At 47.2% G+C, this 57,671-nt stretch carries 46 protein-coding genes and 1 riboswitch (2 of these 47 cut by a window edge); of the genes, 33 read left to right on the forward strand and 13 right to left on the reverse strand.

Translation table 11 applies throughout. The annotated features are described in order from the left end of the window. Window positions 1-1,720: the 3' portion of a choice-of-anchor Z repeating domain-containing protein gene (locus AC58UW_RS21925; protein ID WP_497422726.1), read on the forward strand. 1,172 nt of this gene lie to the left of the window's left edge; 1,720 of the gene's 2,892 nt are visible here — the last part of the coding sequence; its start codon lies beyond the left edge, outside the window; its stop codon occupies window positions 1,718-1,720. A 152-nt stretch (window positions 1,721-1,872) separates the two neighbouring features. Next, window positions 1,873-1,963, forward strand: a riboswitch (cyclic di-GMP riboswitch). 65 nt (window positions 1,964-2,028) lie between these two features. Here the strand turns inward: AC58UW_RS21925 and AC58UW_RS21930 are convergent. Together AC58UW_RS21930 and AC58UW_RS21935 are read right to left on the reverse strand one after the other, a co-directional pair. Next, entirely contained in the window at window positions 2,029-3,945 is a 1,917-nt protein-coding gene (locus AC58UW_RS21930) for a tetratricopeptide repeat-containing glycosyltransferase family 2 protein (protein ID WP_497422727.1), read from the reverse strand. Window positions 3,946-4,037: 92 nt separating this feature from the next. Further along, window positions 4,038-5,063 (reverse strand): class I SAM-dependent methyltransferase, encoded by a 1,026-nt coding sequence (locus AC58UW_RS21935; RefSeq protein WP_497422728.1) that lies wholly within the window; start codon window positions 5,061-5,063, stop codon window positions 4,038-4,040. 432 nt (window positions 5,064-5,495) lie between these two features. Between AC58UW_RS21935 and AC58UW_RS21940 the strand changes: the two genes are divergently transcribed. The 12 genes from AC58UW_RS21940 to argH all read left to right on the forward strand — a co-directional run bounded on the left by AC58UW_RS21940 (window position 5,496) and on the right by argH (window position 20,074). Then, complete coding sequence (locus AC58UW_RS21940) at window positions 5,496-5,693, forward strand: cold shock domain-containing protein (protein ID WP_028556842.1); 198 nt, start codon at window positions 5,496-5,498, stop codon at window positions 5,691-5,693. A 168-nt stretch (window positions 5,694-5,861) separates the two neighbouring features. Then, window positions 5,862-6,416 (forward strand): ribosome hibernation-promoting factor, HPF/YfiA family, encoded by a 555-nt coding sequence (hpf, locus tag AC58UW_RS21945; protein WP_497422729.1) that lies wholly within the window; start codon window positions 5,862-5,864, stop codon window positions 6,414-6,416. 253 nt (window positions 6,417-6,669) lie between these two features. Next, window positions 6,670-9,189 (forward strand): preprotein translocase subunit SecA, encoded by a 2,520-nt coding sequence (gene secA, locus AC58UW_RS21950; protein WP_497422768.1) that lies wholly within the window; start codon window positions 6,670-6,672, stop codon window positions 9,187-9,189. Window positions 9,190-9,263: 74 nt separating this feature from the next. Next, window positions 9,264-10,383, forward strand: a protein-coding gene (gene prfB / locus AC58UW_RS21955; RefSeq protein WP_497422730.1) for a peptide chain release factor 2 whose coding sequence is annotated in 2 segments (ribosomal slippage) — window positions 9,264-9,335 and window positions 9,337-10,383 — 1,119 coding nt in all. Because the reading frame shifts where the segments join, the coding sequence is not laid out codon by codon here. Window positions 10,384-10,470: 87 nt separating this feature from the next. Then, complete coding sequence (locus AC58UW_RS21960; RefSeq protein WP_497422769.1) at window positions 10,471-11,343, forward strand: YitT family protein; 873 nt, start codon at window positions 10,471-10,473, stop codon at window positions 11,341-11,343. A gap of 641 nt (window positions 11,344-11,984) precedes the next feature. Next, window positions 11,985-13,034 carry an N-acetyl-gamma-glutamyl-phosphate reductase gene (gene argC / locus AC58UW_RS21965; RefSeq protein WP_497422731.1) on the forward strand — a complete coding sequence of 350 codons (1,050 nt, stop codon included), beginning with the start codon at window positions 11,985-11,987 and terminating at the stop codon, window positions 13,032-13,034. Window positions 13,035-13,060: 26 nt separating this feature from the next. Next, window positions 13,061-14,287, forward strand: a complete 1,227-nt coding sequence (argJ, locus tag AC58UW_RS21970) for a bifunctional glutamate N-acetyltransferase/amino-acid acetyltransferase ArgJ (protein WP_497422732.1) — start codon at window positions 13,061-13,063, stop codon at window positions 14,285-14,287. Window positions 14,288-14,331: 44 nt separating this feature from the next. Beyond that, window positions 14,332-15,102 carry an acetylglutamate kinase gene (argB, locus tag AC58UW_RS21975; RefSeq protein WP_497422770.1) on the forward strand — a complete coding sequence of 257 codons (771 nt, stop codon included), beginning with the start codon at window positions 14,332-14,334 and terminating at the stop codon, window positions 15,100-15,102. Between the two features lie 21 nt (window positions 15,103-15,123). Then, window positions 15,124-16,329, forward strand: a complete 1,206-nt coding sequence (gene argD, locus AC58UW_RS21980; protein WP_497422733.1) for an acetylornithine transaminase — start codon at window positions 15,124-15,126, stop codon at window positions 16,327-16,329. A gap of 20 nt (window positions 16,330-16,349) precedes the next feature. Further along, window positions 16,350-17,309: an ornithine carbamoyltransferase gene (argF, locus tag AC58UW_RS21985; RefSeq protein ID WP_497422734.1), complete on the forward strand. Its 960-nt coding sequence runs from the start codon at window positions 16,350-16,352 to the stop codon at window positions 17,307-17,309. A 34-nt stretch (window positions 17,310-17,343) separates the two neighbouring features. Continuing rightward, window positions 17,344-18,582, forward strand: coding sequence for an argininosuccinate synthase (locus AC58UW_RS21990; protein WP_497422735.1), 1,239 nt, complete (start codon window positions 17,344-17,346; stop codon window positions 18,580-18,582). Between the two features lie 76 nt (window positions 18,583-18,658). Next, window positions 18,659-20,074: an argininosuccinate lyase gene (argH, locus tag AC58UW_RS21995; RefSeq protein ID WP_497422736.1), complete on the forward strand. Its 1,416-nt coding sequence runs from the start codon at window positions 18,659-18,661 to the stop codon at window positions 20,072-20,074. Window positions 20,075-20,149: 75 nt separating this feature from the next. Here argH and AC58UW_RS22000 read toward each other — a convergent pair whose 3' ends face one another. The 3 genes from AC58UW_RS22000 to AC58UW_RS22010 form a co-directional block, all read right to left on the reverse strand. Further along, the gene (locus AC58UW_RS22000) at window positions 20,150-21,037 is read right to left on the reverse strand and encodes a DUF4097 family beta strand repeat-containing protein (RefSeq protein WP_497422737.1); all 888 of its coding nucleotides are present in this window, start codon (window positions 21,035-21,037) and stop codon (window positions 20,150-20,152) included. A gap of 3 nt (window positions 21,038-21,040) precedes the next feature. Continuing rightward, a complete protein-coding gene (locus tag AC58UW_RS22005) occupies window positions 21,041-21,820 on the reverse strand; it encodes a DUF1700 domain-containing protein (RefSeq protein ID WP_497422738.1) in 780 nt (259 codons plus the stop codon). 127 nt (window positions 21,821-21,947) lie between these two features. Further along, a complete protein-coding gene (locus AC58UW_RS22010; RefSeq protein WP_497422739.1) occupies window positions 21,948-23,390 on the reverse strand; it encodes a VanW family protein in 1,443 nt (480 codons plus the stop codon). A gap of 254 nt (window positions 23,391-23,644) precedes the next feature. Here AC58UW_RS22010 and ftsE point away from each other — a divergent pair, with 254 nt between their 5' ends. The 5 genes from ftsE (at window position 23,645) to AC58UW_RS22035 (ending at window position 29,674) form a co-directional block, all read left to right on the forward strand. Beyond that, window positions 23,645-24,331, forward strand: coding sequence for a cell division ATP-binding protein FtsE (ftsE, locus tag AC58UW_RS22015; protein ID WP_497422740.1), 687 nt, complete (start codon window positions 23,645-23,647; stop codon window positions 24,329-24,331). Beyond that, the gene (ftsX, locus tag AC58UW_RS22020; protein ID WP_497422741.1) at window positions 24,321-25,238 is read left to right on the forward strand and encodes a permease-like cell division protein FtsX; all 918 of its coding nucleotides are present in this window, start codon (window positions 24,321-24,323) and stop codon (window positions 25,236-25,238) included. The genes ftsE and ftsX overlap by 11 nt, the downstream gene beginning before the upstream one ends. Window positions 25,239-25,518: 280 nt before the next feature. Then, on the forward strand, window positions 25,519-26,709 hold the full coding sequence (locus AC58UW_RS22025) for a murein hydrolase activator EnvC family protein (RefSeq protein ID WP_497422742.1): 1,191 nt from the start codon (window positions 25,519-25,521) through the stop codon (window positions 26,707-26,709). 91 nt (window positions 26,710-26,800) lie between these two features. Next, window positions 26,801-28,264 carry a S41 family peptidase gene (locus tag AC58UW_RS22030; protein WP_497422743.1) on the forward strand — a complete coding sequence of 488 codons (1,464 nt, stop codon included), beginning with the start codon at window positions 26,801-26,803 and terminating at the stop codon, window positions 28,262-28,264. 126 nt (window positions 28,265-28,390) lie between these two features. After that, window positions 28,391-29,674: a PDZ domain-containing protein gene (locus AC58UW_RS22035; RefSeq protein WP_497422744.1), complete on the forward strand. Its 1,284-nt coding sequence runs from the start codon at window positions 28,391-28,393 to the stop codon at window positions 29,672-29,674. A gap of 47 nt (window positions 29,675-29,721) precedes the next feature. Here the strand turns inward: AC58UW_RS22035 and AC58UW_RS22040 are convergent, their stop codons facing one another. Together AC58UW_RS22040 and AC58UW_RS22045 are read right to left on the reverse strand one after the other, a co-directional pair. After that, window positions 29,722-30,543, reverse strand: coding sequence for a flagellar motor protein MotB (locus tag AC58UW_RS22040; protein WP_497422745.1), 822 nt, complete (start codon window positions 30,541-30,543; stop codon window positions 29,722-29,724). Next, the gene (locus tag AC58UW_RS22045) at window positions 30,527-31,327 is read right to left on the reverse strand and encodes a flagellar motor protein (protein WP_497422746.1); all 801 of its coding nucleotides are present in this window, start codon (window positions 31,325-31,327) and stop codon (window positions 30,527-30,529) included. The genes AC58UW_RS22040 and AC58UW_RS22045 overlap by 17 nt, the downstream gene beginning before the upstream one ends. A 295-nt stretch (window positions 31,328-31,622) precedes the next feature. Between AC58UW_RS22045 and uvrB the strand changes: the two genes are divergently transcribed. The 4 genes from uvrB (at window position 31,623) to AC58UW_RS22065 (ending at window position 37,790) form a co-directional block, all read left to right on the forward strand. Continuing rightward, window positions 31,623-33,620: an excinuclease ABC subunit UvrB gene (gene uvrB, locus AC58UW_RS22050; protein WP_497422747.1), complete on the forward strand. Its 1,998-nt coding sequence runs from the start codon at window positions 31,623-31,625 to the stop codon at window positions 33,618-33,620. Window positions 33,621-33,657: 37 nt separating this feature from the next. Next, window positions 33,658-36,540, forward strand: a complete 2,883-nt coding sequence (gene uvrA / locus AC58UW_RS22055; RefSeq protein WP_497422748.1) for an excinuclease ABC subunit UvrA — start codon at window positions 33,658-33,660, stop codon at window positions 36,538-36,540. Window positions 36,541-37,126: 586 nt separating this feature from the next. Continuing rightward, window positions 37,127-37,288 (forward strand): hypothetical protein, encoded by a 162-nt coding sequence (locus AC58UW_RS22060; protein ID WP_497422749.1) that lies wholly within the window; start codon window positions 37,127-37,129, stop codon window positions 37,286-37,288. 298 nt (window positions 37,289-37,586) lie between these two features. Beyond that, window positions 37,587-37,790 (forward strand): DUF2759 family protein, encoded by a 204-nt coding sequence (locus AC58UW_RS22065; protein WP_497422750.1) that lies wholly within the window; start codon window positions 37,587-37,589, stop codon window positions 37,788-37,790. A 111-nt stretch (window positions 37,791-37,901) separates the two neighbouring features. Here the strand turns inward: AC58UW_RS22065 and AC58UW_RS22070 are convergent, their stop codons facing one another. From AC58UW_RS22070 to AC58UW_RS22095, 6 genes are all read right to left on the reverse strand, one after another. Continuing rightward, entirely contained in the window at window positions 37,902-38,870 is a 969-nt protein-coding gene (locus tag AC58UW_RS22070; RefSeq protein ID WP_161410060.1) for a sugar phosphate isomerase/epimerase family protein, read from the reverse strand. Between the two features lie 48 nt (window positions 38,871-38,918). Beyond that, complete coding sequence (locus tag AC58UW_RS22075; RefSeq protein ID WP_497422751.1) at window positions 38,919-40,058, reverse strand: MBOAT family O-acyltransferase; 1,140 nt, start codon at window positions 40,056-40,058, stop codon at window positions 38,919-38,921. Window positions 40,059-40,190: 132 nt separating this feature from the next. Next, window positions 40,191-41,090: an SGNH/GDSL hydrolase family protein gene (locus tag AC58UW_RS22080; protein WP_497422752.1), complete on the reverse strand. Its 900-nt coding sequence runs from the start codon at window positions 41,088-41,090 to the stop codon at window positions 40,191-40,193. A 124-nt stretch (window positions 41,091-41,214) separates the two neighbouring features. Then, on the reverse strand, window positions 41,215-42,414 hold the full coding sequence (locus AC58UW_RS22085; RefSeq protein WP_497422753.1) for a class-II aminoacyl-tRNA synthetase family protein: 1,200 nt from the start codon (window positions 42,412-42,414) through the stop codon (window positions 41,215-41,217). Window positions 42,415-42,421: 7 nt separating this feature from the next. Then, on the reverse strand, window positions 42,422-42,679 hold the full coding sequence (locus AC58UW_RS22090) for an acyl carrier protein (RefSeq protein ID WP_497422754.1): 258 nt from the start codon (window positions 42,677-42,679) through the stop codon (window positions 42,422-42,424). Between the two features lie 70 nt (window positions 42,680-42,749). After that, window positions 42,750-45,920, reverse strand: a complete 3,171-nt coding sequence (locus AC58UW_RS22095) for an FG-GAP repeat domain-containing protein (protein ID WP_497422755.1) — start codon at window positions 45,918-45,920, stop codon at window positions 42,750-42,752. A 307-nt stretch (window positions 45,921-46,227) separates the two neighbouring features. Here AC58UW_RS22095 and AC58UW_RS22100 point away from each other — a divergent pair, with 307 nt between their 5' ends. From AC58UW_RS22100 to pcrA, 11 genes are all read left to right on the forward strand, one after another. Continuing rightward, window positions 46,228-48,774: a U32 family peptidase gene (locus tag AC58UW_RS22100; RefSeq protein ID WP_497422756.1), complete on the forward strand. Its 2,547-nt coding sequence runs from the start codon at window positions 46,228-46,230 to the stop codon at window positions 48,772-48,774. Window positions 48,775-49,271: 497 nt separating this feature from the next. Next, window positions 49,272-50,315, forward strand: a complete 1,044-nt coding sequence (locus AC58UW_RS22105) for an ABC transporter ATP-binding protein (RefSeq protein ID WP_497422771.1) — start codon at window positions 49,272-49,274, stop codon at window positions 50,313-50,315. Further along, window positions 50,308-51,024, forward strand: a complete 717-nt coding sequence (locus tag AC58UW_RS22110) for an ABC transporter permease subunit (RefSeq protein WP_497422757.1) — start codon at window positions 50,308-50,310, stop codon at window positions 51,022-51,024. Before AC58UW_RS22105 ends, AC58UW_RS22110 begins: the two co-directional genes overlap by 8 nt. Before the next feature lie 5 nt (window positions 51,025-51,029). Further along, the gene (locus tag AC58UW_RS22115; RefSeq protein WP_497422758.1) at window positions 51,030-52,418 is read left to right on the forward strand and encodes a GldG family protein; all 1,389 of its coding nucleotides are present in this window, start codon (window positions 51,030-51,032) and stop codon (window positions 52,416-52,418) included. Then, the gene (locus tag AC58UW_RS22120) at window positions 52,415-53,347 is read left to right on the forward strand and encodes a DUF4340 domain-containing protein (protein WP_497422759.1); all 933 of its coding nucleotides are present in this window, start codon (window positions 52,415-52,417) and stop codon (window positions 53,345-53,347) included. The genes AC58UW_RS22115 and AC58UW_RS22120 overlap by 4 nt, the downstream gene beginning before the upstream one ends. 69 nt (window positions 53,348-53,416) lie before the next feature. Continuing rightward, window positions 53,417-53,545: a hypothetical protein gene (locus AC58UW_RS22125; protein WP_497422760.1), complete on the forward strand. Its 129-nt coding sequence runs from the start codon at window positions 53,417-53,419 to the stop codon at window positions 53,543-53,545. 65 nt (window positions 53,546-53,610) lie between these two features. Further along, window positions 53,611-53,835, forward strand: a complete 225-nt coding sequence (locus AC58UW_RS22130) for a hypothetical protein (RefSeq protein ID WP_497374989.1) — start codon at window positions 53,611-53,613, stop codon at window positions 53,833-53,835. A 27-nt stretch (window positions 53,836-53,862) separates the two neighbouring features. Next, the gene (locus AC58UW_RS22135) at window positions 53,863-54,579 is read left to right on the forward strand and encodes a spore coat protein (protein ID WP_497422761.1); all 717 of its coding nucleotides are present in this window, start codon (window positions 53,863-53,865) and stop codon (window positions 54,577-54,579) included. Between the two features lie 191 nt (window positions 54,580-54,770). Beyond that, window positions 54,771-55,235, forward strand: coding sequence for a hypothetical protein (locus tag AC58UW_RS22140; RefSeq protein ID WP_497422762.1), 465 nt, complete (start codon window positions 54,771-54,773; stop codon window positions 55,233-55,235). A gap of 180 nt (window positions 55,236-55,415) precedes the next feature. After that, entirely contained in the window at window positions 55,416-56,117 is a 702-nt protein-coding gene (gene pcrB, locus AC58UW_RS22145) for a heptaprenylglyceryl phosphate synthase (protein ID WP_497422763.1), read from the forward strand. A gap of 4 nt (window positions 56,118-56,121) precedes the next feature. Continuing rightward, window positions 56,122-57,671: the 5' portion of a DNA helicase PcrA gene (gene pcrA / locus AC58UW_RS22150; RefSeq protein WP_497422764.1), read on the forward strand. It continues 805 nt past the right edge of the window; the window shows 1,550 of its 2,355 coding nt (coding positions 1-1,550); its start codon is at window positions 56,122-56,124; the stop codon falls past the right edge of the window.

Genomic DNA, 57,671 nt, shown 5'->3' on the forward strand with positions numbered 1-57,671 from the left:
GACCGTCCTTTTCGGAACGATGCCGGGGAATAATGTAGCGTATGTAAGTGACACTAAATTGACAGTAACTGCTCCTGCCGGAGCCCAAGGTGTTGTCAATGTTACCTTATCTAATCCGGATGGTCAACAAGCGTCGGCGCCCTACCAATACAAAGCTGACCCGATTGTTACAACCATAGAGCCGAATAACGGGCCTATTGATGGCGGTACGCTGGTGTTCGTATCAGGTAACTATTTTATAAAAGGAATCACTGCACAGTTTGGTGATCTTCCTGCATCGGTAGTCTATGTTAATCCATCTTATATTAAAGTCACTTCTCCGATAGCAACAACGCCTGGCCCAGTTGATATTACCTTTATAAATCCAGATGAAACAAATGTTGTTGTTCCGGGAGGATTTACGTATAATGCACCTCCAAAGACAGATCCTGAAATTACGACAGTTACACCGAATACCGGTCTTATTACGGGCGGTGACCTAGTCTATATTGTTGGGAAAAACTTCAAATCTGGCATGACCGTATTTGTTGGTGGTAAACAAGCTTCCACTACGTTTATGTCAACAACCAAATTATCAATTATTGTTCCAGTAGGTGATGCCGTAGGTACGGTCGATGTGGCTGTTTCTGATTTGAACAATGCCTTGTTTACTCTACCTGGAGCCTATACCTATACTGCTGTTCAGTATCCGACGCCTACAATATCCTCAATTACACCAAATTCCGGGCTCATTGCAGGTGGTGATTTGGTCTATGTAAGTGGAACAAATTTTGTGAATGGTGTAACACAGGTTACGATTGGCGGTAAACCTGCTGCAACGACTTATATGAGTAAAACTAGTTTGAAAGTGATCGTACCAGCAGGAGATGGTCTGGGATCAGTAGATGTGAAAGTTATCACCGATACGAAAGAAGCTGTTCTCGGCCAAGGATACACATACACAGCACCAGTTATTAAACAAATAACTATTACGACAATTTCTCCTAATACTGGGAAAACAGCAGGCGGGGATCTTGTATATATTAATGGAACGAATTTCATGTCTGGTGCAACAGTGACATTTGGTTCGATTGTTGCAAGCAGCACTTATCTGAGTTCAACGAGAATATCAGCTATTGTGCCGGCTGCTGCTGCTGCAGGGAAAGTTGATGTAACGGTAATGAATTTGGACGGAGGTACTGCCACTGTAACGCAAGGCTACGAGTATACAATTGCTACACCGACCATTACCGTATTGAGCCCGAATCATGCGAACAAAGTGGGTGGAGATCTTATTTACGTAACAGGAACGAACTTTGAAACTGGAGCGAAAGTAACGATCAATGGTGTGAATGCGACAACAACCTTTATGAGTGGTACGAGCTTGAAAGTAATTGTTCCGGCCAGCCCAACAATAGGAGTCGTACCTCTAGTCTTAACGTTGTTGAATGGTCAAACAGCATCGACAAACTTCACATATGATAATGGACCAGTTCTTCCTGCGCCGACCATTACAAGTATGTCACCCAATAGCGGTACCGTTGGTTCGCTGATTTATGTTAATGGCGCCAACTATTCAAGTGCTTCGAAAGTATACGTCAATGGCATTCAGGCTACAACAGTTTACATGAGCGCAACTCGAGTAAAGTTCTATGTACCTACTGGTGCCGGTGCCGTTAACATCACTGTCGTCAATGCAGACGGACAAACAAGTAATGTGTTCTCGTTTACGATTCTTTAAATAACGAGAAAAAGGTTTGTCCAGGTGACAGTCCTTTTTACTGATACTGCAGAAAAATAATAGTATACGAAAATATTAGCAAAAATATAAGAAATTAATTGAAAAATAATAGAAACATATAATTAAGTCATAGTACGTTAGAACTATTACAATAATATATTTGGCAAACCTATAGAAATGTAGGGACGCAATGCCATGGGTCTTCATAAGTGAGCTCACTGTTAAGATTGCCAGGTTGCGAAGTGTTAGTTCTCTTTTACGATTATTTAAATAAACACAAGGACTGCCCACGTGGGCAGTCCTTGTGTTTATCGTGGAAAGATGCACAAAGAAATATCAGTGAATTGTTCCATGTAAATAGTACGAAATTCTTTATAAGTTTCTGGACTAGCTTGCTCCTTGAAAAGCCCAATAATGTCAACGGAAGCTTTCTTTTTGAAGGATGCTTTGAGAAATGGAAATGCTTCATTGGTATTCCCACAGTTGATATACCATACTCCAACATTCTTAAGCCCGTTCGCATGGAGTATATTATTTTCAAGAAGTACGCTGTACAGATCTAGCGCCTGTTCGAAAAGTCCACGGATGTAAAACCAGTCGGCCATCCAATTCAAAATGGTTTCATTTGCCATATTTTGCATGAGGGATAAATAGATCTCTGTATATCCGTAACGCCAGAGCAGTTGCAACGTTTGCGTAAACCGATCTTCTTGGTTCGTTAAAATCTCGTTGTTCCAAGTTTTATTATCGATTGCTAACAGGGCTTGCTGCACTATGGTGGCGCAAGCAGTGGTGTCCCCCACGGCAGCATCAGTAAAAGAGATTTCTTGCTGAACAATGGCAGCAGCAATTGCAAGCGAATCTTCCAACGAAGCCGGCAGAAGAGAAGAAGTAGTTAACGCAGACCAATTTCGAAGCAGTAAATTTTGCTGTACGGTATCAGCATCATCCAGATGGATGTCGAGCTTCTGCACTTCAGTAGCATACTTGGAAGCAAGTTCAATACTCCCGATTTTTAGGGCCATTTTGTGTAATAACATTTTATTCAAAGGTTGCTGAAGAGGATAGAGTTGTTCGATAATGTTTGCTACTTGATCATACGATTCAAATTGAAGAAGAGCATCCATTAGTAACTGGAGTACAGTGTAATTTTTGGGTTGAAGCTGGAGTGTTTTGACCCAGTGATGGATAGCGCCAGAAATATCGCCTTTTCTATGCATTATCTCAGCAATGAACTGATGGGGAATAATTTTTCCATAAGAAGGCTTAATTATCCAATAGGGCACCCCCTTTTTTTCAGCTTCCTCCGCGTATTGAATACACTGGTGAAATACATCCTCTGCGGCGTTCCATAGCCCGTATGTTTCGAATAAAATGCCCTCCATACATCGGAAATCCGTTCGGTCAGGGATTAGTTTAATAGCACTTTTAATACTGGTATGTGCTCTTGCGTAATTGCCTTTCTTCATTTCAAGTGTTACAAGACTTTCGAGTAGATGAAAATACCACGTATCCGATGGGCTGCTGCGTTCCAAGGAACGCCGGTAAACTTCCAGAGCCTCATCCTCGCGTCCGGCGCTTGTATACTCATTGCCGAGCACGAAGCAAAAGTAAGGGTTGTTTCGTTTTTCGCCTGAGTTCATTTTCTCCAAGATCGACAAATTGCGTTCCGATTTTTTCTTTTCCTGTACAACCTGAACCGTGTAACCAGTGTGGAAAATCACGAACGGATAAGGTGTGAAAGAAGGTGTACCGTAGTCGGATGTTAATTGTTCGTGAATAGGTTCGATATATCGAATGGATTTACCGTTGAGGAACAAGCGCGCTCCTGTTGATTCTGTAACATCTGATTCGTCATTTCCGCTGCCACCAAAATTCATGATGTTCAGCACAAATCCGCAAGGCATATCGCTTTTATATTCCAATAAATATTTTCTAAGTCTATCATGATCAGCAGGCTGAACAAACTCATCTGCATCGAGAATTAATATCCAACGTCCGGAAGCATGGCGAATCGATTCGTTACGTGCAGCCGAGAAATCGTTCGTCCATGAAAGATCATATATTTTGTCAGTATAACGGGCTGCAATTGTTTTGGTTTGATCTGTTGACCCCGTATCGACAACAATAATTTCATCGACAAGGGTTTTGACGCTGAGTAGGCATCGTTCAAGCACTTTTTCTTCATTTTTAACGATCATACAGAGAGAAAGAAGGGGTTTCATTGATTTCCTCCAAAGTGTTTAAAAAACGTCTGGTATTTAAAGCGAATATTAGTTCTAAATCAGTTTAATTAAGAATACTGAAATGATTGCTTTTATTTTTTTATAGCGGTTACCTCCATAGACCCGTTATAGTGGCTCGAAACATTGTAATCCACTACCTCAAATCCCAAAATATCCAACCATTTTTTGAGAGAACGGAAGGAAAAGTAATTTAAATGTTCAACAATTCTCCACATAGGGTCAGTGTCTTTTTTTACTATTGAAAACGCACTCTCGAAATTCGGTGTAGAAATCCAAAGGACACCTTTGTCATTAAGTAGCGAATGTGCTTTACGTAAAGCTTGAATAGGATCAAACATGTGTTCTAAGACATCGCCCATTATCAACACGTCGAATCTTTCCGCGGTTTCGAATTCAAGAAAATCTACCGTGTAGATTGGAATATCAAGCATATTGGAAACAGCTTCTGCATAGGGAGGCCGTATATCTAATCCTGTAACGTTAAACAAGAATTCCTTTGCGACCGCTGACAATTCACCTGCACCTACACCAACCTCAAGTAAACGGTCTCCCGGAGCTATTAGGGTGAGCTGCCCCATCATTCGACTGATAGTTGGGAAGAAAGTTGTTTTTGGACTTAGGTTGAAATCAAATGCACTATTGGTGAGAAGTTCGCCTAGGTTTACAGGATAGTTAAATGCGAATAGGTGATGACATGAATCACAGCACATCCAGAGCCGGATTGGGTGGAAACCTGGGATGAAATCAATTGAAGTCGTAGTATTGTAAGAGGCGTATGGATGGCCTTTTTCTCCACACAGAGGACAATTTTCAATATGATTTTCTTGTGGCTCCGAGTAGTTGTATGTATAAACAGGATGATCTTCTTTTACAAGTATTTGACTTAGCCGAGGATTTTTTTCAAAAGCTGTTCGGAAGTATTGAAAGGAAGAGATAGGTTCCCGAAGTCGGTTATATATCTCTCCTATTCGATAGCAAGATATTGCAGAGAGTTGCTGATTGTTTTCGAGAATATCACGATATATTGTCAATGCTTGCTCATCTCTAATTCTTAGCAATCCTTCAGCCTCTTTAAACAAGGAAACCCAATCTGTCATAGTATTCTCCTTCAGTATGTTGTTTTCTCTTACGTATTATTGCTAGTTCAAATATTACAGGTACTTATTTAATATCGGCAATCAAACTAGTCAACATAATAGCTGAAGTTTAATTACCATTTGTGTCCTACCACTTATAAGTTACATGAGGTCATTACATAACATAGTTGCAGCTCCAACCTGTGGATAATGTGCACAACTCTGTGCATAACTTTGTTAATAAGTTGTAAAAAAGCCTGCTGCGACAATATTCTACAAAATCTGCAGTTATCCACGGCTTGTATATACCCGAATTTTCAAATAATTTACTTGATTGGCAAGTTTCAAATTGACAGGTCAAGCAAACGGGTGTTATAGTCAAAAAGTAAGGGCTTACATTATTCATTTGCTTATGATTTTTACATTTTTTAAAACGAAGGGAATGTGTACGTTATGCAAGGTAAAGTGAAATGGTTCAACGCAGAGAAAGGCTATGGTTTCATCGAGCGTGAAGATGGTGGAGATGTATTCGTGCATTTCTCAGCTATTCAATCCGAAGGATTCAAAACGCTGGACGAAGGTCAAGCAGTAGAGTTTGACATCGTAGAAGGCGCACGCGGTCCGCAAGCAGCTAACGTTAGCAGACTATAATCATTCGGCACGAACTGTGCCGCTAGTATACACACCAACGAACATGCACACCTTGGGAGTCATCCCGGGGTGTTTTTTTGCGTATACATATTATGGTCGGAATTTAAAGGAATTATGAAGATGGGGTGGAATGTAGTATACTGTAAGTAGGAAGGGAGATGTTTAAGTATGATGATTAGCATTCGCGGAGAACACCTTGAAGTAACTGAGGCCCTCAGGGACTATGTCGAGAAAAAATTAAACAGACTAGATAGGTATTTTGAAGCTCCCCTTACATCCGACGTACAAGTAAAGCTAAGTGTGGTAAAAGATTTGCAAGCCATTGAGGTGGCCATTCCCCTAACAGGCGTGCTGCTAAGAGCAGAGGAACGCAATACTGATATGTATGCTTCGATTGATCTGGTTGTGGACAAGTTAGAGCGCCAAATTCGCAAGCATAAAACAAGAACCAACCGCAAAATTCGCGAAGAAGGCGGCAAACGTGATTTGTTTAAAATCGAAACATCACCTGTCACTTATGTGGAAGAGGAAGAAGACTTTGAATTGGTCCGCAACAAACGCTTCGATTTGAAGCCGATGGATGTGGAGGAAGCGATTTTGCAAATGAATTTGGTTGGTCACAGCTTCTTTGTTTTCTCCAATATGGACACTGATTCTGTTAATGTAGTTTACAAGCGTAACGACGGCAAGTACGGATTAATCGAGCCTGCTATTTACAAATAAAATAAAAATAAACAAAGAGCTTAATTCGATTCCTTCGAATTGAGCTCTTTTCTGTTGTTAATGTTATTTAGGTGCGTTAATTTTGCATGCATGCATTTCGGACAACGATTCAATACTATAGAAATAAGTTAAAACGTGAAACTTTTATGGGTTATGGGCAGTTTATATGGATGTAGACCGAGGGTTTGTTGCGGCAGGGCGGTCAAAGATGGTACAATTTGAGGATACGAATGCAATAGAAAGGGGTTCACCGATGCTAGGACTAGTGAAAAAGATTTTTGGTGATTCCAATGAACGGGAAGTTAAACGGATGTTAAAAGCCGTTGATTATATCAACGAGCTTGAAGCAGGCATTGAGCCGTTATCGGATGAAGAGCTAAGAGGCAAGACGGTTGAGTTCCGTAACCGCTTGGAGAAAGGCGAGGAATTGGATGATTTGCTTCCCGAAGCTTTTGCAGTAGTCAGAGAAGCAGCCAAACGTGTATTGGGCAAACGTCATTACGACGTTCAACTTATTGGAGGTATGGTGCTGCACGAAGGCCGTATCGCTGAGATGAGAACAGGGGAAGGGAAAACGTTAGTTGGAACACTTCCTGTATATTTGAATGCATTGCTCGGCAGAGGCGTGCACGTAGTAACCGTTAATGACTATTTGGCACAACGCGATAGCGGCGAAATGGGTCAAATTTATGAGTTCCTTGGCCTGACGGTCGGGGTAAATCTGCATGAACTTTCTCATGAGGAAAAGCAAGCGGCTTACGCCTGCGATATTACGTATGGTACGAACAACGAATACGGTTTCGATTACCTGCGCGATAACATGGTGCTCTACAAAGAGCAGATGGTTCAGCGTCCGCTTTATTATGCGGTTATCGATGAGGTTGACTCCATTCTGGTCGATGAAGCTAGAACGCCTCTTATTATTTCGGGACAAGCTGCCAAATCAACCGATATGTATTATTCGGCGGATCGTTTTGTGTCCAATTTGAAAGTAGAAGAGGATTACACGATTGATATTAAAGTGCGTTCCGTAGCTCTTACAGAAGAAGGGGTTGCGAAAGCAGAGCGCGCATTCGGTATTGAGAACTTATTTGATCATCAGAATGTGAATATTAATCACCACGTAACTCAAGGGCTTAAAGCGCGTTTTATCATGAAACGTGATGTGGACTACGTCGTGCAAGAAGACGAGGTTATGATTGTCGATGAATTTACGGGCCGTATTATGACAGGCCGTCGCTATAGTGATGGGCTGCACCAAGCCATTGAGGCCAAAGAGCAGCTGCAAGTTCAGAATGAGAGCATGACGCTGGCGACAATTACGTTCCAGAACTATTTCCGGATGTACCGCAAGCTGGCGGGTATGACAGGTACGGCCAAGACGGAAGAAGAAGAGCTTAAGAAAATTTACGGGCTTGAGGTTATCATTGTTCCGACCAACCGTCCTATGATTCGTAAAGATATGCCGGACGTGGTATATAAATCGGAAAATGGGAAGTTTAGGGCTGTAGTTGAGCAAATTGTGGAGAAACACAAACTCAATCAACCAGTTCTTGTCGGTACGGTATCGATTGAGAACTCCGAAATTCTTTCCGAGATGCTCAAGAAGAAAGGCATTCAACATAAGGTTCTCAATGCGAAGTACCATGCGGAAGAAGCTGAAATCGTATCACGCGCGGGGCAACCTGGCGCTGTAACGATCGCTACGAATATGGCGGGACGCGGTACGGACATTATGCTTGGAGAAGGCGTACATGATATCGGTGGACTGCATATTATAGGTACAGAACGTCATGAAAGCAGACGAATCGATAACCAGCTGCGTGGTCGTGCAGGCCGTCAAGGCGACCCGGGTTCATCGCAATTCTACCTCTCGCTAGAAGATGAATTGATGAAACGATTTGGCGCTGAAAATATTATGGCGATGATGGACCGTCTTGGGATGGAAGAAGATCAACCGATCGAGAGCAAATTGATCTCACGTGCAGTTGAATCGGCACAGAAACGTGTGGAAGGCAACAACTTCGACGTTCGTAAAGTGGTCCTTCAGTATGATGATGTAATGAACCAACAACGTGAAATTATTTATAAACAACGCCGCGAGCTGCTGGAATCCGAAAATATCCGCGAAGTCATCGAGGGTATGATTAACGCAGTGATCGAGCGCGTCGTGAAGGCACACTGCCCGGAAGAGCAAATCCCGGAAGAGTGGGAGCTTCAAGAGGTCGCGAATTTCGTGAACAACAACTTCCTACAGGAAGATGCACACATTAGCGACCAAACGATTTGGGGCAAAGAGCAAGAAGAGATCATTGAGCTTATCAAAGAGCTTGTCAGCAAACGCTATGACGAGCGTGAAGAAGAGATCGGACCTGAATTCATGCGTGAATTCGAGAAGGTTGTTGCGCTTCGTGCGGTAGACAGCAAATGGATGGATCATATTGATGCGATGGATCAGCTGCGTCAAGGTATCCACTTGCGCGCATACGGCGGTACAGATCCGCTTCGTGAGTACCAGTTCGAAGGCTTCGAGATGTTCCAAGAGATGATTGATAACATTCGTGAAGAAGTCGCGATGTACATCATGAAAGCTCATGTTCAAAGCAACCTGGAGCGTCAAGCCGTAGCCGAAGGGCAAGCGGTAGATACGAAGAACGAAGCTGGCGGCAAGAAGCCGGTCGTACGCGAAGAGGAGCAACGTATCGGACGTAACGATCCATGCCCATGCGGCAGCGGTAAAAAGTTCAAACAGTGCCACGGACAAGGCAGCTAAGAGAGCTAAGAGAACTAGGTAGCGCTCGGCTTGATTCGATTAGTAGGGCACAAGAGAATAAAGAGGTGTAAGACATGCTGGAACCAGAAGTGAAACAGGACTTAAGAGAAACAGCAAAGCGACTAACCGAATTACGGGGGTCTCTTTGACTTAGATCATAAGCTGGAAGCGATCGGCGATTTTGAGGAAAAAATGGGGGCACCGGACTTCTGGGACGATAACGAACGTGCCCAGAAGACCATCTCGGAGCTCAACGCGATCAAGAGCGTTGTGGATCAGTTCCAGGGCTTCTCGAACGAGTTTGACGACCTGCAGGTCATGGTCGAGCTCGAGGAAGAGGAAAGTGATGCCGGCTTGGTGGCTGACATTGAGAAAGGCATCGCGGCCTTAAAGACCAAGCTCGAAAGTTTCGAGCTTGGCCTGTTATTGAACCAGCCCTATGACCGGCTGAATGCGATTCTAGAGCTGCATCCGGGTGCCGGCGGCACGGAGTCGCAGGACTGGGCGGAGATGCTGCTGCGCATGTATCGCCGCTGGGCGGAGAAGCGGGGCTACAAAGTCGAGGTGCTCGACTATTTGCCCGGCGACGAAGCCGGCGTGAAGAGTGTCACGCTGCAGATCACGGGCTTCAACGCCTACGGCTACTTGAAGGCGGAAAAGGGCGTGCACAGGCTCGTGCGGATTTCGCCGTTTGATGCATCAGGTAGACGCCACACGTCCTTCGTGTCTTGCGACATCATGCCGGAGATTGAAGACGATACGGAAGTGGAGATCCGCACGGAGGATCTCAAAATCGATACGTATCGGGCGAGCGGCGCCGGCGGTCAGCACATCAACACCACGGATTCGGCCGTGCGGATTACGCACATGCCGACTGGGGTCGTGGTGAGCTGTCAGCAGGAACGTTCGCAGATCAAGAACCGCGAGAAAGCGATGAAAATGCTGCGTTCCAAGCTGTATGAGAAGAAGATTGAAGCGCAAATGAAGCATCTTGCTGAAATTCGCGGCGAACAGTCCGAAATTGGCTGGGGAAGCCAAATTCGTTCTTATGTCTTTCATCCGTACAGCATGGTGAAAGATCACAGGACATCGGCAGAGACCGGCAATGTCGGCGCAATCATGGACGGAGATCTGGACATGTTCATTGATGCTTACTTGCGTCATCAGATTCGCAAGCCGGATAACGCTGAGTAATTGACGATTGAGACATAACGCATAACAGAAGCAATTGACGTTCATCCTACACCTAACAGGTGTAGGATTTTTTGTGAGAGGAGGCCTATCGTGGCCAGAAGAGAACCACTGATACGGATAGGAAGTCCTGCACATACCGTATTTGAATATACCTTGCTAGTTATAGGCTCATTGGTGATGGCAGCTAGCTTTAACTCCTTTTTGAACCCGAACAAAATCGCGACTGGTGGAGTTTCGGGGATTTCCACGGTGATTCAGCAAGTTTCAGGTTTGAATCCAGCGATCACCCAATGGGCGCTAAACATTCCGATTTTCCTTTTGGCGTTATGGCTGCTTGGAGGGCATTTCGGTGTGAAGGCGGCTGTTGGTTCGGTTATATTTCCGTTATGCGTACTGGTGACCAGCCATATAGGTGTGCCAACGCACAATCCATTGCTCGCTGCCGTTTATGGCGGAATAGGCGTTGGGCTTGGGCTTGGCATCGTTTTCCGGGGCCGCGGGTCCACTGGAGGGCTTGGGCTGGCTGCGCAAATTTTACATAAGTATTCAGGATTAAGTTTGGGCTTCTCTGTTGCGGTGTTTGACGGCCTGGTAATCATTTCGTCTGCGTTAGTGTTCACTCCGGAGAATGCGCTGTATGGGATGATCGGCCTGTTCGTGACAACCAAAACGATCGATATCGTGCAGATTGGCTTCAACTATGCCAAAGTAGCGTTCATCATATCAGATCATTCGGATGCGATTCGCAAGGCTATTTTGTTTGATTTGGATCGCGGGCTGACCGAGCTTAACGGATCCGGCGGATTTACCGGGGAATCGCGGACGGTGATGATGGTCGTCGTGAAGCAGAACGAGGTCAGTCGATTGAAAACGTTGGTCCAGTCGGTAGACCCGCAGGCGTTTGTGATTTTGAGCGAAACGAATGAGGTGCTGGGTGAGGGGTTTAAGCGGCATGCTTAGATGAAGCCTGGCGGTTTCTACGGTAAAAAGACGTGCTTAGGCACGTCTTTTTTTCATACTAGGGCTATGAGGATCGCGGCGCATTCACAAGGTACTCTTCGTTGTGTTTTGTGCAGCATAGTGATGATTATTATTTCAGTACCCCCCATCGTATCGTGTATAAAATACAATCAGTTCAGCCAAAGAGGCTTATAATCAGCCACTTTCAGCTAAGATGGTTGCACAAAGTAGTGCTCGGGCCCAAATGCAGCTATCATGATGTACAAAGTACAATATAAGAAAGATTTCCAATCTCTAGCCTCACCTGAGCGCGACGATGCAATGACTGAGAAATTCCCGACGAGCCCCGAAATGAGAGTGTAGTCACCTATAAAAAAATGTTGCTTGTCCAACGTTTAATTTGGGATAATATAACTGATCATGGTTTGAACAAAATGTCTATGCATATTATGAATTTTTTTCATCTAAGCGGTTGTGTGAAATCCACGGCAAGATTTTTGCCCAAAAAGCTGGGAAACCCTTGATTCATATCGGATCTAAACGTATTTATACGGAGAAAACTGGTGAAAAAAATTCATTGAATTATTATGTATATGACTGTATAATCATACATATATTTTCGGAATAACGGGGGAATTCATATGAGTCATATCGTTAGAGCGGCTATTATTGGGGCAACGGGTTACGGTGGTGTAGAGGTTATTCGTCTTTTGCAGGCGCATCCTCTTGTGAAAATTACTTCGGTTATCTCGACCTCGAATGCGGGAGCTCCGCTTGCTGATCATTTTCCGCATTTGCAAGAAATCATCGTTGATATCTTGGATCAACTTGATGTGGATCTTATCGCTAGTAAAGCCGATGTAGTGTTCCTAGCAACACCAGCGGGGGTAAGTGCAGAGCTTTCACCGAAACTTTTGGCTGCTGGCCTGAAGATTATCGATATTTCTGGGGATTTAAGATTGAAGTCAAGCAGTGACTATGAAAAATGGTACAAAAAGAAGCCAGCCTCCGAGGAAATCTTGGCGAAGTCAATTTATGCTTTGTCCGAAGTATTCGGGGACGAAGTTAAGGGCAGCGACCTGATCGCGAATCCTGGCTGTTACCCAACCGCAACGCTTCTGGGGCTAATCCCAGCTGTGAAAGCAGGTTGGATTGATCCGTCTACGATCATCATCGATGCCAAATCGGGCGTATCCGGTGCTGGGCGCGGCGTTAGTCTAGGTGTGCACTACGCGGAAGTAAATGAGAATTTGAATGTGTATAAAGTGAATAAACATCAGCATATTCCGGAAATTGAGCAAGCGCTCAGCCGTGTAGCAGGTAAGCCGGTAGTGACGACATTCACGACACATCTTGTACCAATGACGCGCGGAATTATGTCCACGATGTACGCTACAGTGAATGGTGAGCATACGGCTGCAGATTTTATTGAACTCTATCGTCAATTCTATGAAGGTCGGAAGTTTGTACGGATTCGTCAAGAAGGCAAATTCCCTTCCACGAAGGAAGTATCCGGTTCTAATTACTGTGACATTGGTTTTGCCGTGGATGAGCGGACGGGTCGCGTGACGATCGTTTCTGTTATTGATAATGTGGTGAAAGGCGCTGCTGGGCAGGCCATTCAAAACTTGAACTTGATGTATGGTTGGGAAGAAACGACCGGATTGCTTTTCGCACCGGTATATCCATAAGAAGCGGGACATGTGAGGAGACGAGGATGTTGGATACAGTTAGTTTCACGGTGGTGCCTGAGGGCACAATTACGACACCGAAAGGCTTTCGTGCAGGCGGCCTGCACTGTGGATTAAAGAAGACGGAGCGCTATGACTTAGGCGCGATTGTATGTGATGTACCAGCCGCAGCGGCGGGCGTGTACACGCTGAACGCATTTCAAGCGGCACCGCTGCGCGTAACGCAAGAGAGCATTGCCCAAGGCGGCAAGCTCCAGGCAATGATCGTGAACAGCGGCAACGCTAACGCTTGCACAGGGCAGCAAGGCGAAGACGACGCGTACGCGATGCGTGCAGCCAGCGCTAAGGCGCTAGGTGTAGCTGAGCATCAAGTCGGCGTGACGAGCACAGGCGTAATCGGCGAGCTTCTGCCGATGGGCAAGGTGCTCACGGGCATCGAGCAGCTGCCGCAGCGTGTAAAAACGGACGGCGGCGAAGACTTCTGCCAGGCGATCCTGACAACGGATCTTGTGCAGAAGATGACGTGTGTCCGTCTTGTAGTGGGCGGCAAAGAGGTTCACATTGCCGGGGCTGCGAAGGGTTCGGGGATGATTCACCCGAACATGGCCACAATGCTCGGTTTCATGACAACCGACGCACCGATCGAAAGCGAATACCTGCAGCAGCTGCTTAGCAGGATCACAGATAACACCTTTAACATGATCACTGTTGACGGAGATACATCCACCAACGACATGGTCGTGGTGATGGCTAGCGGTTTGGCTGGCGGCGAGACACTCACTCCGGAGCATCCGGATTGGGAAGCATACGCAGCTGGTTTTCAATACGTTGGCGAGTATCTTGCCAAAGCGATTGCACGCGACGGCGAGGGAGCGACAAAGCTGATCGAGACGACGGTTATCGGCGCAGAGAGTGACGAAGCGGCTCGCAAGATCGTGAAGTCGATCATTGGATCGAGCCTTGTGAAGTCCGCTGTATACGGCGCTGACGCGAACTGGGGCCGGATCATTGCGGCTGTCGGTTACTCGGGACAGCCGGTGAATGTGAACACAGTCGATATTCGCCTAGGCGATATCGCAGTGTTAGAGCAGTCGCGTCCGGTGAAGTTCGATGAGGTAGCGGCACTGGCTTATTTGAAAACAGAAACCATTCAAATTCATGTGAATTTACATATGGGCACTGGCAAGGCAACCGGCTGGGGCTGCGATTTGACATATGATTATGTGCGAATCAATGCGGCTTACCGCACATAAGGAAGCAAAGGGGAACGAACGCAGTGAAGAACAATTGCTTTGTGATGAAATGCGGAGGCAGCACGCTTGCGGCGCTGCCTGCCAGCTTTTTTGAAGATATGCGTCAGCTTCAGGAGGAAGGCATCGTAACAGTTATCGTTCACGGTGGAGGCCCCGCCATTTCCGAAACGCTCGGGAAGCTGGGCATCGAGTCAGGTTTCGTGAACGGCCTGCGGGTGACAAACGAAGCGGTACTGGACGTTGTAGAGATGGTTCTTTCCGGCCAGATCAACAAAGAGATTGTACGCCGCATTCAACTGACAGGCGCAGCAGCGCTTGGCTTATCCGGTGTGGATGGGCATTTGATCGAGGCGAGACCTGTGGCGAATAGCCACGAAGTGGGTTTAGTCGGTGATGTGACGAAAGTGAACGCCGAGCTGATCCAAGGCATCGTGAACATGGGCTACATTCCGGTTATTGCACCGGTTGGGCTTGGTGAAGATGGCGGACAGCGTTACAATATTAACGCGGATACGGCAGCTGGCGCGGTGGCCTCCCACCTTGGCGTGGAACAAATGGTTGTCGTGACGGACGTACCTGGCATCATGAAGACCGTAGATGGCGAGAAGCAGGTGCTGCCGGTTGTGAGTGTTGCAGAGATTGAAGAGATGATTGCAAGTGGAGACATTTACGGCGGTATGATTCCGAAGGTTCGCGCAGCGATCGCTTGCATTCAAGGCAAGGTGCAGGAAGTTGTGATTGTGAATGGAGCGGAGCCGAATGTGCTTAGCACAGTGCTGAAGGGCACGGGAATCGGTACAAGAATTGTACGATAACACTATAAGGAGGGAATGTACATGAGTGAAACGGGTAAAAGCTCGCTCTTTCCAACGTACGCCAGATATCCAATTACGCTGGTGAAGGGGGAGGGCAGCCGACTATGGGACGATGCAGGCAAGGAGTACATCGATTTGATGAGCGGGATTGCGGTAGCGAGCCTCGGACATGCGCCTCAAGAAGTAAAAGAGAAGCTTGTAGAGCAGTTGGATCAGCTATGGCATGTAAGCAACCTTTTCCATATTCCGAATCAGGAAAACCTAGCTTCTTTACTTACGGATAACAGCTGTGCGGATGCTGTATTTTTCTGTTCCACAGGAGCAGAAGCGAATGAAGCCGCAATCAAGCTGGCGCGTCGCTATAACCAAAAGGTGCTGAACAATGGTCGGTACGAGATTATTACGTTCAACATGTCGTTCCACGGACGGACACTGGCGACATTGACTGCTACGGGTCAAGAAAAAGTGAAGGAAGGCTTCCATCCGCTTCCTGAAGGCTTTGTGTATGCGCCTTATAACGATATCGAGGCTGTTCGCAGCCTTGTGAATGACAAAACATGCGCCATCATGCTGGAAATGGTACAAGGGGAAGGCGGCGTATTACCGGCTGATCCGGAGTTCGTGAAGCAATTGGGAGAGTTGTGCAAACAGGAAAGTCTACTTTTGATCGCGGATGAAATCCAAACGGGCGTAGGCCGTACAGGTAAGCTTTTTGCCTATGAACACTATGGTGTTGAGCCTGACATTTTCACATTGGCCAAAGGTTTGGGCGGCGGGTTCCCGATTGGTGCTATGCTGGGGAAAGCTTTCCTTGCTGAAGGGTTTAATGCAGGCAGTCATGGTTCGACATTTGGCGGTACGCCGATTGCGACGGCTGCAGGTTATGCGGCTGTGGATACGATCCTTACACAGAAGTTGCCAGAACGCGCAGCGGAGTTAGGCGAGTACACAATTAAGAAGCTGGAAAGCAGGCTTGCCGGCAATCCGTTAATCGCGAAAATTCGCGGTATCGGGCTATTGATCGGGATTGAGTGCACGCAGCCTGCAGGTGAAATCATTAGTGAAATTCATAATAAAGGCGTGTTAGTTATCCCAGCTGGGCCGAACGTTATTCGTTTAGTGCCAGCCTTAAATATACCGCAAGAAGATTTGGATCAAGGGCTGGATGTCCTGTGCGCTGTCCTTGCCGAGAAGGCACCCGTCGATCAGCAGCATCTAGTGAAGTAACGGGAGAGAGGTTGAATAGAATGAATATTACCTTACAAGAAGAAATGGCTGCCCAATTGAAGGGCAAAGATTTCCTTGCTTTGGCTGACTATACACCGGAAGAAATTGAATACTTAATACACTACGGGATTGAGCTTAAGCGTAAGCAAAAGGCTAGAGAGCCTCATGCTGTGCTTGCCGGCAAGACGCTCGGGATGATTTTTGAGAAATCCTCCACGCGTACGCGTGTTTCCTTTGAAGTGGGGATGTACCAACTGGGAGGTCAGGCTTTATTTTTGAGCAAAAATGACCTGCAGCTCGGACGCGGTGAAACGGTTTGGGATACAGCACAAACGTTGTCCCGTTACCTCGATGGCATTATGATTCGTACGTATGAACACCGTAAGGTGATTGATCTAGCGCGCGGTGCGACGGTTCCTGTCATTAACGGACTGACGGATTATGCGCATCCTTGCCAGGTTATGGCTGATTATCAGACTATTCTTGAGAAAAAGGGACGTCTACAAGGCATTAAAGTGGCTTACATTGGGGATGGCAATAATATGGTGCATTCCTTAATGGTGGGTGCAAGCAAATTAGGGATGGACTTCGCGATTGCTTCACCTGAAGGCTATGATCCTGACCAGGAAGTTATTCAGAATTCCAAGGAGAATGCTGCGCATTACGGCGGAAGCGTGCTTCTGACACGCGACCCTCGCGAAGCGATTGAGAATGCGGACATCGTCTACACGGATGTATGGGCTAGCATGGGCTTCGAGGCTGAACAGCAGGCACGGGAGATTGCTTTCAAAAACTACCAAATCAACGAGGATCTTGTGAAATATGCCAAATCGGATTACTTGTTCATGCACTGCTTGCCTGCTCACCGCGGGGAAGAAGTGAGCGAGGGCGTCATTGACGGCGCGCATTCGATTATTTTCGACCAAGCAGAGAATCGTCTTCATGCGCAAAAGGCTATTATGGCCGCGACCATGATATAATAAATAGATTTAGGAAACGGAGAGATTAGTAGACATGGCTAAGGAAAAAATCGTACTCGCTTATTCCGGCGGATTGGATACATCGGTTATTTTGAAATGGCTCAAGGAGACTTACGACGCCGAAATTATTGCTTTTACAGCGGATATCGGGCAAAAAGACGAGTTGGACGGTCTAGAGGAAAAAGCGCTCCAAACCGGCGCATCCAAAATCTATATCGACGACCTGCGTGACGAGTTTGCAAAAGATTTCATCAACCCGATGTTCCAAGCAGCGGCTTTGTATGAAGGGCAATACCTGCTCGGCACGAGCATTGCGCGTCCCTTGATCGCGAAGCGCATGGTTGAAATCGCTCGCGCAGAAGGCGCTACAGCGATCGCACATGGCGCAACCGGCAAAGGAAATGACCAAGTGCGCTTCGAGCTAACAGCTGCGGCGCTGGCGCCTGAGCTGTCTGTTATCGCGCCTTGGCGTTTGGAAGAATTCCGCGAGCAGTTCCCAGGTCGCGCAGAAATGATCGCGTATGCCGAGAAGCATGGCATCCCGGTAACAGCATCCGCTGCGAAGCCGTATTCGACGGACCGCAACCTGCTGCACATCTCATTCGAGAGCGGCATGTTGGAAGATCCTTGGTTCGATGCAGCAGCTGACGACAACAAAGGTATGTACGTCCTAAGCGTTGCTCCGGAAGATGCGCCGGATCAAGCTGAATACATCGAGCTGGAGTTTGAAAAAGGCGACTGCGTAGCCATCAATGGCGCGAAGTTGACGCCACTTCAAGTGATGGAAACATTGAATGAAATCGGCGGTAAACATGGTATTGGCCGCGTAGATATGGTAGAGAACCGTTTCGTCGGCATGAAGAGCCGCGGCGTGTACGAAACTCCAGGCGGTACGATCCTGTTTACAGCTCACCGTAAAATGGAATCCTTGACTATGGACCGCGATGTCATGCACCTTCGTGATTCCCTAATCTCCAAATATGCAAGCCTTGTATACAACGGCTTCTGGTTTGCTCCTGAGCGTCTGGCGATTCAAGCGCTTGTTGCAGAAAGCCAAAAGAACGTATCCGGTACAGTTCGCTTGAAATTGTACAAAGGCAACGTGATCGGAGCTGGTGTGAAAAGTCCAGTATCCTTGTACAATCCGGATATTGCGACGATGGAAGCTGATCCGACGAAAGCTTACGATCAAGGCGATGCGACTGGCTTCATTCACTTGAACGCACTTCGTTTGAAAGTATCTTCGGGTGTCGAGCAAAACGCTAAGAAGTAAGTCAACATAGGCTGTGAAACCGGGCTTTCCCTCGTGGAAAGCCTTTGGGCTGTAAATTAGAGAGGAGTGGGTGTACGTGTCAAAGCTATGGGGTGGACGATTTACGAAGCAAACCGACCAATTGGTTGAAGAATATACAGCATCAATCACGTTTGATAAGGAGTTAGCCGAGGAAGATATTCAAGGCAGCTTGGCCCACGTGACGATGCTTGGAAAATGCGGCATTCTTCCTGCGGAAGATGTCGAAAAGATCAAAGACGGCCTTTACGCGGTTCAAGGCATGATTCGCCGCGGTGAGCTGGAGTACACGATTCAGAATGAAGATATTCACATGAATATCGAAAAGACACTGATCGATTTGATCGGTCCTGTTGGCGGCAAGCTGCATACAGGCCGCAGCCGTAACGATCAGGTGGCAACGGACATGCATCTGTACCTGCGCAAACGCGTAGTCGAGTTCGTGGGACACCTCATCAAGCTGCAGGAAGCTCTTCTTGACCAAGCAAAGAAAAACATCGATACGATTATTCCGGGGTATACGCATCTTCAGCGTGCGCAGCCGATTCTGTTCGCACATCACATGATGGCTTATGTCAGCATGTTTCAGCGCGATCTGGAGCGCTTGCAGGACAGCTACAAGCGCGTAGACATCCTGCCGCTAGGCGCTGGGGCGCTGGCCGGCACGACGTTCCCGATCGACCGCCATTTCGTGGCGGAGCAGCTCGGGTTCGGACGCGTGTACGAGAACTCCTTGGATGCGGTCAGCGACCGCGATTTCATCCTGGAGTTCCTCTCTAACGCGTCCATGATCATGATGCACCTTTCTCGCTTCAGCGAGGAAATGGTGCTCTGGTCTTCCACCGAGTTCGCGTTCGTTGAACTCGATGATGCTTTCTGCACCGGCAGCTCGATCATGCCGCAGAAGAAAAACCCGGACGTGGCGGAGCTCGTCCGCGGCAAAACAGGCCGCGTCTACGGCAACTTGTTCGGTCTGATGACCGTGCTGAAGTCGCTGCCGCTGGCGTACAACAAGGACATGCAGGAGGATAAGGAAGGCATGTTCGATACGGTTCGTACGCTGCAAGGCGCGCTTCAACTGTTCGCTCCAATGGTCGCTACCATGAAAGTGAACACGGATCGTATGAGACAAGCTGTGAACCAAGACTTCTCGAACGCAACGGATATCGCAGATTACCTTGTCAACAAGGGACTGCCATTCCGTCAAGCTCACGAAGTCATCGGCAAAACGGTGCTCTACTGCATCCAGAACAAAAAATATTTACTCGATATGAGCATGGAGGAATTCAAAACGTTCTCAACCCTGTTCGAGTCCGATATTTATGCGGTGCTGCAGCCTGAGCAAGTCGTTAATGCACGTAATGTTTACGGAGGAACGGCAAGCAATCAAGTGTCAGAAGCCATTGCCCGTGCCGAGCAGGTGTTGGCGCAGTCCAATGAGTGGTTGCAAACGTATTTAGAGAAGAGCAAATAAGTTTGCCTATATAAAAAAGCCTTCAACGTCATCCAATTGGATGGCATTGAAGGCTTTCTGCTATTTATTTGACGTTTATCTGCCGGTGACCGAGATATACCCCGTGTCGACGCGGACCTTCACTTTTTTGCTGCCGTCTCCGAGGGTACCTTTGGCGGTGTGATGGTCTTCACGATCTACAGTAAGACCAGGCACTTCTAGATTAGCGCTGCCTGTATCGGCGATTAGATCGAAGCTGACATTCTTAGGCGTAGGCTCTAAGGTAAGGCGGATGCTGCCTGTGTCGGATTCAAGAGAGACCGAATCGCTGATATCACTTAATTTTGCCGTAACGCCACCTGTATCTGTTTTGATCTTTACATCTCCCGTGCCTTCTTGAATGTGAATATTCCCTGTATCCGCTTGTAAATTCAACTGCTTGCCTTCATAGCGGTCAAGTGAAATGTTGCCCGTGTCCGTACTTGCTGTTAGCTTCTCTGATTTCAGATCATTGAAGTTGATACTGCCTGTATCCGAGGTAACGGTAATGGCTTTATACATTTTATCCGGCAGAGAGACTTCAGTTTTGAGGCCAAAGCCTCGGCCAGCAATCCAATTTTTGAGTTCGGTGATATCAAAGCCAAAATTGATGTGATCATTTTCTTTTGTGCAAACATCAACGCGCCATACATTGTTTCCTTCTGTAGCTGCGTCTACCGTGCACTCGTTCGCATTAGTTTCTCGCATGGTACCCACTAAGCGTACTTTAATTTCATCGCCGTTTGTTGGGACGAAAGTGATGTTGGAGATATCGTTTTGAAGGATGAGGGTATCGATATTTGCCGCTGCAATCTTCTTCTCGATATTAATATTGGAGATGCCTGCATTCAGATCTAAGGTTTTGAACGAAACAGCCGCACCGATGAGTCCAACTGCCAGGCAGGTAAAGCCAGTTAATAAGAAAAATTTATATCTGCTTTTCACGGCTTAAGCCCCCTTAATTAATTTGGCATTGAATTGGATGTACGTCCAGCTGAGTTTGAAGAATATTTTGAGCAGCCAGGTGCTGAGCGTGGTGAGAATAACGCCTAAGCCGAAGCAGGCTAGCATAGTAAACCCAATGAACTGGAGATCGCTGCCGACGTGTTCCATAAAGCTGCCAAGCATACCGGCGATCGGAGCGACGATTAGCGCAAAGCCCGAAGTGAATAGCGCAATTAACGTTGCCAAGATACCGAACCATGGACCGACAACGAATAGGAGATTGAAAAAGCCCAGCGCAATGCTGACGATGATCGCCTTAAGCCCTGTTTCCTGCTTAACCGGATAGGGGTAAGGTGGTTGCTGTGTATAATAAGGATTCCCATGAGGCGGCGGCGTGTAGGGTGGAGGTGTATAGCCCCCAGTTTCTGGTGCCTGTTTCGGTGCTGCCGCTGGCTCAGGTCTCGTATATGGTTTCTCTAGTGATGGCGCTTTTGGTGCTGCAGGCGCTTGTGGTGCAATAGGAGCTTGAGGAGATTGAGAAACTGGCTCCTGTTTAGCACTTTTTGCAGGCTCAGGATTGCTCGCATTTGTTGCATCTTTCTGAGCATCCCAGTTAGGAACCCGTGGATAACCTAGCGACTGTGCCACCTCATCCTCGTGCTTGCCGTTTTCAACCGCTTTTTGGAACAATTCCTCGTAAACAGATAATATATTTTGGCGCTCCTTCTCTGGAAGTCCGCGCAGTCGATAGTTTAGTTCTTTGAAATAATCAATCTTGCTCATGGTTCATCCTCCTTATCTCGTATTGCGTATTCTTATCATAATAAAAAAAAGTCATAATGACCTAGTAACTACAGTCACATGACCTTTACATGTTTTAGATCTTTTACGGCTTAAATAGTCATAAAGCTTACCGGAAGGAAGGCCCTTTGACGCCGTCTTCTAAAATAGGTTGGGGTGGCTCAGGTGTCCCGCCTAATTCCGGTTTGATATCACCTCGGTTAGAGGCAACTAAGGTCGGTACAGGAGAGTATTGATCCTTCGAGATAAGTTCTTTGCTGACAAAAACGCCGTTTTCTTTTTTGATCCGATAGGTTTCAACTTTATAGCCAGCTTTACCTGTGCTGATAGGTCGAGTAGCTCCTGGAGCTAGCGTTGCATTATGCAAGTATTTGATCGGCGGCTGGATTGTTTCTACGATGTTGGATTCAACGTCATAAGTTATCGAGGGAGACATGTGCCCGAACAGCTTCACGGTTACGTCTCGATCCGTTGTGACGGTGCGTATCAATAGATAGGCGTCGGTGTTATTGCGGAATTTGAAATTGATGTAGCCGCTGGCGAATGTCGCATCTTGTCCGAGCGTGACATAGCTGACAGGGAGGGAGTGGTTACGCCGCTCCACAATAGCGAGCCCACTTCGCAAAACCGCATTGTACAGGGTTGTCGAGACTTGACATATGCCGCCGCCGATACCTGGAACGAGCTTGCCGTTAAGTATAACCGGTGCTTCCTTATAGCCGAATTGGGTTTCTGTCTGTGCAATGATTTTGCTATAGTCGAACGTTTCTCCTGGAGCCATGAGTAAATCTTGAATGGATGCGGCGGTAGATCGAATATTGTGAATCCGCCCTTCGCCAGAAGCGGGAAATCTGGTTGTAAACTCTGATATTTTGCGATCGATGCCCTGCTGCTTCAAAGTTTCCACGGTTATTGTGGGACTCAGCTCGTACAAAGGGAGCGTCAAGCGAACCGGTGCGGCATTATGAATATAGGAAATGGAAGGGGCGATTTCTTGCAAGTGTTCCTTCAAATGAATAGTATCAATGCGAAGCACTCTGTGTTCCGGTTCATAATTTAGGGAGTCCTGAGCGGTCACGACTCGCTTGGCTGGTGCAGGCTGCTGGTTGTAAAGATCTTTCCAGGCTTCTTTGACCGCGGCGCTTAGCCTTGTTTCATTCACGGTGACCTCAAGCGGAATATCGGTATGACGAAGCTCCCAGCGAGCTTTTATTCGTTGCAAGGGTGAGGTTTCGAATAATTGGGCGAGAGATTGAGTCAGAGCATCATCATGGTATTCAACTCCTAACTGTCCAAGGGTCAATTGTCGATTAGCGATTTCCGGATAGGAAGTTTGCAATTGAACGGGAAAAGCGGACAGCAGCCCAAGTCTCTCCTCGTATTGTTGTTGGAACGTATCATAAGGCATGCCACCGACACGCCAGCCGGCAACCGTGAATTTCGGAGGTAATGTGCTCTGAGAACCATATAGGTACAGAGCGATGCTAATAGAGCTCAGTAGTCCAATAGTGATCGTTGCATAGAAGGTAACTTTTCTAATGAGGGGTGGCATGTACAGCGGCTCCTTTACATACGAATGAGTGAAAGGCCTGTACTTCCATATGTATCTTGCTTTTCATCAATTTATGACTAAAACATTGCTGCCCTCAAATGTGTACAAATCATGATATAATGACAGTATCCAACAGGATTATTGAACGATTTTAGAAGGAATTTCCGCTTTCGTGTCGAACTCCTTAAAGCTGTCTGTACAGCAGAGAGACTTTGGGCTCCATTCAAGGATCCCCATACTTAGGATGTGATATTGTGATCGAAATGCAGGACGTATGGAAAACGTACTCCAACGGCACTCATGCATTGAGAGGGATTAATGTAAAAGTAGACCGCAACGAGTTTGTCTATGTTGTCGGACCTTCCGGGGCTGGTAAATCGACATTTATGAAATTGATGTATAGAGAAGAAAGACCGACTAAGGGCCAAATTTTCGTGAATGGATTCAATTTAGAAAAGCTGAAACAACGTAAAATACCCTTTTTACGTCGAAATATCGGAGTTATTTTCCAAGATTATCGATTGCTGCCGAAGCTGTCTATTTTCGACAATGTAGCCTTTGCCATGGAAGTAATTGAAGCACCGAAGAAACAGATTAAGAAGCGCACGATGGAAGTGCTCGAACTTGTTAAGCTAAAGGACAAAGCGAATTCACTCCCATCACAACTGTCCGGCGGTGAGCAGCAGCGTGTGGCCATTGCCCGGGCAATAATCAACAATCCATCCGTCATTATTGCCGATGAACCGACAGGAAATCTCGACCCTGACACATCATGGGGAATTATGAAACTGATGGAGGAAATTAACTTCCGTGGTACGACAATCGTCATGGCTACGCATAACAAAGAAATCGTAAATACGATGCGTAAAAGAGTCATTGCAATCGAGAATGGCCTTATTGCTCGTGACCAATTACGGGGGGAATACGGCTATGAAGATTAGTACATTCTCCCGGCATTTGCGGGAAGGTACGCGGAATGTTGTCAGGAACGGTTGGATGACGTTTGCGTCGATCAGCTCGATCGCAATCTCGTTATTCATTCTTGGAGTATTCGTGCTGATTACATTGAATGTAAATGATATTGCGAGCCAAATTGAGGATCAAGTTGAGATTAACGTGTATCTGGAGGTTAACACACCGCAGGATCAAATCACGGAGTTGCAATCCCAAATACAAGGTATACATGAAGTCAAGACGATCAAGTTCGTTTCGAAAGAAGAGGGACTTGTCTATTTGCGTCAAAAGCTAGGGGAAAGCGGCAAAGCTTTGCTTGATGGTTTTGAAGGTGAAAATAATCCGTTGAATGATGCATTCACGGTTGAAGTAGATGATCCTAGGAATGTAGCCGTGGTTGCGGATCAAATCAGCGCGCTAAACACAGGTAAGGATCCAAAACCTATTTACAAAGTGAACTACGGCAAAGGGACTGTTGAGGCTTTATTCAAAGTAACGCAAATTGTTCGTTGGGTCGGCTTTGGGATTGTGATTTTGCTCTCCTTTACGGCGGTATTCTTGATTGCCAACACGATTAAAATTACAATTTTAGCCCGTCGCAAAGAGATTTCAATTATGAAAATGGTTGGAGCGACGAATTCATTTATTCGTTGGCCGTTTTTTATAGAAGGAGCTTTACTCGGATTCGTGGGTTCAATAATTCCTGCCTTGATCATTCTCGGCGGATATTGGAAGCTGTTGAATTTAAGTTCTTTAAACCTAAATTTATTGATGATTGAACTGACGCCTTTCGGGGAGATTGCTCCTACAATGATTGCTTTGTTGTTAGGCATTGGCATTGTAATTGGTATCTGGGGATCCCTAATCTCCGTCCGCAAATTCCTCCGCGTCTAGTAAGGAGGCTTTAAAAGCCGACTTTGATAACGAAGTTATTCTTTGCAGCTTACTCGGCATCGAATCTTGAACGAAAATGGGGTAGTCCGGTACTCATGTAGCTTGCTACACTCCGTTCCTCCTACTCCCATTTTCGTCCAACCTTCTCGGTTCTGAAAGCCGGGTTTTAAAGCTTTTATTTATGTTTTCATAGATTCATAGATTGAGAGATAAGAGAGTTAGAGATTTGAGATGAAGTCCAAATAAGCATCATGTTGGTAATGATGAGGAGGCTACGTGCTTGAAGAAGAAGATTCTACCCTTGGTGATGTCATTAGGGATTGCAGCTTCGCTAGCGGTGCCATATGCGGGCTTTGCCGCATCCACAACGGATAAGATCGATCAGCAGTTGACTCAACTTAAGAAGCAGAAGGCAGAAGCGCAGCAGAAGGCGAAAGACGCCGAGAATCAGATAGATAAGGTACATACCGAGAAAGACCAAGCCACCAAGGATATGAACACGCTTGTTCAACAAGTTAATGAGGCTAGTAAAAAACTTACGTTGTTGAATGAGCAAATCGATCAAGTCACCGATGACTTAGAGGAAAACGGCAAGAAGTTGGATGAGGCAATAGCACGAGTAGAAAGTCGCGATCAAATGCTGAAATCCCGCGTGCGTTTGATGTATATGAACGGTTTTGTTTCTTACATGGACGTGGTTCTGAGTGCTACTAGCTTTTCTGATTTCTTGAACCGGATTGAAGCTTTGAAATCTATTGTAAATCAAGATAAAGTCGTGCTAGAGGCGAATAAGAAAGATAAAGAGATTGTCGCTCAGAAGAAGGAAGAGACAGAGCAGCAGCTCGAAAAGGTCAAAAAGCTTTACGTGGACGCCGATGCCCTGAGAGATGATCTGCAGGCGAAGGAAAAAGCGAAAGAGGTCAAAATTGCTTCCCTTACGAAGCAAGAGAAGACTCTTGAAGATATTTCCGAAGAGAGCGATAAGTTAATTACGCAACTAGCGAAGCAAGAGGCGGATCTGCAGGCGAAGAAACGTGCTGCGAGCAAAGCGAAGTCTCCTTTCACATACGCTGGAGGCAAGTTAGGCTACCCTTTGGCAGCACAAGCGCCGCTTACGTCGGATTTCGTTAACCGGATTAATCCGGTTACAGGTAGAGCAGAGAATCATAAGGGTATTGATCTAGGCGCTCCAAAAGGGACAAGCATTCTTGCTGCGGAGAACGGGTCTGTCATCTATGCTTCGTGGATGAACGGCTACGGTAACTGCGTTATCGTCGATCACGGCAATGGTTTGTGGTCTCTATACGGCCATATTATGAATGATGGTATCTATGTCAAAGTTGGCGATGTTGTCAAACGAGGACAGAAGATTGCCGGTGTTGGCTCAACTGGACAATCGACAGGGAACCATTTGCATTTCGAGGTTAGGCTGAATGAAACTCCTACCGATCCTAAACCGTTCTTGCGATAGGACAACTTGGTTATAAAACGGGAAGAGCTTGTCATATACTACAAACAAGCGAACCCAAATTGGTTTTAGGAAAAAGGTGGTGAATCACGCTTTGCAATTCAAAGGACGCACGGTCATCGTTTTTGTTTTGTTAGCTATGTTTGCAAGTAGTATTGTTACATTGACATTAGTGGATCCATCCTTCTCATGGGGGCGTAATGAGCAGCCAGCGGGCAGTGCAGCCGCCTCAACGGGATCTTCGACTGGATTGTCGAGCAAGGATTTGAGCAAAATCTCAACAACCTTTCAACTGATCGAAAGTAAATATTTGAAACAGCCTGATCATGATAAGCTCGTTAACGGCGCGATCAACGGTATGCTGGAATCCCTGGAAGATCCCTTCACGGTATATATGGATCAGAAGGAAGCGAAGCAGTTCGATGAAAGTATTACGTCCTCTTTTCAAGGCATAGGGGCAGAGGTTTCAATTGAGGAAGGCAAGTTCGTCATCGTTTCTCCTATTAAGGGCTCTCCTGCGGAGAAGGCAGGCATTCAATCGAAAGATGTCATCCTCTCGGTGAACGGGGAGAAGCTTGATGGGCTGACGCTTAACCAAGCGGTCATGAAGATTCGCGGTCCGAAAGGAACGCAAGCGAAGCTTGATCTTCTTCGTCAAGGTGCTGGCGACCCGGTTCAAGTGATCGTCGTTCGCGATAACATTGATGTGGAAACCGTCTACGGAGAAATGATGCAGGATCAAATTGGGAAAATTGAGATTCGCCAATTCTCCTCAAATACAGCAGTACGCTTTGCGGAAGAGCTGAAAAACCTTGAGGCCAAAGGTATGAAGGGACTCGTAATCGATGTTCGTAATGACCCGGGCGGCCTTCTGAACGTGGTTGTCGATATCGTTAATCCTTTCGTGAAAAGCGGCAAACCGATCGTTCAAGTGGAAAATCGGGACGGCAAGCGGGAGCCAACGCCTTCAACGGGGACAGGCAAGAATTATCCGGTTGCGGTGCTGATCAATAAGGGAAGCGCCAGTGCTTCGGAAATTTTGGCAGGCGCATTCCAGGAAGCGGTCGGAAGTAAAATTGTCGGAGAAACTTCCTACGGGAAAGGGACGGTTCAAGTCACTTTTGAGAAGGAAATGGGCGACGGCAGCAACATCAAGATGACTGTCTACAAATGGTTGACGCCGAATGGCAATTGGATTCACAAAACAGGTATTCAACCGGACATCGCGGTGGAACAACCGTCCTATTTCAAAGCAGCACCGCTTTCGAAGAAAGCCGCGCTTAAACAAGATATGACGAGCGATGATGTGAAAAATTTGCAACTGATGCTGGCGGGTCTTGGTTTTAACCCTGAGCGTTCGGACGGTTACTTCAATGAGAAAACTACGACAGCCGTGAAAGCTTTCCAACGGACGAACAGCCTGCCGATGACTGGTGAAGTGGATACAGAAACCGCAAACAAAATCGAGAAGCTGCTATTGGATCAAATTCGCGAGCCTAAGAACGATTTGCAGTTGAAAGCTGCAATTGGACAAATCCAAAAGCAACTTGGGAAATAATTATTAGTGAGATGTTGGAAATTCGCGGCGCAAGGCAGGAAAATGAGCCCTCGCAGTCGAAATAGAGTAGGAAGGGTGCTTCGGCAGCCTTCCTATTTTCTTTATACCGAGGAGACCGGAATCGTTATGGATGTACTGATTCAACTCTTGGACAGACTGCTTCACGCGGTGGGGCAATTGTTTGCGAATCCTTTCTACTATATAGGTGTTTTATTTATTGTGCTGCATTATCGGAAGCAAATTCAAATGGAACGTAAGTTATTTCATACACGGCTGCATTCCTTGCTCAATGAGACGTGGAGAACGGTTTTTTGGGGCTGGATTGGAGGTGTGTGCGCCTCGATACTGTTATTGTTCGTGGGCGTGAACATTCAATTTGATGTGGTTATTTTATTGTGGGTCATCACTGTCATCCTCGTCTTGCTCAGGGTGAGATTCCTCTGTTTGGCCTACGCTGTAGGCATCCTAGGAGTCGCTCAAGTGATCTTGTCATGGATTCCTGATTTGGCTAGTCTGAAAGAGTCTCTACCCATGCTGGATATCGTTGAACATGCGGACATTCCTTCTTTGCTGATCATTGTTGCTGTTCTTCATCTGCTTGAGGGGATGCTTACTCATTTCCAAGGAGCACGCATGGCGACGCCGTTATTTCTCGAAGGGAAACGCGGGCAAATCATTGGGGGCCAACAACTGCAAGGCTTCTGGCCTGTACCATTATTTTTGCTAGTCCCAATGACGGGTGGTAGCGATCTAAGTCTACCATGGGTAACATTGTTCGGTGCAAACCTCGCCTCAGGATGGACCTTGTTAGCCTTCCCGGCCATGATCGGATTCACGGAGCTAACGATCTCGAAACTACCCCGCAAGCAAGCGCGTGCAAGCGCGAATCTGCTTTACCTTTATGGCATTATCCTACTAGCTGCCGCTATTGCTGCTCATTATTGGTCGGTGATTGTATTGTTAGGGGCGTTGCTAAGCATAGCATTGCATGAGGGATTGATCCGCTATAATCAATGGACGGAAGAGAAGCAAATTCCTTTCTATGTGCATTCATCACGAGGGCTCATGGTGCTGTCTGTTGTTCCAAATAGCCCAGCACAAGATTTGGGGATTCAAACTGGTGAAATCATTCATAAAGTAAATGGCCATAAAATTAAGACGAAGTCTGATTTGCACTTAGCAATGGGGCTCAACTCGGCGTTCTGTAAGCTGGAGGTATTGAATGAGGAAGGCGAGGTGCGCTTTCTGAACCGGGCGATTTTTAACGGTGACCATCATCAGCTAGGCATTATTTTAGCTCCAGATCAGGAGGCTTTGTACTTTACAGAGCATAGACCCGTGCATCTTTTTTCTTATTTGCGAGGGAAATTAACAGGTTTGCTAAAGAATGATTCGACAAAATCGATGTAAAAAAAAGAAGACCCATTCTCTCTTAATTGAGGGGTAGGGTCTTTTGCTTATTTTGGAACATTGCTTGGAGCTAGCTCATCACGCAAGACAATGATTTCAACGCGGCGGTTTTTGCTGCGGTTCTCATCGCTGTTATTTGGAACTTTGGGCATTGTATCCGAATAGGCTGTTGCGATGAATTTCTTGTCATCCAGATTAGCTGTGTCGCTGAAATAACGCAGCACCGAAAGGGAACGAGCGAACGAGAGTCCCCAGTTATCTTTGTAAGGAGAGCCCGTTGCCAGCGGCAAGTCATCGGTATGGCCTTCGATGCTTACTTTACTGTTTAGCGTCGGGAAGAGGGAAGCGAGCTTTTGCAGAATAGGGGCCGAGGCACCTTTGAGATCTGCTTTTCCTAGATCAAATAAGAACAAATCATTCAGTGTAATTGCTACACCCCGCTCTGTATCGCTAGCGGATACTTGCGCCTCTAGATTTTGATCCTTGATGTAAGCTTGTACTTGCTTCAAAAGATCTTGAAGCTCTTTCTCACGCTTTTCTTTCTCATTCTCATCAGGCTTTACTTTATCTTTTTCTTCCTTCTGATCGTCAAGATTTTGCTTGGTGTAATCTTTGTCCTTGCTGTCGGAGTCACCTTGTTTTGGGGTCATTTGGCCGCTGATGCCGCTCCCTTTGTCCAAGACAGAGTCGGCTTTCTGGAACTGCATGTTTAATACTTGCGCCAGAACGGCATACTTTTGAACATCGACCTTACTCATCGCATACATAATAATGAAGAAAACGAGCAGAAGGGTGATTAAGTCAGCATAGGTAATGAGCCATCTTTCATGATTGACATGCTCTTCTCGCTTCTTACTTCTCCTCGCCATAATCGGCTTCCTCCCCTACAACTGGTGCTTTTTTGGACGATTTCTCGTGGAGGAAGGAAGTCAGTTTTTTCTTAATTAATTGCGGGTTTTCACCGGCTTGCAGAGCAAGAATGCCTTCAAGCATCAGTTCCATTTCAGCAACCATTTCCTTACCGCGCACTTTAATTTTGGTCGCAAGCGGCAGATAAATTAAGTTGGCGCTCATAACACCATATAGAGTAGCTGTGAAGGCAACAGCGATAGCCGGTCCGAGACTCGATGGATCTTCAAGATTGCCGAGAACGTGAATCAGTCCCATAACGGTTCCGATAATCCCCATCGTTGGCGCATAGCCGCCTCCAGCTTCGAATATTTTGGCCATATTATCAACCTGGTGCTCAATCGCATCCATTTCAAGCTCGAGGATTTGTCTGGTTAATTCGGGATCTGTTCCATCCACGACCATTAGCAAACCATCCTTCAGGAACGGATTGGTATGCTCCTGAGCGCGCTGCTCGAGAGCAAGAACACCTTCTCTTCGGGCAACAGAAGCCATGTCCACAAGCTCTTCAATAGTAGCTGCTGGATCTCTTTTTACTTCTTTGAAAGCAATGCCTAGAGCTTTTGGGATTTTCGCTAGAATAGAAAGAGGGAAACTGACTGCAACCGCTCCAAATGTTCCGCCGAAAACAATTAACATTGCGCTCGGGATAATCAATGAACTAACGTGGCCGCCATCCCACATGTAACCGCCAATCAAACCTACTAGACCTAAAACTAAACCTAAAACCGTTGTCAAATCCATGACTGTACCACTCCTATTTAGCGTAAAAAGAATTGGGGGCCCTACAAGTGGCCTGATGAAAGTGTGTTGTGTGTCTCTTAGTGACGTATTCAGGCCATAACAGATATTGCCGTTTGCATCAAAGATTTAAAAAGAGTATAATGGAAAAACCAGAACAAACATTCTTATGATGAGCTTGAAATGTTGTCATCATATATGTACGACAGGTTCCATAACCTTCTTTATCGGAAATTACAAAACGAAAATGAATAGGATAAAAGTTCGATTTATTACCAATAAGTGTAGGTGATTATTGATGAGTGAACTTGTTAAGAGCTCTAAGAAATTTGAGCTTGTTTCTGATTTTGCTCCACAAGGGGATCAGCCCAAAGCAATTGAAGAAATCGTTCAAAGTATTCAAGCCGGCAATAGACATCAGACGCTCTTAGGAGCTACGGGAACTGGGAAAACGTTCACTGCTGCGCAAGTAATTGCTAAGTTGAACCGCCCTACCTTGATTATTGCGCACAATAAAACATTAGCCGCACAGCTGTGCAGCGAGTTCAAAGAGTTTTTTCCCCACAATGCCGTCTCCTATTTCGTAAGTTACTATGATTACTACCAGCCAGAAGCCTACATTGCCTCCTCCGACACCTACATCGAGAAAGATTCCAGCATCAATGAAGAGATAGATAAGCTTCGCCACTCAGCGACCAGCTCCTTATTTGAGCGCCGTGACGTTATTATCGTTGCGAGTGTGTCATGTATTTACGGCTTGGGTTCGCCGATGGAATATGGTAATTTGCTGCTTTCTTTACGCGTGGGAATGGAGAAATCACGCAATGAGATTTTGCACAGGCTAGTGGATATTCAATATCAGCGGAATGATTTGAACTTTGTACGCGGAACATTTCGCGTTCGCGGGGATGTTGTTGAGATTTTCCCTGCTTCGCATGGCGAACAAGCGGTTAGAGTGGAATTGTTCGGTGATGAAATCGAGCGGATTACGGAGATTAATGTACTGACGGGCGAGATTGTTGGCGAACGCGATCATATCGCGATTTTCCCAGCGTCTCACTTTGTAACGCACGAAGATACAATGAAGCGTGCGCTTGTTAACATTGAGCGGGAGTTGGAAGAGCGTCTCGCCGAGCTGAAAGAGCAGGGGAAACTGCTTGAAGCGCAGCGACTGGAACAGCGGACGCGCTATGATATGGAAATGATGCAGGAGATGGGCTTCTGCTCAGGCATTGAGAATTACTCAGGGCCGCTGACATTCCGTGAGCGCGGAGCAACGCCGTATACGCTAATTGATTATTTCCCGGATGACATGCTGTTCATGGTGGATGAGTCCCATGTGACGCTGCCGCAAATTCGCGCTATGTATAACGGAGACAGGGCTAGAAAAGAAGTGCTGGTTGACCACGGCTTCCGCTTGCCCTCTGCGCTGGATAACCGTCCATTGCGCTTCGAGGAGTTCGAGGAGAAAGTTAATCAGATTTTATATATATCAGCAACACCTGGACCTTACGAATTAGAGCATTGCCCTCATATGACTCAGCAGATTATTCGTCCTACGGGCTTGTTAGATCCAATTATTGAAGTCAGACCGACGAAGGGTCAGATTGATGACTTGATTGCAGAAATTCATGATCGGATTCGGAAAGACGAGCGTGTGCTCGTAACGACACTGACGAAGAAAATGTCTGAGGATTTGACGGATTATTTTAAAGAAATCGGCATTAAAGTTCGTTATTTGCACTCGGATATCAAGACGTTTGAGCGGATGCAAATCTTACGTGATTTGCGCTTGGGTACCTTCCATGTGTTAATTGGGATTAACTTGCTCAGGGAAGGGCTCGATTTGCCGGAGGTATCGCTCGTCGCCATTCTGGATGCGGACAAAGAAGGCTTCCTGCGATCGGAGCGCTCGATGATTCAAACTATTGGACGCGCAGCGCGTAATGCCGATGGCCGTGTTATCATGTATGGAGATAAGATTACGGACTCTATGGAGAAAGCCATTCGTGAAACGAGTCGCCGCCGTAGCATTCAGGAAGCTCATAATGAGAAGAATGGGATCACACCGCAAACGATCGCTAAGAAAATTCGCGATGTAATCGAAGCTACGAAGGTAGCGGAACAGAAGGCAGATTATTTGTCCGATGTGAAGGGTGCCAAGATGTCGAAGAAAGACCGCGCTTCCTTGATCGAGCGTTTGGAAGGCGAAATGAAAGAAGCTGCGAAGAATTTGCAGTTCGAACGAGCGGCACAGCTGCGTGACGCTATTATGGAAATGAAAGCTGAAGCCTAAAAGGGCTTCAGCCTCACATAGGAGAGGAAGGTTACCCGTGTCTAGAGATCAAATCGTCATTAAAGGAGCTAGAGCTCATAATCTAAAAAATATCGATGTTACGATTCCGCGCGATAAGTTTGTTGTTTTAACTGGCTTAAGCGGCTCGGGCAAGTCGTCGTTGGCCTTTGATACGATTTATGCCGAGGGTCAGCGCAGATACGTTGAATCATTGTCTGCATATGCCAGACAATTTCTAGGCAATATGGATAAGCCGGACGTAGATTCCATCGATGGTCTATCACCGGCTATTTCTATTGATCAGAAGACTACAAGCCGAAATCCGCGCTCCACAGTGGGTACAGTAACGGAGATTTATGACTACCTGCGGTTGTTATATGCGCGTATTGGACGTCCGCATTGTCCGACGCATGGCATTGAGATTACATCGCAAACTGTAGAACAAATGGTAGACCGCATCATGGAGTATCCGGAGCGCACTAAACTTCAGATTCTGGCTCCACTTGTTTCAGGACGCAAAGGTGAGCATACGAAGCTTTTTACCGACGTTCAGAAGCAAGGCTTTGTAAGGGTACGCGTGAATGGAGAGACAATCGATCTTTCCGAGAAGATTGAACTCGACAAGAACAAAAAGCACACAATTGATGTTGTTGTTGACCGGATTGTGATCAAAGAGGATGTGCAAACACGTCTTGCCGATTCTTTAGAAACAGCGCTTAAGCTCGCGAATGGACGAGTTATTGTGGACATTATCGACAAAGAAGAGCTGATGTTTAGTCAGAATCTGGCGTGCCCGGAATGCGGTTTTAGCGTGGAAGAGCTGGCGCCAAGGATGTTCTCTTTTAACTCCCCTTTCGGGGCTTGCCCGGAATGTGATGGACTTGGCAGCCAGATGATTGTCGATCCGGATCTGCTAGTACCGGATATGAAGCTGACGATTGAAGAAGGCGCATTCGAAGCTTGGGCTGGCAGCACGTCCAACTATTATCCGCAGTTTCTTGCGGCAGTTTGTGAACACTACTCGATCCCTCGAAACGTCTCCGTTTCGGAGCTCTCAAGCGAGCAGATGAAAGTCATTCTCTATGGGACAGGCGGAGAGAAGATCCGCTTCCGCTATGAGAATGATATGGGAGCGACCAAGGAAGCGCTGGTTCCATTTGAAGGTATCATTCGTAACTTGGAACGCAGGTTCAAGGATACGTTCTCTGAGGGCATCAGAGAGCACATTCAGACCTACATGAGCACGAAGCCATGTCCGAAGTGTAAGGGACAGCGTCTGAAGCCCGAGACACTGGCAGTGACGATCAACGGCAAGAATATTGCTCACGCGACCTCGCTTTCGATTGGAGATGCGGAGGAATGGTTCAAGGGGCTTGATCTGAATGAGAGAGACCTCACCATTGCAAACTTAATTCTCAAAGAAATCAGAGCTCGCCTCGGATTCCTAGTGAATGTTGGTCTTGACTACTTAACCATGCACCGTTCAGCGGGCACGTTGTCAGGCGGAGAAGCACAGCGGATTCGACTCGCGACACAGATCGGCTCCAGCTTAATGGGTGTTCTTTATATTTTGGATGAGCCTAGCATCGGGCTGCATCAGCGAGATAATACGCGTCTGATTCAGACGCTTGAACATATGCGCAATCTAGGTAACACGCTAATCGTAGTTGAGCATGATGAGGATACGATGATGGCAGCGGATTACATTATCGATATCGGACCTGGTGCCGGTATTCACGGGGGGCAAGTCATTGCTCAAGGTACGCCTGCAGAGCTTATGGCGGACGAAAACTCGCTTACCGGTCAGTACCTAAGCGGCAAGAAGTTCATTCCGATTCCTGCAGCGCGCCGTAAGCCGAATGGCAAGTGGATCGAAGTCAAAGGGGCCAAAGAAAACAACTTGCGCAATGTTTCAGCTAAAGTGCCCCTAGGCGTGTTTACCTGCGTAACGGGTGTGTCCGGCTCCGGGAAAAGTACGTTAATTAATGAGATCCTATTCAAAACGCTGGCACGCGATTTGAATGGAGCGAAAGTTCGCCCTGGTGATCACAAAGAAATTATCGGGCTTGAGCATATCGATAAGGTTATCGATATTGACCAATCGCCGATTGGCCGTACACCTCGTTCGAATCCAGCAACCTATACAGGCGTTTTTGACGACATCCGTGATGTGTACGCCAATACGAATGAAGCAAAAGTACGTGGCTACAAAAAAGGACGCTTCAGCTTTAACGTGAAGGGTGGCCGTTGTGAGGCCTGTCGCGGAGATGGCATTATCAAGATCGAGATGCACTTCTTGCCAGACGTCTACGTGCCTTGTGAAGTGTGCAAAGGCAAACGATACAATCGTGAGACAATGGAAGTGAAATATAAAGGTAAAAGTATTTCGGAAGTGCTCGAAATGACGATTGAGGACGGCTGCGAGTTCTTCAAGAACTTGCCGAGGATTCATCGTAAGCTGACGACGCTTCTAGATGTAGGGCTGGGCTACATGACACTCGGCCAACCGGCAACGACGCTGTCCGGGGGCGAAGCCCAGCGCGTGAAGCTCGCGGCGGAGCTGTACCGCCGCAGCACAGGCAAGACGATCTATATCTTGGATGAGCCCACAACAGGGCTCCACATCCACGATATCGATCGTCTGCTGAAGGTGCTTCACCGCCTCGTAGAGAGCGGTGAAACCGTACTTGTCATCGAGCATAACCTCGATGTAATCAAGACGGCGGACCACCTCATCGATCTAGGCCCCGAAGGCGGTAGCCGAGGCGGTCTGATCGTGGCTTCCGGTACGCCGGAAGATGTTGTGAAGGTGGCCGGTTCCTATACCGGCCAGTACTTGAAACCGATCCTGGAACGGGATCGGGAGCGCTCGGAAAACTATGCGAAGCGGTTAGAAGTGTTGGAAGAATCGGTCGGCTAAGCGGCCGAATAGTAGCGAGGTCTCACGGATGAAATTCCGTGGGGCCTTTTTTTATTGAGAGATTGAGGGGACATTGTCCGCAATTTCTGAACTCGTACGAAAACGGGGCGGGAGATGTATCGGTTGTATGGGTTGTATTGCCGTGAGTTCGAGCGGAACTATGATCCGCTATTTCTCGGAATCACTACGCTTCCACCTAATGGAGGGAACTGAGTTCCTCTATTTCGCCAAGCATCGGGTTATTTGATAGACTTTTCGCCAAATAGGGCCCTGTAGTTTCCCAGACTCAGTAAATCGGACTATTTAACTCAAATAAGACTCTGTAGTTCGATTTCAACCCTCGTTGGACCATTAGTCTTCTATAAGCTAGGCTCATGTGTGCTCATTCGCCAGGATTTTCATAATTCCGACTAATTTACCATGACTTTTGTTAATACTTAATTGGATTCGACAATTTAACCCTCTATCAAAAAATAAGTGAATAGTCCTATAATTAAGATAGTAATTCCAACACGATATTCCTAGCTGACTATTCAGGATCGAGAGATATAAGCTGTACAAATCTATTTCTTCATGGAGGATTGCTATGAAACCGACGTTAGAGATACAGGAGATTGTTTCTGCTTTAGGAATAGATCCATTCCGTTTTTTAGACTGGCAGGAAAAAGAGATAGGGCTGAAGGATCAGCCGATTACACCAATTGAGGAGCATAAAGATACACTCTCCGCCTATGGATTAATGACATAAGAAGTAGTTCAATACATAAAATAGTCAGCTAAACCCGAATGTCTTTCAGAGATGTTCGGGTTCTTTGATTTCGTATCCATTATGGGTTAGAAAGAGTTGTTATAAAGGGGGAAAAAGAAGGGCACTTTAACCTTTAGGGTGTAATATTTTCCGCAAAGGGTGGTTAATCTAACCAAAAGGTGACAAACTTGTTACACATGCGCCTAATCACTTGCATCTAGTGTCCAATCAAGCTAACATAGAATTAAAATAGCAGGACGTGTGCCTTGCACCGAGTTATCAGAAGGAGGGTTTCACCATGTTATTCGCGGAAGAAGCAGCAGCAACAACAAGCACGTATACAAGTTTTGATATTTACGTTTTGATTTTCACAGTGATTATTGCCATTGCAGTCATTAGACAATTGATCTCCCCAAAAAGAAATTTGTTTGCCCTAGGATTCGCGGTAGTTTCCTTGCTCGTATTCGGCCTCATGGATTATGTCATGATCACAGGCTGGTAATTCAGAGCTAACCCATGCATCACAAGATAAAAGCCCGCAGGGACCAAGATCGTAAGATCATGGCGCCTGCGGGCTTTTTTTATTGCTAGGGAAGGCTAAGCGGCTAACCGCTTATACCCACCACATTTCTCCAAGCGGTTCTTTGATAAGAACTTGTTGCAAGTTTTGAACAGCTTTCGAGAAGCCTTCTTCAACGGACATCAGTCCATCTTCGTGCTCAATGCTCACGACATAGTCGTATCCGACAAGGCGTAGTGCGCTGATGATGTCAGCCCATACTTTCATGTCATGACCGTAGCCAACGGAGCGGAACTGCCATGCACGATCCAGCATGTTTGCATAGGACTGCATGTCTGTAACGCCGTAACGGTTTACATTGTTAACATCCATGGATGTATCTTTCGCGTGGAAATGGTGAATCGCGCCTGCGCGGCCGAGAATTTGTACGGCTTGTACAGGGTCAATTCCTTGCCACCACATGTGACTCGGGTCAAGGTTGGCACCAATCGCATCACCTGCTGCTTCACGCAGACGGAGAAGGGTAGCTGGTGTATGTACGGAGAATCCGCCGTGCAGTTCCAAGCCGATTTTGATATTACGGTCAGAGGCATATTTACCTGTTTCCGTCCAATAAGGAATGACTTTGTTTCCCCACTGCCAGTCAAGAATCTCTTGGAAATCGTTCGGCCATGGAGCTACTGGCCAGTTCGGATATTTCGCATCCTCGTGGTCACCAGGGCAGCCTGAGAAAGTGTTAACCACAGGGACTTCAAGGCGCTCAGCAAGATCAATCGTTTGTATAATAGCATCGTGGAATTCTTTCGCAATTTGTTTTTGCGGGTGAAGCGGGTTTCCGTGAACGCTCAATGCACTAATCGTCAAGCCGCGGGATTCAACCGCATGTTTAAAAGCTTTTAATTTCCCAGCATCGGCAAGCAGCTCAATTGGGTTGCAGTGCGCATTACCAGGGTAGCCCCCAGTACCAATTTCGACAGCTTCTAAGCCTTTAGAAGCCACATAATCAAGAGCTTCCTCTAAAGGTTTTCCACCGAACAGAACCATAAAAACGCCTAATTTCATTAGGTACACCTCCATAAATGGTAAACAGCCACACAAATTATACCACTATCATCCTGTAAAATGAAGCAAGCCTTTATAAATCCGCAGGACTGTTTCATAATTGGAACTATAAATAATAACGGAGAACGTGACCAGAACTTGCGTTACGAAACAACGGAAATAGAAATAGGTTTTAGATACTTTCTTTTTATTCACCGTTGTAATTTTGAAAATGTTTTCGATCGCAAGAATGATCCCGTGATAAAGACCGTAGAAGAAATAAAGCCATGTAAAACCGTGCCACAAGCCCATTAGAACCATAATTAAGATGGACAAGCTGGAGGCAACCCAGCGGGAAGGCACCGTACGCGAGAAGAACATGAAGATATGATCACGGAAAAAATCGCCAAGCGTTGCATGCCAGTTACGCCAGAATTGTGTCATAGATGGCGAGAGAAGCGGCCGCTTGAAGTTTTCAGGCATCGTATAGCCCATCAAACGCCCAAATCCGATGGCCATATCCGAGTATCCGGAAAAGTCGAAGTAAATGAGTGCATAGAACCAAACGAGCAGAAACAATGACTGATGTGTGTGCAAGTCTTGTTTCAGGACTTGATCGAAGACACTGGTCATCCAAGTGACGATGACAATTTTTTTGAATAAGCCCAGAATAATCCGTTTGACACTGTCTTCGAAGAGGGCGGCGTCTACGGTGTATGGTTTTTTGCTATCGGCCATAAAATCGCGGAATTTTAAGATCGGCCCTGAAGTAAAGGTCGGGACAAACAACAGATAATTCGCATAATCAATAGCTGGCACTTGGCCGTCTTTTCCAAAGAAATAGGCGAAATAATAAGCATCGATCACTTTCAAGACATTATAGATGAGTCCTAGATAGATGACGGCGTCGAACAGGGAATTGTGGAAAACGCCCATGATGAAAAATCGGACACCTAGAAAAACGCCGATAATATTAGCGGCAAGCGCAAATATGAACGTAGCTTTACGCCAAAAGGTCGTGCGGCATAGATACACAAATCCAGCGTAATTAATCACTGTAAAAGCAGCATAGAAAATTAGCAGCTTTTGGCTGTAGAGCAGTAAAAAGCAGAGACTGAAAATAATCATCAGAATACGTTTGTTGTCGGCCCACTTGCGGGTGAGCATCAGAACGGCAACCATGCCAATCATAGCGATAATTGCGTTCATTTGCATATAAAACATAGCTTTAGAACTCCTCGCTTGGAAAGCTCGATTAGAATTTCTCGTAGATAAATAGGCCCTTACCGGTAAAATAGATGAAAACCAGATACAGCATCACGAGATAGATGAGGACTTCGGCTATTTTCCTAAGGATTTTAACCATGTGTCCACCTCCTTCGTAAATAGCGGGGCGCCTTCTTCGCGGCTTAAGTGCACCAGATCATGAAAATACTTCGGATCGTATGTATGCATCAAGTCCAGCACAGGCACTCCAGCATTCTTCAATTGGCCGTTCACCGCTTCCTTTAAGGAAGCCACATAAGGCGGATCGGCATAACCCTTGTTCCACGGCATCCAGATGACCCGCAAAGGGAGCTGGTGCTCCTTGGCATAGCGAATGACCCATTGCATGGCGTCCAGATTTTTTTGGAAATCTTTCAAAGTCATAGCGCCGAAGCGTTTGTCATAGTCGGTCCATTTCGATTGAAGGAAGACATCATCCTTACGGCCAGGATACAGCTCTTTATCTATCCAGCGCGGCTCGTAGGCCAAGCTGCCTTTACTTAAATTACGGACGAACTCTTCGCCGGAATCACGGAAATAGTCACGGTACGTGTACACATAAGGCTGGTACCAGGGCTTGAACCACTGGTAGGTCGGATCTGTTTCGAGCGGGTCGAGCATCGTATGAACATCAATGCCGATTACTAGTTCGTCACGAACCTGGTACAAATTATGCGCGAGAATCCCCTGAAGATCGGTAATCTTGCCATAGGAAAGCCCCATCTCCACCAAATGGGCATCGGACTTCTCTTCTATATAAGCACCTGTAACTGCCGAATTACCGAAGAAAACCGGACCCGATTGGGACCAGCCGTGGTGGTAGAGTGTTTTGGTAAAGTCGTTTTTGTAGAAGCGGCGCGAGCTAACCATCGGGTTCCACCAGGAGATGAGAAGGTCCGAAACGACGATTGCTAGCAGCAAGCCGAGCACGAAGCTATTCTTTTTAAGAAATGTGGCTGCTTTCAACGGAATCACTCATTATCTTTGATTAGGATGGGGCCCACAGCTGACTTCAAATGATCAAAGGTCGGCGTGTGGGCCCAAGTAAGGATTTGAATAGAAATAAAAAGACGAAAGGATAGAGAGACTAACAGGCTTCTTACAGAGCCTTCTCCTGCCAAGCGTGGTACTGCTCGCGGAAAGTGGCTGGCCATTGTTGCTCATCCAATCCGTATTGCGCCAAGAATGCGAAAGCCCAGCGCTCAATACCGAAGCCAACACAACCCGTAACCGCGTTGCGTTTGCCCATTTTAATATTAAACGCATTACCGAAAGTATTGCTGTGGAAATTGATAGAAGAGCAGGCAATCGACTTCTTCACATGCGGAATCGTCAGACGCAGCTCGTATTTCATTTCTTGATTGCGTTGGAAAGAAGCTTTCACTTGGAAATCATTCGTGAAGAATGGGTCATTCGCAATTTCCAGCATGGAATCTACGTTCCATTCCACCGCTAATTCTTTGAGGTATTCAATCGATTTCAAACGATTTTCTTTGACGAAGTCAGGCTTGCCGACGAAAATGATTTCACGCATTGAGAAGTCGAGCAAACGGCCGAAATCGCTATGGTTTTTGGACTCGAAGCGGTGGCATTTGGCAATCGCGGTTACCACGATTCCTTCACCCTCAAGTGTCTCATTCTCTAACCCCTCATAGCAATGGTAGCAAGTAGAAGGATTCATCATGAAGTTAGGCTTCACCATGTTAGAATCAAGCTCTAACGGTTCATCTTGCTTCCAGCCGCCGGCATCACGAATGGATTGCGAGAACGATTCAATAACGTCCAAATCCTCGCGCAAATGCGTAACGAAGTGAATATGCTCCGGGAATGACGTGAAATGGTTCGTTTTGTTCAAAGTGTGGCTATGAATAACCGCTGGATATTGCTCTTCCTGCATGCCCTCAAAGCGCTTTGCGATTTTCGTAACGAACGAGTAATCAAGGAAGCGCATCAAGCTGGAGAAGGGCTCACGGAAAATAAACAGGCCGGGCTCCAGAATCTTAATCGCTTTGCGCTCTACTAATTCAGCGATAATATCGCCTTCATAAGGAGTGTCTACTTTATTTTCGAATAAAATATTTTCTTTAAATCCGAAATCGCCATGGGAGAAACGTTCAATCAGACGTCCAACCCGTTCAGTAATGCCTTCATTGCCATTCGGTGAGTTGTGCGTGATGACGATGTGGCCATCAACAAGCGCGATATCTTGAATATGCTCATCAGCAAAAGCGGAGGCATACTTGACTTGTCCGTGCTGGCTTTCGGCTAAGCCTTCTAGAGAAATTTTACATGTCAACATGAGTGGGTTACCTCGCAGTCTTCTTGGTTATAAAATCGGCAATTTCGCTTACCGTGTTCATGGAGTACAGCATGAGATCTTGATTCGTCACTTGGATGTTATACGTCTTCTCAATGTGGGCGATCAGTGCTGTAGCACCGATGGAATCGATAAACCCATAATCGAACAAATGAACATCAACGTCAAAATCGTCATCGTCCTCGGCAATTTCATAACGCTCGCGAATATGCTGCTCAAGCTGCGCTAGTAAGTCTTCATTAGACATGATGGAAAGCCTCCTGGTTAATTGAAATTTAATGCTGCTTTTAAAAAGTAGAAAGTATTTCAGCACATTGTCATTGTGTTTTGCTTGTGAACGATAGCGTCGTTACATCCCCATAACGGGTAATGGTGTAGAGATGGTTCGCTGCGTCATACTCAATTTTGGCATCGCCTGCGAATGCAATCTCCGTTGGACTGAATAACTTCACCTGCTGCAAGCCAGCTGCTTTGAGCTCTAAATAGCGGGTAGTCCCTTGCTCTGTCAGGGAAAAAGGTACGTTAGCACGCACAATATGCAGCCGTTCTCTGGACGGCGCAATGCCGATGACGGATGGTTTCGCCAATCCTACATAGAAACGGTTGTCTATCGTTGTATAGACATCTGAATCGCTTTGCAGGGAGTACAAGGCTAGTTTTTCGCCTTTCTCTACGACAACCCCTAGCGTTCCAGCATACTCTTCAGCTAGGCTAGGTACTGCCTTCGAATTAGGTGTCATAGTCGCATGGAAGTGCGGGCTGCCGCCTGCTAAACGATCCTTGAGCCTGTCCCATAAATAGAAGGCCCATGATTGGCTGATCCGAACCTCGCTTGTCATAGCGGTTAAGAAGGATTTGGCCATTTGTTTCTCGGTCATGAAATTATAATCATGCTTCGTGCGAAGCTTGTCAAAATAGTCAGCGAACTGCGTCAACTCTGCGATTTTGGATGGTTCGGGAAAATGGTACTCGATGTGCTCGAAATAATCAATCGGCATATCTAACTTTACCATCGATTCAAACACATCCGTCGTAGCATAGTCGCCTGTTCGCAGCACAGGTGTCGGTGTATGAATCAACATCGTACGGTCCGTTCTGCCTTGTTTATCTTGCAGCAGGAATGGCAGCGACCATATCGACTCGGGACGGGAAATAACAGGCGATTCGGAAGGCAGGAAGCCGAAATTATACCACATTCCGTCCTGTTCCTCACTTCGCAGTGTCTGCTGATGGTCTTGGTTATTCACGCGCCATGTGTGCTGATTCGTGCCGGGATGCAGCCAAGGAATGCCTAACTTGGCGAAGGCTTGCTTATGAAGAGCAAGCTCGGCTTGTTCCTGTTCAGCGCTTTTGAAATTGTGTACAAATATGTGTGGATCTAACTCTAGAAAGTTATCACGAGCATATTGGATGAATTCCTTAAGCTCGGCTTGATAAGGAAACTGTGGATCATCTATCGCAACAGGGGATCCGAATTCGATGCCTCCAACGATGAGATCGTCTTTGCCGTCGTGATTGAGATCCAGCCATAGCGGCACCGAGTTATGTCCAGCAACCAAAGCGCGATTGCCGACTTGGTTTAAGGTTGTGCCTTCCAGGGGACCCGTATTCGTCCAAGCACCAGCGGCGCTTTGCAGATACACTTGAAGGTCCCCGTCACTGCTGCCGACCACGAGATCGAGTCGGCCATCGCCGTTCATGTCGCGAGCGGCCGGCGCAGCGTATGCAGCGTTGTTAGGCAGCGCGAAGATTTCGCTGCCTGCCTCTAAGGCAAGGGCCGCTGCGCTCCGGCCCTTGTAGAGCCATACTCGTCCATCGGCTGCGCCTAGGACGAGGTCGAGCTTGCCGTCGCCGTCCATATCGGCGACGTACGGCGCTGCAGGCCCTCCGGGCAGCTGCAGCGCTTTCCCGCCCGCGCGCACGGCCGCGGGCTTCGCGACCCTGCCGCTAGCGAGCTGCGGCAGCTCATACACGGCCCCGGACTCGTCAGATGCGACGAGGTCCGGGCGGCCGTCCCCGTTCACGTCTGCGGCGTGAACGGCACTGTAAGGGCTAAGCTGGAGCGGCACGCCGGACTCCAGCATCAGCTTCGACGGCGCGCCGAACGTGTCCGGCTGCGCCAAGCCCTCCGGCGGCGGCTCACTCGCGTACGCCGCCGGATTAGGCCCTTGATTCGTGTAGACGTACACGAATCCATCAGAGCTGCCGGCCAGCACGTCGGTGCGGCCGTCTCCGTTCAGATCCGCAGCGGCCGGGTACGCGCGGTAGGGCAGTTCAATCGCGCTCGACAGATCGCGATATTGCGGGAACAGCGCCTGCCGCAGCGGCTTGCCGGCTGACATCACGTGCAAGCCGCTCGCGTAACCCGAGCTGGGCAACTCACCGATGAACGCCGGCTGTGCGTTCGTTCCGGTGCCCAGCTGCACGGTCAAGCTCTCGCGCCACTGCCCCCAATAGAAGGCGTTGCGCACGAGGGTGAACGAGGGAATCTCGTTATATTTCTTGAGCTCCTCGGACCAAGCGATGCCGTCTTTTTGCTGAATGGCCGGCATCGCCTCAAAGTGATTCTGAAAGGCCATGGCGGGTCTGCCATAAGGGCCGAGGACTTTGCGAACACTGTAGCCTAGTGTCTCTTTGGCAACATAAGATAGCAGCTCACTGCGATACTGCATATTGGCCGCTGCAAAATCGAAATTGAAATAAGGATCAATCGGTAAAGCTCTTTTATTGAAGTAAGTCGTCCCCGGCGTTGACTTGCCCGTGGCCTGATAGTTGGCTGCCAGTTGCGCGAAGCCTAGATTCAGGTCAGCACCGCTTTGCATGTCGTAACCAGTTGGAAAGTAGCGGTTAGGTAGAAAGTTGCTAGAGATCAGCACGGCGCCTTTCCCTACACGGTTCTGCATCGCCAGCGAAACAGGCTTGCCGGACACATTCATCGCGACAATAGTCTGCCCAGAAGACGGAATGAAGCCATACCCCATATGGAAACCCGGAAGGTCGTCCATCGCGTGATGCTTGAGGTAGCTTTCGCTAAACAATTGAAAGGTTGTCTGCACGCCCTGCAGATTCATAGAAACCTTAGGATAGCTGAGGCTTAGCGAATCTGCAGTCATTTGTGGTGCTCCTAAACTTGCAAGCGAAACTTTCTGCAAGTTAACCAGCTCTGCAGCACCAAGGAAATCAAGAGGCAGGCGGGTAGCAAATCCATTTTCGACTAACAAATGTCCGCCTTGTTTCACATAGCTTATGAGCTTTGCCGTCTGCTCTGTCCATGCGGCATCCTCGGCCAAGGCAGGGTCTAGATAAATCGCATCGTAAGCATTCAGCTTTCTAGCGGATAGCGCTGCTAGCTTTTGTTTATCCACGGAAATGCCAGCCTGCAAGGTTTGTGTAAAGTTTCCATAGGCTGCCGTATCGTAAGAATCTCCACTAGTTGCATAGAGGAGCTTGGTTTCCTCTATTTTTGGCAAAAATAGAAGTAGGCCCATTACTAATAGGAAACCGAGGGCTAGTCCGATAACAATTTTTAAAATGCGAATTTTCGACAAAACCAAAAGGATCCCTCGATTACTAAAAAGGTCACTATCCTTGACATTATAGCATTCATGGGTAAGTTTGTTAACTTTTAAAGGGTTACCTTGCATGCAGGTAAGGTTTGGGAATTCGCAGAGGCTGTCGGATATTGACCAGGTTTGGAAATGGTTGTGCCCTAGATTCCTACCTATCGTTTCTGTTACACTAAAGAGAAGACTTTGAGGGTTACCTGAGGATCTATTATTGAAAGGATTTGCTGCCATGCGTACGATACGCAGAGAAGATATAGAATTATTGGCCCCGGCGGGGGATTGGGATTGTTTGAGAGCGGCTGTTGCCAATGGGGCGGATGCCGTGTTTTTTGGTGTGGAGAAATTTAATGCTAGAGCGCGCGCGCATAATTTCACGATGGCTGAGCTGCCGGATATTATGTCTTTCCTTCATCTATATGGGGTTAAGGGTTTCCTAACCTTTAACATTCTAGTATTTGAGGAAGAGCTGAGCGAGGCGAAGCAGTTGATTGAAGCTTGTGTCGATGCGGGTGTCGACGCGGTTATTGTACAAGATCTTGGTCTTGTGAAAATGATTCGTGAAATCTCTCCGGATTTCCCGATTCACGGTTCCACGCAGATGACAATTACATCGCCTGAGGCTGTTGAATTTACGAAGCCTTTTGATATTGAACGGGTCGTTTTGGGCCGCGAGAATAATTTGAAACAAATTAAACAAATCGGAGATCAAGCGAAACTTCCGATGGAAGTGTTCGTGCATGGTGCGCTTTGCGTGTCCTACTCTGGCCAGTGTCTGACCTCTGAAATGTGGGGCGGCCGTTCGGCTAACCGCGGGGAGTGCGCGCAGGCATGCCGTTTGCCGTATGATCTGATGATCGATGGTGTGCAAAAGCCGATGGGTGACGTGGCGTATTTGCTGTCGCCGAAAGATTTGGCGGCTATTGAAATTGTGCCTGAGTTAATCGAAGCAGGCGTGTGCTCCTTCAAAATTGAAGGGCGTTTGAAAACCCCTGAATACGTGGCTAACGTCGTGAGCAAATACCGCAACGCGATTGATCGTTATTTCGATGGCGAGGATGCTCGTCCGTCGAAAGAGGAAGTTCGTGAGCTTCAGCAAAGCTTCTCGCGTGGCTTTACTGTTGGTTTCTTGAACGGAACCAACAATAAACAGCTCGTCGATGGTACGTTTCCGAAGAGCCGCGGGGTGTTCGTGGGCCGCGTGAAACAGATTTTACGCGACGGTGTAGTTTGTGAACTTGAAGCGCCGATCAAGCGCGGGGACGGCATTGTTTTCGACGCCGGAGATCCGACGAAGAAGGAAGAGGGCGGCCGTATCTACGATTTGCGCCGTAAAGGCGAGAAAATCGAAGGCGAAGCCGAGGGCGGCATGATCGAAATCGTTGCGGGACGCAATGACGTGGACTTGAGCCGCTTGCACGTTGGAGATCGGATCTGGAAGACGAACGATCCGCATTTGGACAAACGTCTGCGTCAGACGTTCGAGACCGATAAGCCTTACCGTACGTTCCCGGTTAGCATCAAGATTACCGGCGCTGCGGGCGAGCCGCTCAAAAGCTGGTGGACGGATGTGCAAGGTGGCCATACCGTCTTCGTACAGTCCGAACTTCCGCTTGTTCAAGCGGAGAAAAGACCAATGGACGAACAGCTATTCGCTGATCAGTTTGGCCGTCTAGGCGGTACAATCTATGCGCTTAGCGATTTGGATGTTCAGTTAAACGGCGAGCTTATCGTGCCGATGCGCGAGCTTAATGCTATGCGCCGCAGCGCAGTTGAGCTTATGGAAGACGAGCGGCAGAAGCCGCGTGCTTACATGAAGCGTGAGATCGGCGTCTATGACGATGTGCCGCAGCTTACTGCTGAGCAGCGTCAGGCCGCTGAGCAAGCGCCTGCGCTCTCGTTGGCAGATCGCAGCGGGGTGCACCTTACAGCACTTTGCCGCAACTTGGATCAAGTGAAAGCCGTCCTAGAAAAAGACGACGTTCAAATGATCTACGCCGACTTTGAATTTATTAAGCAGTTCCCTGCTGCTGTTGAAGCGGTGCATGCTGCTGGACGCAAAATCGCCTTGGCTACGCCGAGAATTCATATGCCTGGGGAAACGGGCTATTTTAACAATATCTTAAAGCTGAACCCTGATGCTGTGCTGATTCGGAATACAGGTGCTGCTTACTTCTTCTTGAAGCATCAGCTGGAGCATCCGAATGGGCCTAAGCCGCAGCTAATCGGCGATTTTTCCTTAAATGTAGCTAACCACAAAACAGCTTCCTTATTCTTAGAAGCAGGTTTATCGAAAGTTACGCCATCTTACGATCTAAACATTCAGCAGATGGTTGATCTGCTTCGCCGCGCTGAAACTTCCAAGCTGGAAGTTGTCATCCATCAGCATATGCCGATGTTCCACACGGAGCACTGCGTGTACTGTACGTTCTTGAGCGAAGGCACAGACTTTACGAACTGTGGTCGCCCTTGTGAAGATCACCATGTGTCCTTGCAGGACCGGGTAGGGATGTCGCATCCTGTGCGTGTCGATGAAGGCTGCCGTAACACGGTTTACAATGCTGTGGATCAATCGGGAGCTGAATATTTAAACCACTTTATGGACCTGGGCATTCGTTCCTTCCGCGTGGAATTCCTTGAGGAGACGCCGGATAAGGTGCATGAGATTCTGAGTTTGTACCGCCGTGCGATTAACGGTGAAATCAGCGGGACGCAAGTGTGGCGTTCTCTGAAAGCTACCAACCAGTTGGGCGTAACTCGCGGTCAATTGGTGAAGTAAAGCAAGTTGAGTTGTTATAGGATGAAGAGCCATAGACGCTGAGCGTTTATGGCTTTTTGTTCTAGGTGCTTGGAGTGGGCGAAATCCTTTTGCCCATACTCGTTACGAAGGGGAGCCATCGGGGGAGCATAAGGGAACTACAGGGCGCTATATCTACAAAAACCGCTGTTTTACCCGAGGATAGGGAACTAGGGTTCGCTATTTCATCATATTGGGCTAGAATTTGCCTAAATTCAGAAAAATAAAGCCCTGTAGTTCCTCTCAGCCAGTGAAAACTCCAATTTGTGCAAATTAGCGGACTGTAGTTCCTCAAAGGGCCGCCATTTTCAATCATCCCTTCTCATTCATCCAAATTTTGTTTACAAAAGGCTTATTTTGTTCACAATTTGGACACAATTTTTTAATGTATTTTTCAGATTTGCTTAAGGTTGGTTTATTGTTCCACGGGTATAGTGATGATGGTTACTATGAACGAAAGAATGAATGGGGGATCTTGGATGCTTGAGGTCAAACAAGTCAGCAAGCTGTACGAAAATGATCGCGGCGTACACAACATCGACTTCTCGATGCAGCGCGGCGAAATCGTCGGCTTTTTAGGGCCCAATGGAGCTGGCAAAACAACGACAATGCGCATGATCACGGGTTACTTGAATCCGACGCACGGCCAAATCCTGGTGGATGGCCACTCCATGGCGGATAACCCGAAGAAAGCGCGCCGCAAAATCGGCTATTTGCCGGAAACGCCGCCGCTTTATCCGGAGATGACGGTACAATCGTACCTGCGCTTTATCGCGAATCTTCGCGATGTGCCGGCACGGGAGCAGAAGCTGCGCGTTGGCGAAGCGATCGACAAGCTCGGTCTGCAAGGTCGCGAGAAGCAGATCATCCGCTCTCTATCCAAGGGATACAAACAGCGCTTGGGTCTTGCGCAAGCGATTCTGCACCAGCCAGATCTGCTTATTCTGGACGAGCCTACGTCAGGCCTCGATCCGAAGCAGATCATCGAAATCCGCCAGCTGATTCATGAGCTGGGCGAGAACCACACGGTGCTGCTGAGCACGCACATTTTGCCAGAAATTAACGCGATTTGTAACCGCGTTCTCATTATTAACCAAGGCCGCGTCGTGCTCGACGAGCGTCCTGAGAATCTCGGCCGCACGATGGGCGAGACGTTTGAAGTGTCGCTCGAGGTCAAGGGACCTCGCGAGCGGATTTTGACCGAGCTGCGCAGCCTGGATGCGGTTGGTGATGTCAAGGAGCTCGATGCTCCAGCTCCTCCTGTAGCTGCGTCCGCAGAGCCTGCAGCAGAAGAAGCTTCTGCCGCCGTCAAGGAAGCGGAGTCCGTGAAACTGCTCGTCACTTCTGCGGATCGCTCCGATATCCGTGAGGATCTGTTCTTCCGCCTAGCTGGCGCAGGATATCCGATCCTCGAGATGAAGCGGGAAAGCCTCAGCCTGGAGGATATCTTCCTCAAGCTGACAACGGACGAGCCTGCCGAAGCAGACAGCAAATCGGAAGAGGAGGTAGACAACGATGCGTAAAATATGGGCGATCTGCTCGAAAGAGCTGCAAATGTATTTCTTTTCGCCAGTTGCTTATGTAGCTTTTGCTTTTTATGTGCTGCTGTCTAGCTTCTTTTTCTATATCAATTTCGTAAGCGGTCAGCCGCCGATCATTGATGCGCGTTCGGTGGTAGGTAACACCTCGTTTGTTTATCTGTTTATTATCCCATTATTAACGATGCGTCTGATTGCGGATGAATTCCGCCAAGGCACGGACGAGCTGCTGCTTACATCGCCTGCAGGCATCGGTCAAATTGTGATAGGCAAATATTTGTCCACTTTTATCGTGCAGGTAGGACTTGTGGCGATTTCCTTGATTTATCCGCTCATCATGTCTACCTTCGGCGAGATGGATAAGCCAGTGCTATGGCTGTCCTATCTAAGCATGTTCCTGTTAGGCTGCGCGATGATGGCTATCGGCTTGTTCGCATCAAGCCTTTCTAATAACCAGATGGTTGCCGGTATTACTGGTTTTGTGATTTTGCTGCTGCTGTGGCTCCTAGATTGGGTGAGTTCCAGCATGACAGGCAAATTGAAAGATTATGTCGGTCAATTCTCATTGACGAGCCATTTGTCGAACTTGCAAAAAGGCGTTCTGCATGGCGGAGACATCCTCTTTTATGTCACATTAACAGCGGTATTTCTCGTTCTAAGCATACAAGTCCTTGAAAGAAAGCGTTGGAGGTGAGCGGGATGAACAAGTGGATACGGGGAACGAATGCGACAGTTTTATCCATCGCGGTGATCGGTATTTTCATCATTCTGACCATTTTCCTTCACTCGCTGAAAGGCTTTCAGGTCGATTTGACGAAAAACAAGAATTTTACGCTATCGGAGCAAACGGTCAACACGCTTAAGAGTTTAAATCAAGATATTCATGTCATTGCTTTCACAAATAGTGGTGACAACAATGAATTCGTGACGCGTCAGGTTACGGACATGGTTCAGGAGTACAAGAAGCAAAGCAGCAAAATTACGTATGACGAATACGATATGCTGAAGCAGCCGTCTATGGCTAAGCAGTATGGCGTCGATCAAGGCGGCACGCTCATTTTTGAAATGGGCAGCAAGAAACAGAACGTGAATTTCTACGAGTTGTTCGTGGGCCAGCAGGACGGATCTTACACGTTTTCAGGGGAAGAGAAATTCACGCAAGCCATTACGAGCTTAACATCCACGGAGAAACACACGGTGTACATGCTTTCCGGTCATCAAGAGTATCCGCTGAATGCGATGACGATTCTGAAAAGCAGCCTGGAAGCCGCAAATTACACAGTGAAGGATCTCAATCTGTACGTTGAGGGTAAAATACCTGACGATGCGCAGATGCTCATGCTGCTTGGTCCGCAAAATGATCTGAACGACAAAGAAGCTGAGCTGATTAAGGCATATTTGAAGGATAAAGGTAAAATCTACATGGCGCTGGGCTTTGATAAAGATATGGCGACCAAGTGGAAAAATATCGATGCCATCATGAAAACCTATGGTATCCAGGATCAACACGCAATTGCGATTGAACCAAAGCAAACGTCGCTTTATGATCCATTGACGATTATTCCGGACTACGGTCCTCATGACATTACCAATAAGCTTTCCAGCAATAATCTTGTTACGATGCTGTCGCTGGCGGTTAGTTTGAATGCAGATGAAAGTGCACCGGATTACACACAATCACTGCTTTTGAAGACGACTGACAAAGCTTACGGTGAAACCGATATTAACCTGCTTGCGCAGTCCAAAACCAAACAGGATGCAACGGATGTCAAAGGCCCGCTGAATTTGGGTTATGCGATTTCGAACAAAGATAATAAGCCTAAGGCTGTTATTCTTGGCGGTTCGACGTTCGTATTGGATCAAGATATTCAGAACCAAGGAAACAAGGATTTTGCGATGAACAGTATCGGTTGGTTGCAGGAGCAGAAGGATCAAATCACGATTCGTCCGCGTCAAGGAGATGCGTTCCAGCAAGCGATGATTACGCCTAGCCAGGCAAATACGATTTTCTTAGTCACGATCGTGTTCTTACCGCTCTTGTTCTTAGTCATCGGCGGCTTGATCTGGTGGAGGAGGAGAAGAGGATGAAACGGTTTATTCCTACGATTCTGTTAGTGGTTATTTGTATCGGCGGTTTCTGGTACGCTTCGAGCAAAGACTTCTTTCAAGAGAAAAAAGAAGAACCGAAAACCCTTCTCACGCTAAAACAAGAAGACGTACAGGCACTTACAGTGAAAACCGAAGAGCAGCAGATTGATCTAAACCGCACGGATAGTGGCTGGGAGATGAAAAAGCCGGCTGCAGCACCAATGAATACGAATCAGGTAGATTCGTGGTTGGATGCTATCGGTTTAGTTACTTCTACCAAAGTTGTGGAAGAGCAAGCGAGCAATTTAGCCAATTACGGCCTAGATAATCCTGTTGGCACTTATGAGGTCACGATGAAAGATGGCTCCAAGAAGGGGCTTCTTGTCGGAACGGCTCTTCCGATTGAAGGTTTCTCCTACGTTCAGGTGGAAGGTGCTCCGGCTGTGTACCAAGTCAGTGATCAATCGTTGTCTTCGCTGAACAAGGCTCCGGTCGATTTTGCCGAAACAAGCCCGTTCAAGATCGAGAATGATAAGGTTCAATCGGTGAAGGTCACGTGGAAGGGTCAGACCTGGACACTTGCCAAAACGGACAAGGACAAAGTTGCCGCTGAGGCGAATTGGAAGCTTGGCGATAAGGAGCTGAAAGGCGCGGATGCGAGTCCTTTGCTGGATGAGTTGGTCTTCCTGCACAGTACGGAGCTGCCGCAGCCGCTCGCCCAGAAGCCGACGGCTGGCGGCGAGCTCAAGATCGAGCTTGGTCTGTCCGTAGACGGCAAAGACGTTACCGAAGTTTATGAAGGTAAGGTAAGCCAAGACCAAGTTTGGCTGGCTAAGCAAGGCGGAACATGGTCCTACCAGCTTGCGATGGATGATATACAGAAATTAGCGGATGCGTATGCCGGTAAGCCGGCGCAGCCTGCGTCATAGAAGGAAGCCCCTGGCAGCCATGTGCTGTGCGGGGGCTTTTTTCTATGACGGATTCCTCCTGCTGTAATGATGTTTTACATCATTACGGGCAGCGCTTTCGGAGCAATTGCACGCCTAACGATGATTTACATCGTTACAGCAGCAACCGCACAGGGTACTCTCAGTCAGCCACTGCTAACTTCAGGTTTTTTTTACTAACTGACATAAAACGGAAGAATTTGGGAAACCTACAAAGAAGGAATGGAAAGGAGGGTAACATTCACATGTACAACAATCAAGGGAACCAAACCATTACTGGCAAGGAGCTCTCGTACCTATCGGATACGTTGAAGAACGAAGATTTGTTAGCAAAGCTTTGCGTACACGCTTCTGTTGGCAGCCAAAGTCCATCATTGAAGCAAACCATGTCCCAGCTTTCCCAGGAGCGGCTCCAAAGCGTCAACATCCTCATCAACACGCTGCAGCAGCAATCAGGCTTGACTCACTAACACGTACATAGAGGAGGTGCAAGAAGCATGTATCAACAAAATCCCTACCAACAACAGCAGCAACAACAAGTGCGATTGCAAGAGCAGGACCTTGCTAATTTAGTTCTATCCGAGCTGAAGCGCAGTGCAGGGGAGTACACAACAGCGGTAACAGAGGCTGTTAATCCTCACATTAAACAGACATTTCAAACCTTACTGTTAAAGACACTTCAATGTCATGCGAATTTATTTCAAGAAATCCAGAAGCTCGGTTATTATGAGGTTCAACCAGCAGAGCAGCAGCAAATCCAACAGGAGTTGCAGAAACAAAGCCAGACCGCAGCGCAGCTGCAGTCCTTCGTGCAGCAAAATTTGAGTCATGCACCAGCGATGAGTTACCAACAGCAGGAGCCGATGGGGACTTCGCAGCAGCAGTACTCCCAGAATCAGCATCAGCAAACGCAAAGCCAGCAGCATAACCCAATTGCGGGCTTACACCAATCGGCCATCCAACCAATGATAAATGCGGCGCAGTACCCGAATGCTGTGTACAACAATCAGGGCCAAGGCTACGGATCAACGAATCAACACCAAGCCTCCTATTCCCAAAGCTATGCGGCATCATCCGGTTACGGAGCATCAGATAATGCTGACATGACGGCCAAATCAGCTAATCCAAGCATCGCTTCCCGCCAATCTACCCATGCAACAGGTGAGAACTCTTATATGAACAAGCAGCATGAGGGCGGCAAATATAGTTTCTAACCTACACCCTCGTCTCAAAAGACCAAAGACGTCCGCAGCGCTTAGCTTAGGGCGTCTTCGTTTTTTCTGCGTCCAAACTATTTTTTATTTATTTTGTCCCACTTTTCTCATAATCCTGGTATGGAACCAGCTTGTCACACATATATAAGGAACAAGGATGTCCAAACTTATGGGAAAAGGGAGTAGAGCTGATGAAAAAAACGTGGATTTACGGCGCAGCGACTTTAATGTTACTTGGAGCAGTGACAACTGCATGCGGTTCTAAAGAGGAAGTCATTAGTTCAACTGGAGCAGGCCCCAAGGTAGCGACAACAGTGGCAGGCAGCCAAGCAGAAACCAGTGTAAAAACAGTGACTTCTGGCGCTAAACCGGTTATTGATGCACAAGTTTCTAAAGTGGATGGCAGAAATGTAACAATTACTTACCAGACAACGAATTTCCAATTATCGGACGAAAGTATGGATAAAGCGAATGTACAGGGGCAAGGGCATCTGCATCTGTACGTTGATGGCAAGCAAAAGGCGATGATCGGTAAAACAGGTCCGTTAACGCTGAATAATTTAGCTGCTGGTAAGCACGAGATCCGCCTTGAACTTCAGCAAAATGACCACAAAGACCTCAATGTCGAGAAAATTCTTAATATTGAAGTGAAGTAAGTGGGAACATTTGTGCGTATTCTGGCGGAAAACAAGCTCGGGTGAAGATCGGAACACGCTGCAAGCATATTCTTTGAAAAGACGGGCAAATAGCCCGTCTTTTGTCATTTGACACACCCGAATGCGTAGCATAGACTGTTGATAGTATGGCAGTATTGCCGCCTAATCGGAGGGAAACAATTGATCGTCGATATACGGAAGTGGAAACATGTTTTTAAGCTGGACCCTGATCGCGACATATCGGATGAGGCGCTTGACCTTATTTGCCAGTCGGGAACGGATGCGATTATGGTTGGAGGTTCAACGGGCATAACGTTTGATAATACCGTAGACCTCATGGCCCGGATTCGTCAGTATGAATTGCCTTGTGTGCTTGAAATTTCTAGCCAAGAGGCTATTGTCCCTGGGTTCGATCTCTTTTTCATTCCCGTGGTGCTCAATGCGGAAGATCCGACTTGGATCGTCGGGCAGCATCATGAAGCGTTGAAGGAGTACGGCTCTCTGCTGAATTGGGATGAGATTGTAGCGGAAGGCTACGTGATTCTCAATAGCGAGGCTGCGGCGGCGAAGTTGACGAAAGCTCGTGCGAACTTGGATGCCAAAGATGTTGCGGCTTACGCACGTATGGCGGACAAGTTATTTAACATGCCAATTGTATATTTGGAATATAGCGGTGTGTTCGGCGATATGGAGCTGGTGCGGAGGACGCGGCAAGTTCTGGAGAATGCTCGTTTATTCTATGGGGGCGGCATCGACAGCTTGGCCAAAGCGCAGCAAGCGGCGGAAGTGGCAGATACCATTGTCGTAGGCAACATCATTTATAGTGATCTGGAGCAGGCGCTTCAGACGGTGAAGGTGAATTTTGATAGAACAGGAAGGTAACATAATGAACGAGACAGTCAATATCTTAGATGCGATTAAAAGGTTGAATCCCCAGCAGCGCAAAGCGGTCGAAGCGGTTGACGGTCCACTTTTGATTATGGCTGGAGCGGGAAGCGGCAAGACGCGCGTGCTCACGCACCGGATTGCGTATCTGATCGGTACGCGCAGAGCGGCGCCATGGAGCATTCTAGCCTTAACATTTACGAATAAGGCAGCGCGCGAGATGCAGGAGCGTGTTGGCAAGCTGGTCGGCGGAAGCGGGAACGATATTTGGGTTTCCACGTTTCACTCCATGTGTGTGCGCATGCTGCGCAGGGATATTTCGCGAATCGGTTTCACCTCGAATTTTACAATTCTGGACTCAGGCGACCAGCTCTCTGTGATTAAAACCTGCTGCAAGGAACTCAACATCGATACGAAGAAGTTTGAGCCCAAAGCGTTTCAAGCGGCAATCTCAACAGCCAAAAACGAACTTATTTCTCCTAAACAATTTGAAGATAAAATCGGCGACTACTTCGACGGACTGACCTCCAAAATTTATACGCTCTACCAAAAAAAGCTGAGAAGCAACAACTCCCTGGATTTCGATGACCTGATTATGGCAACCATTCATTTGTTTAACGAAGTACCAGAAGTTCTGGATTACTACCAAAACAAATTTCAATATATTCACGTCGATGAGTATCAAGATACGAATAGGGCGCAGTATATGCTGTGTCAAATGATTGCAGCCAAACATAAGCGCATTTGTGTTGTAGGGGACAGCGATCAGTCTATCTACCGGTGGCGCGGCGCCGACATTACGAATATCCTTAATTTTGAAAAAGATTACCCAGATGCTACTTCCATTTTATTAGAGCAAAATTATCGCTCCACCTCGAATATTTTGACAGCGGCGAATAAAGTGATTGCCAATAATACGGGCCGCAAACCCAAAAATCTGTGGACCGATAAAGAGGGCGGCGTAGGCATTAAGCTATTTCAAGCTGACACGGAGCATGAAGAAGGCTATTTCATTACAAGTGAAATTAACAAAAACAAGTCCAAAGGTAAAAAGTTCGCCGATCATGCCATTCTCTACCGGACGAATGCCCAGTCACGGGTGATAGAGGAGATTCTCATTAAATCCGACATTTCGTATACGATTGTTGGCGGCGTGAAGTTCTACGATCGTAAAGAGATCAAAGATATTTTGGCTTACCTGCGCCTCATCTCCAATCCCGACGATGATATTAGCTTGAACCGAATCGTCAACGTTCCGAAGCGGGGCATCGGCGACACCACGATGGACAAAGTTGCGGATATGGCGGGGCGCCGCGGTATTTCGTTATTTGCCATGCTGGAGGAAATCGATGTGTTGGAGATCAATTCAAAAGCAAAGCATGCGTTGGCTGATTTCCGCGAGATGATTGATAATCTGAACCGGATGGTTGAATACTTATCCGTAACGGAGCTTACCGAGAAAGTGTTGGAATTATCCCAATACCGCGTGGAGATGCAGCGAGAGAATACGATTGAATCCAAGGCTCGCCTCGAGAATATTGAAGAGTTCCT

Source organism: Paenibacillus sp. J22R160 (genome assembly GCF_059692135.1).

What these genes read in the sequence shown, in the direction of transcription:
- AC58UW_RS21930 (WP_497422727.1), bottom strand. Translation starts at nt 3,945, where the DNA reads ATGAAACCCCTTCTTTCTCTCTGTATGATCGTTAAAAATGAAGAAAAA.
- AC58UW_RS21935 (WP_497422728.1), bottom strand. Translation starts at nt 5,063, where the DNA reads ATGACAGATTGGGTTTCCTTGTTTAAAGAGGCTGAAGGATTGCTAAGA.
- AC58UW_RS21940 (WP_028556842.1), top strand. Translation starts at nt 5,496, where the DNA reads ATGCAAGGTAAAGTGAAATGGTTCAACGCAGAGAAAGGCTATGGTTTC.
- hpf (WP_497422729.1), top strand. Translation starts at nt 5,862, where the DNA reads ATGATGATTAGCATTCGCGGAGAACACCTTGAAGTAACTGAGGCCCTC.
- secA (WP_497422768.1), top strand. Translation starts at nt 6,670, where the DNA reads ATGCTAGGACTAGTGAAAAAGATTTTTGGTGATTCCAATGAACGGGAA.
- argC (WP_497422731.1), top strand. Translation starts at nt 11,985, where the DNA reads ATGAGTCATATCGTTAGAGCGGCTATTATTGGGGCAACGGGTTACGGT.
- argJ (WP_497422732.1), top strand. Translation starts at nt 13,061, where the DNA reads ATGTTGGATACAGTTAGTTTCACGGTGGTGCCTGAGGGCACAATTACG.
- argB (WP_497422770.1), top strand. Translation starts at nt 14,332, where the DNA reads ATGAAATGCGGAGGCAGCACGCTTGCGGCGCTGCCTGCCAGCTTTTTT.
- argD (WP_497422733.1), top strand. Translation starts at nt 15,124, where the DNA reads ATGAGTGAAACGGGTAAAAGCTCGCTCTTTCCAACGTACGCCAGATAT.
- argF (WP_497422734.1), top strand. Translation starts at nt 16,350, where the DNA reads ATGAATATTACCTTACAAGAAGAAATGGCTGCCCAATTGAAGGGCAAA.
- AC58UW_RS21990 (WP_497422735.1), top strand. Translation starts at nt 17,344, where the DNA reads ATGGCTAAGGAAAAAATCGTACTCGCTTATTCCGGCGGATTGGATACA.
- AC58UW_RS22005 (WP_497422738.1), bottom strand. Translation starts at nt 21,820, where the DNA reads ATGAGCAAGATTGATTATTTCAAAGAACTAAACTATCGACTGCGCGGA.
- AC58UW_RS22010 (WP_497422739.1), bottom strand. Translation starts at nt 23,390, where the DNA reads ATGCCACCCCTCATTAGAAAAGTTACCTTCTATGCAACGATCACTATT.
- ftsX (WP_497422741.1), top strand. Translation starts at nt 24,321, where the DNA reads ATGAAGATTAGTACATTCTCCCGGCATTTGCGGGAAGGTACGCGGAAT.
- AC58UW_RS22035 (WP_497422744.1), top strand. Translation starts at nt 28,391, where the DNA reads ATGGATGTACTGATTCAACTCTTGGACAGACTGCTTCACGCGGTGGGG.
- AC58UW_RS22040 (WP_497422745.1), bottom strand. Translation starts at nt 30,543, where the DNA reads ATGGCGAGGAGAAGTAAGAAGCGAGAAGAGCATGTCAATCATGAAAGA.
- AC58UW_RS22045 (WP_497422746.1), bottom strand. Translation starts at nt 31,327, where the DNA reads ATGGATTTGACAACGGTTTTAGGTTTAGTTTTAGGTCTAGTAGGTTTG.
- uvrB (WP_497422747.1), top strand. Translation starts at nt 31,623, where the DNA reads ATGAGTGAACTTGTTAAGAGCTCTAAGAAATTTGAGCTTGTTTCTGAT.
- AC58UW_RS22060 (WP_497422749.1), top strand. Translation starts at nt 37,127, where the DNA reads ATGAAACCGACGTTAGAGATACAGGAGATTGTTTCTGCTTTAGGAATA.
- AC58UW_RS22065 (WP_497422750.1), top strand. Translation starts at nt 37,587, where the DNA reads ATGTTATTCGCGGAAGAAGCAGCAGCAACAACAAGCACGTATACAAGT.
- AC58UW_RS22070 (WP_161410060.1), bottom strand. Translation starts at nt 38,870, where the DNA reads ATGAAATTAGGCGTTTTTATGGTTCTGTTCGGTGGAAAACCTTTAGAG.
- AC58UW_RS22075 (WP_497422751.1), bottom strand. Translation starts at nt 40,058, where the DNA reads ATGAACGCAATTATCGCTATGATTGGCATGGTTGCCGTTCTGATGCTC.
- AC58UW_RS22085 (WP_497422753.1), bottom strand. Translation starts at nt 42,414, where the DNA reads ATGTTGACATGTAAAATTTCTCTAGAAGGCTTAGCCGAAAGCCAGCAC.
- AC58UW_RS22090 (WP_497422754.1), bottom strand. Translation starts at nt 42,679, where the DNA reads ATGTCTAATGAAGACTTACTAGCGCAGCTTGAGCAGCATATTCGCGAG.
- AC58UW_RS22095 (WP_497422755.1), bottom strand. Translation starts at nt 45,920, where the DNA reads ATGGGCCTACTTCTATTTTTGCCAAAAATAGAGGAAACCAAGCTCCTC.
- AC58UW_RS22100 (WP_497422756.1), top strand. Translation starts at nt 46,228, where the DNA reads ATGCGTACGATACGCAGAGAAGATATAGAATTATTGGCCCCGGCGGGG.
- AC58UW_RS22105 (WP_497422771.1), top strand. Translation starts at nt 49,272, where the DNA reads ATGCTTGAGGTCAAACAAGTCAGCAAGCTGTACGAAAATGATCGCGGC.
- AC58UW_RS22110 (WP_497422757.1), top strand. Translation starts at nt 50,308, where the DNA reads ATGCGTAAAATATGGGCGATCTGCTCGAAAGAGCTGCAAATGTATTTC.
- AC58UW_RS22115 (WP_497422758.1), top strand. Translation starts at nt 51,030, where the DNA reads ATGAACAAGTGGATACGGGGAACGAATGCGACAGTTTTATCCATCGCG.
- AC58UW_RS22120 (WP_497422759.1), top strand. Translation starts at nt 52,415, where the DNA reads ATGAAACGGTTTATTCCTACGATTCTGTTAGTGGTTATTTGTATCGGC.
- AC58UW_RS22125 (WP_497422760.1), top strand. Translation starts at nt 53,417, where the DNA reads ATGTTTTACATCATTACGGGCAGCGCTTTCGGAGCAATTGCACGCCTA.
- AC58UW_RS22130 (WP_497374989.1), top strand. Translation starts at nt 53,611, where the DNA reads ATGTACAACAATCAAGGGAACCAAACCATTACTGGCAAGGAGCTCTCG.
- AC58UW_RS22135 (WP_497422761.1), top strand. Translation starts at nt 53,863, where the DNA reads ATGTATCAACAAAATCCCTACCAACAACAGCAGCAACAACAAGTGCGA.
- AC58UW_RS22140 (WP_497422762.1), top strand. Translation starts at nt 54,771, where the DNA reads ATGAAAAAAACGTGGATTTACGGCGCAGCGACTTTAATGTTACTTGGA.